Here is a 57,671-nt window from a genome sequence, read left to right on the forward strand (position 1 = left end):
CGAGGACATGTTCGTCAGTCGATACCCCGATCAGTTCCGCTCGGATCGGCGGTGCGGCCGTGACGTCGAATCCTGCCGTGGCCACCTCGTTGATCCGGCTGCGGAGCTCTTCCAGCGCGCAGCGGTGCAGTGGCAGCGACGGCAACGCATCAGCTGCCGGAACGACGACCTGAGCGGGAACACCGTCCACCATCGGGAACGACGTGCGCAGCGATTCGTGCCGATCGAGTACGTCGCCGAGCGCATTCTGCAGGGCACCGTGATCGAGGTCGCCGCGCATCCGGATCGCGATAGCCACGTTGTACGCCGACGAGCTGATGTCGAACTGGTTGACGAACCACATTCGCTTCTGGGCCAGCGACAACGGGATTCGGTCCGGACGCGCCTGCGGTTCCAGTGGAAGCGTTGTCGCTGCGCGCGCCGCGCTCTCGCAGTTCGTTGCCAAGCCTTCGACTGTCGGCTCGTCGAAGATACTGCGAATTGACAGGCTCACCCCCAGCGCGTCGTTGATACGGGCAATCGCGCGGGCCGCGATGAGGCTGTTGCCGCCGATGTCGAAGAAGTTGTCGTCGACGCTGATCTCGTCGGTACCGAGAAGATCAGCGAGGATGTCTGCGATGGTCTGCTCGAGCGGCGTCCGTGGTGCGACATATGCACGCGTGCTCGTAAAGGTGGGATCCGGCAACGCCGTTCGATCGAGTTTTCCGGTGGAACCGAGCGGAAAAGCATCCATCGTGATGATCGACGACGGCACCATGTACGCCGGAAGTTCGTCCCGAAGCACCTGCCGAATCCGATCCGGGTCGAGAGCAGCCCCCTTGTCGCCGATCGCGTATCCGACAAGAGAATCGCCGAGCGCGTCGTCGTGATGAACACGGGCAGCTGCCTGCGCTACCCCCGGGGTGCGCAGTATCGCCGATTCGATCTCCGGCAACTCGATCCGCAAACCACGAATCTTGACCTGGAAATCTTTCCGGCCGATGTAGTCGAGTTGACCGTCCACCCGCCACCGCACGATGTCGCCCGTGCGATACATGCGGGCGGCCCCGGTTCGGCTGTACGGATCGGCCACAAAGCGGTCGGCGGTGAGCTCACTTCTGCCGAAATAGCCGCGCGCCAACTGGACGCCGGCGAGGTACAACTCGCCGTGAACGCCGACCGGAACCGGATGCAGGCGCGAGTCGAGCACGTAGACCTGGGTATTCCAGACCGGTGCGCCGATCGGAACCGACGCTCCCGGGCCCGGCAGGTATTCGGACGCGGTGACGTCCACAGCTGCCTCTGTGGGGCCGTACAGATTGTGCAGGGCGCCGTCACTCACGCGGGTCAGGGCCATCGCCGTGGCCGGAGGCAGTGCTTCGCCGCTACTGAACACGTGGCGCAGAGTTGCGCAGTCGCCGCGCGATGCGACGGCAACAAACTCGGCGAGCATGGACGGAACGAAGTGGGCCACGGTGACCCGAGATTCGGCGATCAACGTCGAGAGATAGGTCGGGTCGCGGTGACCGTCCGGCGCCGCGATCACCAACTCCGCGCCGGTCTGCAGGGGCCAGAACAGTTCCCAGACCGAGACGTCGAAAGTGATCGGCGTTTTCTGCACCACGACATCCGACGGTTCCAGCGGGTAGGCGCCTTGCATCCACTTCAGCCGGTTGACTATCGAACGATGCGATACCGCAACACCTTTCGGGCGACCGGTGGAGCCGGACGTGAAGAGGACGTAAGCGATGTTGTCCGGGTGGAGCGGAGCAATCCGGTCGGCATCGGTGACCGGAGGGGTCGGCGAAGCCTCGAGGTCGACATCGAGGATGTCGATATCCGTCGGGAGGTGCCCGTGATGTCCATTGCTTCCGAGGACACACACCGGTGATGCCACGAACAACACGTACCGGATTCGTTCCTCGGGATGGTCCGGATCCACCGGGACGTATGCGCCGCCGCTGCGGATGACCGCATGGATCGCCACCAACAGTTCCAGCGAGCGCGGGATCGCCACCGCGACGCGCTGATCAGGCCCGACGCCGCGGGCGATCAACGTCCGAGCCAGTGCGTTCACCTGGTTGTCGAACTGTTCGTAGGTCAGAGCGGCGTCACCGAAGCGCAGAGCGACGGCTTGGGGACTCCGCTCGGCCTGGGCGCGTGTCAGATCGTCCAGGGTCAGTGCCTCGAGCGGTCGCGACGTCGCGTTCCACCGCTCGAGGACCAACGTGCGCTCGCCTACTGCGCACAGGTCGATGTCTCCGACGACGGAATCCGGCTTCTGAGTCGCTGTGTCGAGAAGAGAGACAAACCGATCTGCCAATCCGGACATGGTGTCGGAGTCGAACAGATCACTTGCGTAGTTCAATCTCCCCTCCAGGTGATCACCGCGCTCGGTGACAATGACCTGGAGATCGAATTTTGCTGCGCCGGTGTCTAATTCGTCCACCGAGACGGTCAGGGACGGCAGAGCAACCTCGGTGGGCGTTGCACCCTCCATGACAAGCATGACCTGGAACAGCGGCGAGTCACCGCTCAGAGCGTCCACCAGCACGTCGTAGGGAACGTCGCTGTGCCGCAGTGCTGCCACATCGGTGGCGCGCGTGCGGGATACGACGGTTTCGAAACTCGCGGCCGCGTCGATGACGGTGCGCAGGGCCAACGTGTTGACGAACATGCCGACGACGTCGTCGAGCGCGCGCTCACTTCGCCCGGCTACGGGTGTGCCGATGACGATGTCGTTCCCGCCGCACTCCCGAGCGAGGAGGACCGCCAAAGCTGCATGCACCACCATGAACACGCTGGCATCGTGCTCGGCAGCGATGGCCGCAACACGGCGATAGGTCGGTGCATCGACAGTGAAGTTCACGTCGTGGGCGCGCAGGAATCCACGCGCCGGGCGCGGATGATCCATCGGAAGTTCCGGAAGGTCGTCGCGGGCAGCGAGTTCCCCGCGCCAGAAATTCAACTGCGAGCCGAGTATCGAATCGGGTGTTGCCGCATCACCGACCACGCGGCGTTGCCACTCGCTGAAATCGCCGTACTGCACCTCGAGCGGCAACCACGCCGGAACCCGTCCGGACTCCCGGGCCGAGTACGCCACCATGACGTCGCGGGCCAACGGTGTCATCGACAGACCGTCGGCGGCGATGTGGTGCACCACCAGAACCAGCACGTGGTCGTGTTCGGAGGCTTCGAGCAACACTGCACGCACCGGGGGCGCCGACGTGACGTCGAACCCCAGCCGCGCCAGCTCTTCGGCTCGGGCACGCATCGCGCCGGCGGAAGTCGTCTCGACGGTCAGTTCCGGATTCACATCGGCGACGTCGAGCACCTTCTGCACCGGACCCCACGCGGTGGCCGGGAACACCGTGCGTAGGGACTCGTGGCGGATCAGGACATCCCGCAGGGCTGTCGACAATGCCGCCACGTTCAGAGGACCCGTCAAGTGGACGGCGATCGGAATGTTGTACGCCGGCGACGCCGGGTCGAGTTGGTTGATCAGCCACATGCGTTGCTGCGCCAGTGATGCCGGAATCGGTTCGGGACGTTCGATCCTCGTCAACGGCGGGAGGAGAGTCTCACGTGAATCCGAGGAATCCGCGCGCGCAGCCAATCCGGACACGGTCGGCGCCTCGAACAGATCGAGCACGCTCAGGGACGTGCCGAGCGCACCGTTCACCCGCGCAACCACCCGCGTGGCAATCAGCGAGTCGCCGCCGAGGTCGAAGAAGCTGTCATTCGTGCCGGCGCGGGCGATGCCGAGAAGATCGCAGTACACAGCCGAGACGCGCTTTTCGGTAGAGCTTTCCGGTGCGCGGTACTCGCCGATCCCCGACGCCTCGTCGATTCCCGGCAAGGCGTTGCGGTCGATCTTCCCGGCGGGTGTCAGGGGAATCGCGTCCAGCACCACGATGCGTGAGGGCACCATGTGCGGTGCCAGCGATGCCGCAGCATGCGCCGTCACCTCCGGCACCTCGATACGCATCCCCGGCGCTGCCGTGACGTACGACGCCAGCATCGTCTGTCCGCTGCTGCCGCTCACCCCGACAGTCACCACGTCGTCGAGGCTCGGATGCTGACGCAGCACTTCGTCGATCTCACCGAGTTCGATCCGGAATCCGCGGACTTTGATCTGGAAGTCACTGCGGCCGAGGTATTCCAACTCACCGTCGGCAGTCCAGCGAACCAGATCGCCTGTCCGGTACATCCGCTCGCCGGCTTCCCCGTTCGGGGCAGCGACAAAACGCTGAGCCGTCGTGGCGCCCTGTCCGTGGTAGCCGCGGGCCAGGCCGACACCACTGACGTACAGCTCACCGGCTACCCCGATCGGCACGGGGTGCAACCGTGCGTCGAGCACCATCGCCGACGCTCCCCGCACGGGTTGACCGATCGTGACCGGAACGTCGCTGCGCAGCGGACCGGCCATGGTGGCGACAACAGTCGTCTCGGTCGGTCCGTACGCGTTGAACATCAACCGGTGCCCGGACCATTGCTCGACAAGCGACGACGAGCACGCGTCACCGCCCGTGGCGATCACACGCAGCAGGGGCAAGTGGTCCGGATCAACAGTCGCGAGGGCAGCCGGGGTGATGAATGCGTGCGTCACTTTGCCCGCGCGCAGGACCTCCGCCAGTTCTTCACCGCCGTAGACCGTGGGCGGTGCGATCACCATCGTCGCCGCGGCTCCGAACGCAAGCAGGAGTTCGAGAACGGACGCATCGAAACTGGGGGAAGAAAAGTGCAGGGTCCGTGCGTCGGGGGTGGTACCGAAACGGATTCGTAGTTCCTCGGCAAAACTGCTCACGCCGCGATGCGTGACCACAACGCCCTTGGGCACGCCGGTCGAACCCGAGGTGTAGATCAGATAGGCGGGATCGTCGAGTCGCAGCGGCCTCAGCAGATCTGCGTCGGTGATAGCTGCGCTCGAACGGTGCTCCAGGTCGCCGAGCACCAGCCAGTCGACAGTGTCCCCCAATCCGCCCCGGACATCACTGGTGCAGATCCCGAGTGTCGCCCCGGAGTCGGTCAGCATGTGCGTGATCCGGTCGGACGGATAGTGCGGGTCGACGGGAAGGAATGCGCCACCGGCCTTCGCCACAGCCCAGGTGGCGATCACCGATTCTCGTGAACGTGCCAGTGCGAGCGCAACATACGTCCCCGGGCCGACTCCGCGCGCAATCAACTCTCGCGCCAGCGCATTCGACTGGGCGTCGAGGTCTCGGTACGTCAGTGCCTGATCGCCCACGACTACCGCGTCGGCGTCCGGATTCACTTGTGCGGCGGTGCACAGAATGTGCGCGAGAGTGCGGGGGGACGCCGCTGCGGGACCGGGAACTGCGCGGAGCGATTCCCCTTCGGCCTCGTCGAGTATCGGCAGATCACCCACTGCGATGCCGGGAGATTCCAGCGCCCGGCCCAATGCCCGCAGCACTCGCGTGAGCACCTGCTGCGCGGAGCGCTCGTCGAGCACATCCTGGTCGTAGGCGGCGTCCAACGTCAACGTTCCCGCGTCGTCGACCACACCGATGGAAAGGTCTGCGCCCTCGATTGTGCGGTTGGTAGGACCGTCGGTCAGGACGACATGCAGTCCGGCGGTGTCCACTACGCCCTGGCTGTAGTCGCGGACCGTAACATCATGGTCTGCAACATCATTCAACACATCGGCGCACGAATGCGCTTGATCGACTGCGCTGCGGAGCGGCACTACGGGTGCGCCCGGCGCAAATCGAGCACCGATCACGATGTCGTCGGTGTTTGTCAGCCGAGACAGCACGATGGCCAGGGCGCCGTGAACCAGACTGAACACGTCTGTGCCCGCTGCCCGCATGCGCTGGTGCAACTCGGGTGCGATCGGGGTGCGCAGAGTTCCGATCTCCTCGCGGTGATCCGAGGTGCGTGGACGATCAAGCACCACCGACGCGCCTTCGGGGGCGTCCGTCATCTCCCTGGCCCAGAACTGCTCGAGCTCACGAGCCCGCGCGCGCTCGCCACCGATCTCAGCTGTCCTGCGATGAACGTGATCCAGCGGTGTGCCGGGACCAACCGCGATCAACTCACGAATCAACTCCGCAAAATCTGCGTGGTGCTCTTCGAGTTCGGTGCGCTCGTAACGATCCGGATTGGCGCGGAACTCGATCAGCGTCTTGACGGGACTACCGCTCTGATAGATGTTGACCAGCAGGTCTTCCACCGGACCCGACGTCACGATGTGGTACTCGCCGACCATCGGACCCAAGGTGATTTCCTGACGGAAGAGCATCACGTTCATCATCGGCCCGGACAGTCGCTGATCCTCCATCGACAGTCCGGCATCCCGGCGAATGTCTTCGAGGCTGCACCGCTGATGCCGAAGCGCGCCGAGTAGCTCGAGCTGCACCCGCCCCACCAAATCATCGACAGTGTCACCCGGGAGCACCTCGATATGCAGCGGAGCCACGTTGACCAACATGCCGCCCGAGCGCTGCAACGGCGCTGTGGTGCGAGCCGAGACCGGCAAATTGATCAACACGTCCCGATAACCGGTACGACGCGATAGGTAGCAGGCCAACGCCGAAATCAGCACAGCAGCCGGCGTTGCACCCGAACGTGCACTCCACTCGTCCAGAGCTGCGACGGACGTTTCCGACAGCGAATCCGTCACAATCCGAGAATGCGCGCGAGGTGGTGCTTCCCGGCCCGCGAGTGTCGATCCGTGATCCACGCCCGCGATGCGCTCTGCCCAGTACTGCCGATCAGCATCGAATCGACTCGACGCCCGATACGCCTGGTCCAACTCCGACAGCTTCACCACATCGAGCGCTTTGTTGGGCGCGGGCTCACGCCCCTCGAGTTCTGAGGTGTAGAGCGCCGCTATGCGGTTGACGATGGTCATGCCGCTGTATCCGTCGAGCGCTACGTGGTGAATTCGCGTGTACCACAGGTAATCTCGATCCCCCGTTTGCAGGATCGTCATTTCGACCAGACGGTCTCGCGTCAAATCGAGCGGTGTTGCGTGATCGTTGTCCATCCACTCCGCAGCAGCTTCGCGCGGATCGTCACATTCTCGAAAGTCGAAGTAGTCGATCTCCGCGCCGATTGTGGGGTCGACGATCTGGCACGGCTCGCCATCCGGGTACATCAACCGCAGGAACGGTGATTCGAACTCGTGCGCCGCCGCCACCGCAGACCGCGACAACAAGTCGATGTCCAGGTCGCCGTGGATCTCGATGTACTGCGCGATGAAATACGGAACCGCCGGGTGTAACTGCTGCGCAAACCACATGCTCCGCTGCACCGCGGACAACGGAAACGCCCCGGCAGGCAGAGTTCGCGACTGCTCATCCCGATTGTCGGTACCCATCACAACCACCCCCGCATGCTTCGCCGGGAGTGGCGATCGAAAGGTGTGGTTCGGGGATTGAAGAAGTACATCGCACCGCCTCGATATCGAGAGTGGAAACCATGAACGACCCTGTTCGAGCCACCGCACATCGCGTCGATCGCGATTAATGGGTCGGCTCGGAGTTCGAACCTCCCCGAAGGTCCGAACTGAAGGATTGAAGTTGTGTCGCCTCGTGCGCCCACCGCATATTCACGGCGGCGCGCACACAGCTACAAAGTGATTGCCCAGACGGGGAGGATCGAAACACCTCGTCGATCGAAAGAAATTAGGCGTTCATCGAAAACGTTCGGCCTCGCGTGCGAGCACCGTCAGCTGCTCACACAAGGCGAGTAGCTCGGTAGTATCGGCGCCCTCAGCGACAGCAGTGGCAACGTCTTCAGCAGCGCAACGAACTTCGAACATTCGGTCCACCAACTCGACGGCCTCGGTGGCCGTCAGGATGACCGCGTCCGCGGGAACGCTGGTGCCCTTCACCGCATTACGCTGCTCGTACGCACGCTGGCGGCACGACTGGCAGCAGTACCGGCGGCGACGGCCGACGCCGACTGCCGCTACGCCACGACCGCACCACGCGCAAGGACTACCGGCGCTTCTGGGGCGCGTGCTCGAGGTCATGAGATGACACTTTACTCGAGATTCAGACGCCCTCGATGTCCGCTCGGATGCGAGCGTGCGGGACCCGGTAAGATGGGGAGGTTGCGTCTTCTCGCCACACGGGAACCAATCCGGTGCTCGTGGCGTTGTAGATGAGTGTGAGCGTCTACTCCCCAACACCGGGCGCCCACCAGCGGTGACGAACGAAGAGAGGACACCACCATGGCAGATCGCGTACTTCGAGGTAGCCGACTCGGAGCTGTGAGCTACGAGACCGACCGTGACCATGACCTCGCCCCCCGTCGTATGGCGAAGTACAAGTGCGACAACGGTGAGATCTTTGACATCCCGTTCGCCGACGACGCCGAGATCCCCGGTACGTGGATGTGCCGCAACGGCCTCGAGGGTTCCCTTATGGAGGGCACTGCGCCCGAAGCCAAGAAGGTCAAGCCGCCGCGTACCCACTGGGACATGCTGCTCGAGCGTCGTTCCGTCGAAGAACTCGAAGAACTTCTGAAAGAGCGTCTCGATCTCCTGAAGGCCAAGCGCCGCGGAGCGTGATGCACTAGCACTACAGTGTGCACGTCGAAGACCGTCCGGCCAGGTGCCGGGCGGTCTTTCTCGTTGCATTCGATGCCGATGTGGTCCTTGTGTTGCAGTCATTGTCCACGAACCCTTCTTCGACGCCGATGTCATCCGAAAGCGTTCCCGCTCAGCAGTTTTCATCGATCAGACAAGCGCCGTGCCGGTAGCCTTCCTCGCACTGTTCGGCAGGGAAAGCCATCGGCACGGATATCTGTACCAGTGTTTGCTGTATCCCCTGACGGCTCGGCTGCCAAACGTCACGGATGGAGTACGGCCGGTATGCGAGTGAGCACAGTTTCTCCTCAGTGAGCACAGGCTCCAGCGCCCAGAAAACCATGCTCACTCGAGGAAAAGGGGCCCAGCTTCCTTCGGCGATTGCGCCTACGCGGTCCAGCGACGCATCGCCACGTATCCCGCCGCCCCCACCACGATCAACCCGACGCCCAGAGCGACCGTCGTCGAATCCGTCACCAGTCCCGCCATGCCGGTGACTGCTACGAAAACTGGCACGAAATCGAACAGTCGAGCAATCGATTCCGGCGGCTCGACCGGAAACCCGAGTGCTTGGCCGGCCTTGCTCCGGGCGTAGCTCGGATACCACTCGGTGAACGAGATAGCGAAGAACGTGCCCGCCAACTGCAGAATCCAACCGGTCCAGAAATTGCCGCTGTCGCCCAGCACTGCGTCACCGATCAGTCCGACAATCGCAGACCAGGTGAAGGCCAGCGCCCAGACCGCGGTGATCACGTAATTGATCCGCAAGAAAAGCGAAGTGGTCCAGTACTCCTCCGGAGTGGATTCCTTTGCATATTGCATGGTGAACGGATTGCGCAGCAGTATCGATCCGAAAGCGAAGACAACGAGCGCGATATTGGTGAGCTCACCGCCCCACAATTCGAACCATTCGATCGTATTTGCCGATGCGAACAGTCCAATTCCTGCGAGTATGCCGAAGAAGAGGACATCGAACAGTTCCAGCAGTTTCAGAGTGCCGCCCCGCCGATGATTTGCGGCCAGTATCAGCAGAGATAATCCGAGCGCAGCTGCAGCGGATTCCTCGAATCGTCCTGGTCCGGACAATAGTGAGAGCAGAATCCACGGGGACAATCCAGCAAGTGGAGACCGTAGAACAGCATCGACAACGCTCGTTTTACGGCTGACACTCTGATCTTCAATCATGGGAAACGCCCTTTGCTCGACTAGGTGTCAAGGCGAATACCCGATATTGAAGGGAGCGAAGCCCCCTGTGCGCCTTTTTGGTAGTGGGGGCTACCAGAAAGGCGCACAGGGGCTTTGCCCCTAACGGCGCTTTTTACGCCCCGAATCACACGGCCCGGAGTACTTGTCCAGTCCGACGCCCTTGTTCGCTTTCTTGCTGCGTCCGGTCGGGCCTGATTTGGGGCGCTGCACCCACTGACCGTCGGCATCCAGACCGGGCATGCGTTCACTGAGAGTTCGGCTGTAGCGCGTCTCCCCGTCGACGGTCAGTACTCCGTCCTGCACATCGATGTGCGCGACGGTCGCCCAGAACGAGTTCTTGCCGTTGCCGACGTACACGAGGATCTCGTCGGCGTCCGAACCAGGGAGTCCGTCCTTACCGGCTTTGCCGTACCGAATGGCGACGCGAGGATTGCCGAACGAATCGATTGCACCGGCCCCGTTGTCCACGCTCTGATAAACGTTGACCAGCAGATCGCCGTTCTCGTGGGGCAGCACACGAACCTGCTCGACGGCCGGCTTCTTCCCCTTGCCCGGTCCGGCGCTGTCTCCGTAGTGGTAGATGTGCGGCCAGGTTTCGAGTCCACCTCGATGGTTCGGCTCACCGCTGATGACGACGTAGTCGTTGGTCTCCTCGTTGCGGCAGAAGAAGTAGACGTCGAGGTCTCCTTCGCCGTACTTCTTGACCTTGCCGTTCTTGTCGTACGTCGCCCCGCGCCCATCCCATTCCAGGCCGACAGTCAACACCCAACTGGGATCGCCTTGGCTTTTACGCAGGTCGATGCGCGCTGTCTTGTCCTGTGAATCCTTGGTGAGGCTGACGGAGACTTTCTCGAAGCTGATGGTGGGGGCGGGAGCGGCTACGGGTGCTTCAGGAGCCGCAACAGTAGCGGGCTCGTCGTCATCGACGTCGATACCGTGTTCAGCGGCAAAGGCCGCCAATCCGGCGCTGTATCCCTGTCCGACGGCGTCGAGACGCCAACCCGCGCCGCGGCGATACAAGGCGACCAACTGCAGCACCGTTTCGGTAGTCAAACCTGTTGGCACAAAAGACAACTGCTGCGACGATCCACGGGCGTCGACGCGGAGGGAAGTGACATCCGAGAAGTTCTTTCCCTGCGCTTCAGTGCTGCCGGTCATCAACACGCGGTGAACATCAGCAGGCAGAGCGGCGAGGTCGATGGTGATCGTCTCGTCCGAAACGAGTGCAACGCCGGGGGCTTTCGGGTTGTTGAAGAAAACGAAGTCGTCGTCGGTTCGGACTTTCCCGTCGGCGCCGAGCAGAACTGCCGCGATATCCACCACACCACGAATGCTTCCGGTGTCGAGCGCGATGGTGTAGCTCGCGTCCACCAGATCGGTTTTCGAGCCCTTGGTTACGTCAGTCATTGCTCTCTCCTGTTTCGGGAAGGGAGGGTTCACGTCGTCGGGAAATTACTGCTATCACTATTGAGCCCGCAGCGAGGAGGCACAGGACGACCTCGGGCGCGGGGCCAAGCTTCGTTGCAAGGGTGGTGTCGGTCGACAGCGGCACATCCGCAACCAGATACTCGGGTACGAACAAGTCGGTTTCCGACGTGACGGAACCGTCCGGCGAGATGATGGCGCTGACACCGCTGGTAGCTGCGACGACCACGGCTCGGCCGTGTTCGACGGCACGAACTCGCGACATCGCCAACTGTTGGTACGTCATCTCCGTATCGCCGAAAGTGGCGTTGTTGGTCGGTACGGCAAGAAGTTGCGCTCCGTTGCGCACTGATTCCTGGAATGCCCGGTCGAATGCCACTTCGTAGCAGGTGGCGATGCCGATGGGCACACCCGCGGCGTGGACAACGCCATTGCCGTCGCCGGGTACGAAGTTGCCGGCGCGGTCGGCGTACTCGGAGAACTTCCGGAAGAAATCGCGATACGGCAGGTACTCGCCGAACGGTTGGATGATCTTCTTGTCGTGCTGTTCCTGCGGACCCTTGTTTCCGTCCCAGACGATCACGGAGTTCGTGGTTGTCCGGTCGGCGTTGACCAGCACGGTACCGACCAGGATCGGCGCACCGATCGATACGGAAGCGCGAGTGATGTCGGCTGCTGCGTCCACGTTGCGCAGCGGATCGATGTCGGAGGCGTTCTCTGGCCAGATGACAATGTCGGGTTGTTTGACGCGTCCGGCGTCGACCTCGTCCGCAAGCCTCAGAGTTTCGGCAACATGGTTGTCGAGCACCTGCTTGCGTTGGGAATTGAAGTCCAACCCCAACCGCGGGACGCTTCCCTGAATTGCCGCGACGGTGATCGTCTTCTCGCCGGAGTCCATGGTTGCGAGGAACGGCGCCACGGCAACAGCCAGCAGAACAGGTACGACGGATGCGGCAACCGCTCCGACAAATCCCCTGTCCCAGCGTTTGCCTGCAACGGCAATAGCTACGGCAGCCAAACCGGTGCCGGTCAGGGCCACCCCGAAACTGAGCAGCGGCGCTCCGCCGAGGCTGGCCAGCGGAAGCAGTAAACCTTCGGACTGGCCGAAAGCAAGCCTGCCCCAAGGGAATCCGCCAAACGGAACACTGGAGCGCAGCCATTCGGTCAATGACCAGATTGCGGCAATCCAGAGCGGAGCCCACGGTAACCGAGACACCAAAACTGCCAGGAGCCCGAACAATCCGATGAACAGTGACTCCACGGCGGCAAGGGCGATCCACGGCATTGCGCCGACAAATACCCCGATCCACGGGAGTAGTGGAATCAGGAAGCCGAGACCTGCCAGGTAGCCGTATCCGAATCCAGCTCGCAGCCGCAGTCCCCCGCGGCCGAAGTTCGTCAGCACACACGTGAGGAGTGCAATGCCCACCGGTGCGAGAAACCACAGAGGCCGCGGCGGAAACCCCACAAAGATCAGATATCCACCCGCTGCCGAGTACAGCGACCGCAACCACACCGAACGGGTCAGAATCTCGGTTATCCGAGACCGCTGCCCGGCGGGTGACTCAACGCTCATAAACGACGCGTCCACGATGCACCGATCGAACACACACCGGTGCCTGCGCGTCGGCGTCGAGACTCGGTAGCGCCGGGACACGCGAGCGCGGATCGGTCGACCATCGCTGGACCGAGTCGGCCGGCGCGCTTACCTCGAGGTCTCCCGCTTCCCAGATGACATACGACGCCGGCGCACCCGGGTTGAGTGTTCCGGCCGCGCCGTCGCGGACTCCACCGGCGCGCCAGGCGCCGCGGGTTGCGGCCGAGAAGGCCGCTCGAGGTGAGATGCCGCTTCCGTCGGTGCGGTGATGCACTGCGGCGCGGAGCATCGCCCACGGTTCCACCGGAGTGACCGGTGCGTCGGAACTGAATGCGAGGGATACGCCCTTGGATGCGGCCGGGGCAAACGGGTTGAGTGCAACGGCACGTTCGCCGCCCAGTCGCGTCGCGTACAGGCCGTCGGTGCCGCCCCACAATTCGTCGAAGACCGGCTGGACGCTGGCAATGACGCCGAGCGCGGCAAAGGTTTCGGCGTCAGCGACAGACATCATTTCGGCGTGCTCAAGACGGTGACCAAGTGCGGCGACCTTGGGTCCGCCGAGTTCGTCGGCAACCTGCTGAAATGCCGTCGCAGCGGCCGAGACGGCGGCATCACCGATTGCATGGAACCCGGCTTGAATTCCGGCAAGGGTGCATGCCCGTACGTGCGCCGCGATGGCGTCGACGCCCAAGTAGGCGTTTCCGGTCGAATCCGGTTGATCTGCATAGGGTTCGGCGAGCCACGCAGTGTGCGATCCCAGCGAGCCGTCGATGAAGAGGTCACCGCCGAGTCCGTGCGCGCCGGTCTTGTCGAGGAGCGCTCGAGCGTCCTCCGCGGTACTGACGTGCTCACCCCAGTATCCGCGGACCTCGACGCCGTGATCGTGGGCGAGGAGTTCCTGGAAATCGGTGAGGCCGGAGATATCCGGGCCACCGCACTCGTGCACGGCAATGATTCCGCGTGAGGCGCAGAGATCGAGAGCGGCGGTGCGGGCCGCGGCGCGCTGATCTGCCGTGAGGAGGTTACGTGCGGCGGCGCGGGCGAGATGGTGGGCTTCGAAAGTCAGCGGGCCGTCGGCGGAGTAACCGGCCTCGTTTGCCAGTCCATCGATCCCGTCCCGCAGTGTGCTCGAGCACACTGCCGAGTGCACGTCGATCCTGGAGAGGTACACCTTGCGCCCCGGTGCTGCGGCATCAAGGTCAGCCGTCGAGGGCGCAGTCTGATCGGCCCACTCGGTGTCGTCCCAACCGTGCCCCCAGATGACGGCGTCGGGATTGGCGTCGGCGAATGCCGTTACACGCAAAAGGCATTCGTCGAGCGACTGTGCACCGACAAGATCAAGTCCGACTATGGACAATCCGAGCGCAGTGATGTGGACGTGAGTATCGACAAAACCGGGAGTGACAAACGCACCGTCCAGATCTTCGATCTCGGCGCCGGGATGCAATGCGCGTCCGGCGCGTTCGTCACCTACCCAGACGACGGTGCCGTCGGTGATGGCGAGCGAAGTCGCGTCAGGTGCAAAAGAACTGTAGATCCGGCCGTTGACCAGCAATCGAGTAGTCACGAGCGCCAAGTCTGCCTGTTAGTACTGCGGCCCCCGCGAACGGGTGGGTGTATCCGTGTCGAGAATCTCACCCTCGAGGACAAGTTCCTTGCCGTTGCTGGCCACATATTCGGTGGTCGCGGTAGGTGTTTCGACGATGATCTCGCCGTCGATGACCTCACCGTTTCCACGCATCCGGGCTGCGTATCCGACGGTGCCTGCAAAGGCGTCACCGCCCGCTGCGAACGCCGCTGCCCGCCGGCCTGCCAGGAGGACAGCAAGAGGACGCAGTGCCCAACGGGTCGGGGGAATCAGTAGGAGCAGACCCAGGACCGATGTGACAAGACCGGGAACGAACATCAACGCGGAGCCAGTAGCAACGAGCGCGCCGTCTGCCACGGCGAGCGACGGTGAACCTTCACCGCGCGTTGCCTTGCGGAATCCGTCCATGACTTTTCGCCACTGCGAACGCATGAGCACCATCCCGACCAGTGAACCGGCCAGGAACAGCAGAATTGTCCAGGCAATGCCGATGGCGTTGCCCACGATGACAAGTGCGGCGATCTCGACGATCACGTAAAGCAGGAACATGGCGGCGATCATGACGTCCCCTTTCAGACGGTCTACCACTACAACGCACGACGGTTCGGTTTTTCTCCCGAGCGCCCGACATTGCCTGTGTAGTGAGTCACTTCCCACCGCGCCGGGTGTGCGCGACGTTAACTAACGCTCCGCTAACGATCTAACCCTAAAGTTGACCTTTAGACTCTGCGTGTGGTCAAGTCGTTTCACCCGCTTTCCAGCGGACCTAGTGAACGTGAAGGAGCCCGACATGAGCCGACTCCCCGGCAACAGACTTTCCCGGCGTCTACCCGCTGCGCTGGCCGGCGCTGCCGCCGTCGTAGCCCTGACTGCAGGGTCTGCCCTGGTCGGAGCCGGTTCTGCGGCGGCAGATCCGCAGGCACCTGCCGAGTTCACAGTGCCGATCGAGATCAATGTGCCCACCGACCTCGCGGCACTGATCGATCAAGCCGGCGCAATCTCGCCCGAGGCCACCGCTGCGTTGAATCAATTGATCGGCACGGCGGCAGCTGACCAGATCGCTGAGACATTGGGTGTTAATCTCGGCTTCACGACACCGGCGCCGTTCATGTATCCCGCACCGACGGTTGGTTGTGGGCTCGACGGACAGATGGCGACGGTGACTCTCGCTACCGCGCAGTCCGGGCCTAACTTCCCGTTGCCTCCGTGGGTGGAGGACAACCAACTTCGATTCCAGGCACTTCCCGCGTACATCGGGATTCCGAGAACGTCCGAGTTGAGTGTCGCGTGGATCAACACCAGCACATTCAAGGGCGGAATTGTTCCTCTGGACGAGACCCTCCCGGTCGTGGACACTCCCCTGTTGTCGAAGGTCGTCGACACCGGTGACGGCAAGGTCCTGGCCGCGATATTCGGCAAGGTCGACTACACCGACGGAAAGTCCTGCATCGTGCTTCCGACGGTCGGCTCCTTCGACGCCTGAGTTCGTATCGGCCTACGAGCCCGGAGTCACCAGCCCGGTCTCGTAGGCCAGCACGACAGCTTGCACGCGGTCGCGAAGATCCAGCTTGGTGAGGATGCGTCCCACATGAGACTTGATCGTCGACTCCGATAAGTACAGTTCCTGGGCAATCTCCGTATTGGATCGCCCCGCCGCGATATGGCTGAGCACTTCCCGTTCACGTTCGGTCAACACGTCCAGAACGATCGGATCTCGCCGTGGCGCCGGACCGTCGACGATGAAGCGAGACAACAATCTTCGCGTCACCTTGGGTGACACAACAGCATCGCCGGCCGCAACACTGCGGATTGCGGACACAAGATCCTCGGGTGGAGTGTCCTTGAGAAGGAACCCACTGGCACCGGCCCGCAACGCACCGAGTGCATGTTCATCGAGATCGAACGTCGTCATCACAAGAACACGCGATTCGATCCCCGACGCCAGAATCTGCTCGGTTGCACTGACGCCGTCGACAATCGGCATCCGGACGTCCATGAGCACGACATCCGGCTTCAGTGCGATCGCCGAGGCAAGCGCAGCCGCTCCGTCCCCGGCTTCACCGACCACTGAAATATCTTCGTGTGCCGCGAGGACCATATTGAGGCCCATACGCATGAGTTCCTGGTCATCGACAATCAGCACGGAGATAGGCACCGCGTAAACCTATCGGGCCGACCGGGCTGATGCGACTCAGCCTTTCGGATGGGCCGACAGATGTCGGGTGGCGTCGTAGGGCTCGAAGTAGGATTCGCCCACCACGAACATCCCCTTCTGCGGCAGCCAGAAATCTCCGAGACGTGCCTGCACAGGTAGCGGACCTGGCGGTCCGATTTCGACCCCGTCGAAACTCGCCCGACTCCGGTCGACGGTCCACAACATCCGAGGATTCGCTCGGAACCATTGACCGTTCGAGGTGGTCCCGGTCAGTTTCACCCGGCCGACACCCAGCGCGGGTCCGGCGGCCCGTCCCATCGCGGACATCACGCCATTGCTGCGCCACATCGCGCCAGGCATCAGCTTGCCCATGCCGGTCATCGCGGCGGTCGCCGCAGATCGGCCCACGTCGAGTTCCCACACGAGTGTCTCGTCCACCCTGACCGTGAAGGCGGACGGGCCCGTCCACGTCACCTTGATGTCCGCTGTTCGCGCGTCGGCGAGATCCGAGCCGAAGTATCGGGCGCAACTGTTCTCGGGCGAGTTGCTGCTGTAAATGATCCAACGTCCGTCGGGGTCTCGATGCCACACCGAGTCGTACCCGGCACCGACCGAGCTGGCGGGAAAGTGCCGCATCGCCAAGTAGTGGCCACTAGCGAATGGTTGTCCCATCACCCCGTAGCCGGCGAATCGTTCTTGTCCGTCACCCGGGGGAACCTCTCTGGTGCGTTCAGCAATTGATCGTGGATTGTCAGTCATCATCTGTCCTCTCCGAATCCGTCCCCGTTCGACGGTTACCCCGTTTCAACATCGGCACCAGCGCGTTGCAAAGTCGCCAGTGCAACATTCGTCGGGATTCTGGAATGCTGGATGTACAGCAACCACACAACGGGGAGGCTGACATGAGGTTTTACGAGGATCACATCGTTCCGCGACTGGTGAACGCAACCTGCGGGATGTCGCTGACCGAACCCTCGCGCAAGCGAGTCTGCGCCGACCTGCACGGTCGTGTTGTCGAGATCGGGTTCGGATCCGGTCTCAACGTCCCGTTCTACCCAGACTCCATCGATTCGGTCAGCGCCGTCGAACCCGCCGACCTCGGCTGGAAACTAGCGGGCACACGGCTCGCGGAGTCACCCGTGCCCGTCGAGCGCTCCGGACTCGACGGGCAGTCACTTCCCTTCCCCGACAACACCTTCGACGCCGCACTCTCCACGTGGACGATGTGCACTATCCCCGACGCGGGCGCCGCGCTGCGCGAGGTGCGACGGGTTCTCAAGCCCGGCGGAACCCTGCATTTCGTTGAACACGGTCTTGCCCCGGACGAGAAAGTGCGACGCTGGCAGCACCGCTTCGAACCGATCCAGAAAGCAGTCGCAGGCGGCTGCCATCTCACGCGCAAGATCCCGACGCTCGTGCAAACCGCGGGCTTCGAGATCCACGACCTCGACACCTTCTATCAGAAGGGTGTACCAAAAATCATGGGCGCGCTGTCCCTCGGCGTTGCCAGGCCCGTAGGTTGACTGACTCCGGGCACCAGGACTTGTGCGGCGCTACCTGTTGCGTCGCCGAGTGATCCGAAGCTCGCTACGGCTTCGCGCCGGGCGCGAGCGAATTGCGGATCAGCCGCGGGCACGTTGACCGATGGCCGCTTCGGAGACGATATGGGCGATTCGACTTGCCCGTGTCGCGTCTCGAGCGGCAGTGACGATCCACCACAGCATCTGTTTACGGGCGCTGGGCGGAAAACCGTCCCAGTTGCTTCGAGCTCGCGGGTCTCGATCCAGCGCCGCCGTCAAGTCAGACGGTTCCTCGAGGTCTTCTACTTGGTCGGAAATCGTCCACCAGCCGTTGCCTTTCGCGGCAGCAATGGCGTGGCGCCCAGCGTCGGTCATGAGGCCGCGCGCCTCCATATCGGCTGCGCGTTCGCGGTTGAGCCGGGTCCAAGAACTCTTGGGTCTGCGCGGCGTGAACAATTGCAAGCCGCGCTCTTCGTCGAGGATGGTGTTGGTGGAGTCGATCCAACCAAAGCAGATGGCTTCCTCGACGGCCTCGGGGTACGGGCAGCGTTGACGGCCGGCGGTGTTGCGCCAGGAGCACAACCACACGCCTCGGGCTGATTTGTGGTTGTGCGTCAGCCAAGTTCGCCACTGTTCCCGAGTCTCGGCATGGATGATCGGGTAGTCGAATTTCCACGTTGCGGGGTGGGCGGAGACCGGTGGCGGCGATTCCGAAGTGGTCATTTATTCTCCTAGTTCAGAGCGAAACGGACACGTATCTCGATAGACGAGGGACCGGCATGGTGGCGAGATTCTGAGGTGAATGGCGAGCTGCCTTACGGTGTCGGCGAGCTCGGCTGGTTCGATGACTGTCACTGGAGCGGTGAGCGCAATGCGAGCAACCGTCATGGCGAGCCGGCCGAGTTCTTCACCGCGGATCTCGACCACACTGAAGTTCGGCCCCAACTCGATTGGTGTGTGGTCAATCCATCGGAGCACACCCTCGAGTTCGGAGAACGTGGCTTCGATGACGAGTTTCGCATCGAGGTGACGGGGCGACGAGCCGAGTGAGCTCGCGACGAAGCCCGCCGCATCACCACCCGGAATCTCGCGTGGTGTGAAATGACTGCCCGCCAGCTGGGGCTCCCAGAGTCGGTCCAGCCGAAAAGTTCGCCAGTCACCACGATGTTGGTCCCATGCCAGGAGGTACCAACGTCGTCCTGCGGTGACAAGTTGGTGCGGTTCGACCAACCGTCTGCTGCTCTCGCCATCACCTCTCCGATAGTCGAAACGCACATGCTCATGGTCGCGACATGCCGCGGCGAGCACACTGAGTGCTTCGGGATCAACGATGTCGTTGTCGTCCGCCCGCCGCATCGAAATGACGCTCGAATGTAGCGCCGACACACGTCGGCGCAGGCGATGAGGCAGGAGTGTTTCGATTTTCGTCAGCGCGCGCAGCGACGTTTCTTCGATGCCGTCGATGGCTGCCTCAGCGGCGTAGCGTAGCCCGACGGCTACCGCGACGGCCTCGTCATCGTCGAGAACCAGGGGCGGCACGTGTGCTCCTGTTGCAAGTCGGTAGCCCCCATATTTTCCCGACGTGGAATCGACCGGATAGCCGAGGTCGCGGAGGCGATCAACGTCGCGGCGCACCGTTCGCTCCGTGACCTCGAGTCGTGCGGAGAGCTCGGCGCTGCGCCAGAAACGATGAGTCTGCAGGAGCGACAGCAGCTGCAGCGCTCTACCTGTTGGATCGTTCCGCATTTCTTCAGTGTGCCAACAATCGAGGACACGATGTGTCCGCAATGTTCCCTATCGTCGGGGCAACCGGTCATTCCACACACACGATCGGTAATCAACCCAAAGGAGAATCCGTGAATCCATCCGACTTCCCCAAGCCCGTCCTTGTCCCAGTCAACGGCGTGGAACTCGAAGTCTTCGAAGCAGGGCGACACAATGCCGGGAAACCCATCGTGCTGTGTCACGGATGGCCAGAGCACGCCTATTCTTGGCGATACCAGGTGCCCGCCCTTGTCGAGGCGGGCTACCACGTCATCGTCCCGAACCAGCGCGGCTACGGCAATTCATCACGTCCGATCGAAGTGACGGACTATGACATTGGACATTTGGCGGGTGATCTCATCGCACTTCTCGATCACTACGGCTACGAAGATGCCACCTTTGTCGGTCACGATTGGGGCGCCTTTGTCGTGTGGGGCCTGACCCTGTTGCACCCGGACCGGGTAAACAAAGTGATCAACCTGAGCTTGCCCTACCAGGATCGCGGAGAGCAGCCCTGGATTGAGTTCATGGAAGCCGTGCTTGGCGGTGACTTCTACTTCGTCCACTTCAATCGACAGCCGGGCGTCGCGGACGCCGTGTTCGAAGACAACACCTTCCGGTTCCTCCGCAACATGTACCGGAAGAACGAACCCCTCAGGGAGCCTCAGCCGGGTATGGCGCTGATCGATCTCGCCAGAGCAGAGACGCCGCTCGGTGAGCCTCTGATGAGCGATAGCGAATTGGCCGTTTTCGTCTCCGCCTTCGAATCGACAGGATTCACGGCCAGTATCAATTGGTACCGAAACTTGGACCGCAACTGGCATGTGTTGGCAGACGTGAACCCAATCATCCAACAGCCCACACTCATGATCTACGGCGACCGCGACGCCATCGCGAAGTCTGAAAAACTGACAGAGTTCGTGCCCAACGTAGAAGTAGTCAATCTTGACTGCGGTCATTGGATCCAACAAGAAAGGCCCAAGGAAACTAACCAAGCAATCTTGAACTGGCTGGAACGGCAGGATGCAACATAGCTTCAACGCTAGGTGGCGCCTCAGGAAATATGTCAATCTCATTCAGATCCGGTAAGGCGGCTTGATCTGGACCCCTTGGTGCATGGATCAGGCGGATTGCTGAGCTCGGCCATGCGCGAGTCGGTTTCGATGATGTTGCCGCCGAACGGGAGCCGATCGACGATCGTCGGCGCACAGTCACGGTCGCCGAACTGCCCTCGCGCCAGGGCGTGACGTGATCGACACGAAATTCATCGATCGTCGCGCGGGATTCCCCGAGGATCGACGTTGTTCTGACGTCGGCTTGCCGTTGTTCGGTCGAGCCGTGTTGATCCGCCATCCCACCGCGCCGCAGCGCTCGGACCACAGATTCGAATACTTTCCATCTCTTGCGATCAAGTCTTCGTGAGAACCAAGCTCTGCCATCCTCGCCGCTGGTTAGTCGCGGCACTGGACTTTGATATGGTCGCGGACAACGACTTTCAGCGCCAAGTCCAATTCCGAACGTTTTCGGAATATATGGACCTCGCCGTCATCGCAGCGCACGGGACACTGGACAATGAGGCCGCAGAAATCGACTGGGACGATCCCACTGTCGTTCTGCGCGAAAGTGAGAGTGGCACAGTCACTGTCGCGGACATTGTTACCGAACTGGCCGAGTGGGACAGGTCGGCATGGGCGTGGTTGGCAGCAGAACGCGTCACACTGAGCGGCCACTATCTGCGTGCCAAACATCCAGAACTTGTCCGCGAGTACCCGCATCACTGAGGAAGCAGATCAACCGTCTGTCGAGGATGACTGACTGGTTATAGAGCGGATTACCTCCACTGTGACTGGAGGAGGTGCCACATTCGAAACGTGCAGTATTCCCGGTCTTCGTGGATATCTGCGAAACTCCTCGGATGGCACTCATCGGGCGCGAAGCAGCGGCATTGCTCAACGACGCCGGAATCGAACTCGGCCCCGGATTAACCGAATCTGAATTCGACTCTGTCCACGAACGCTTCGGATTTCACTTCAATCCGGATCACCGTAGCCTGCTCGCCACTGCCTTACCGCTCGGTGACCGCTGGCCGGACTGGCGAAACGGCGACGACCTCGAGCTGGAGACATGGCTAGATAGTGTTGCCGAAGGATTCATATGGGATGCACTGCATCAGAGTCCGCCGTTCTGGCCGCCATCGTGGGGCACATTGCCCTCCTCAACCGAGGACATAGCCACAACGGTGCGCCGAGAACTCAGGGGGTGGCCGCGCCTCATTCCGATCTACGCGCACCGCTTCACCCCCGCCGCGCCCTCACCGTCAGAATCACCGGTGTTCTCCGTGTGGCAGACCGACATCATCTACTACGGGGCCAACCTACTCGAATACCTCACCAACGAGTTGCTGTCCGGACAGGGCCGAAAGGCACTCTCCCCCCGAACTATCAGCGTCCCGTACTGGTCGCGGTTCGTCGAGTCAGCAAACAGCGCAGAATCAATCTGACCAACATCGACGCGCAAAACCTTCTATCGAGTGTGCCGTTAACCCGACAGTCCGGGATATGGCGGCTCGCCGACGCTGTCGACTGGCCGGAAGGAAAAGCCGTCTTGGCGCGTCGATTTCCCAAACGACATCGTCGGGTTCAATGACCTCGACATCTCCGCTCTACCCAAACACGTCAAACACTCTCCAGCTGCAAGCGGAGGATGCTTGAGCGTCGAAAGACTGTTCGCAAATCATCGAATACGCACACGCTAACCCGACTCGTCTCCCGTTCTGTCAGATACAACATTGATGCATCTGTATCCAATAGCGGCACTTCAACTGGGCGCCGAGAGGCGCAAGCCGGGCACCGACTCTTTTGAAGCCACTCGATATCTCCCGGTGTCGGCGGGCTTCGTCATGTACCAGTCAGAGAACCCGACGGCGCTGTACGCCGAAGAGTTCGCAAGGGATTGCTTTCGACAACGCTATTCGCCATTCCCACGGCAACGGAAGAACCAGATCCAGCGACCTGCGATCATCAGTCATTACTTCCAGGCTGAACCGATCAGTGACGACTTGAGCGGTCGATTGGCGGTGTGCAGTATTCGAAACGTGAAATATTCCTCCTGACACCATGCGGACACCGAACCGTACCGGGATTGTCGCACTGACGTGAGCCCGTTTGATAGCGGTCGGTCGGTACGCTCGTGGGCATGGGACTGGGGCTTTTACTGCTGTTTGCCATGTTCGGCCCGTTGCCGTTGCTCTGGTGGGCGGCGGTCCGGGCGAAGAGCCGCGGCCTTGGGGGGTCGTTCGTCGGACCGTTTCAGGAGATGTTCGATCCCGGTGCGGCGCGAGCACAGATCGTCATCGAGCAGATCGCGGAACTGCCTGACCCTGCGGGCTCCGGCGACCCGGACAACGACGACGATGTGCCGTACACAGTCGCCTATAAGGGCGTTCGGCTCCACATCAACCCTGATAGGGGTCGACAGCGTGGAGGCGACGGGACCACCAAGTGAGCTGAGTGAGCACCAGCCTGGCCAACCCCGGCAACGCCGACCCTGACGCGGTCGCGTTCCTCAAGGACCAATACCAGGCACTCGTCCCAGATCTCCACGTCAGCGGCCGGTTCAGCAGTCAGTGATCATGCTTTCGCCGAGCGTGCAGTCGTCTTCTGACATTCCGCGTTCAGAAGTGCTGTGCGCCAACCGTCTACCTGACAATGTCGGTAGAGAGTGGCGCGCCGCTGCAAGTCCTCGACTGTTTCGATCAGATGTTTGAGTGATCGACCTAGTCTGTCCAGTCGCCAGACGACGAGGGTGCCACCGGCGCGAAGGTGACTGAGTAGATCGAGCAGGGCCGGGCGATCGTCCTTGGCGCCACTCGTCACTTCTTCCCACACTCGATCGCATCGAATGGCAGCCAGAGCGTCCCTCTGCAAATCGAGGACCTGATCAGTCCCGGAAACCCTTATTTACCTGTGACTCCCGAAATTGTTTGGCACGTTTTTACCGAATTATTGGCACGGGGCTTGACCGTCAGGTGATTCGAGGTGGACGTTGCCACCTGATCGGTATCGTCGCGGTATGACTCGTTCGGGTGTTTCTTGGCAGAGCCGAGCGATGGCGTGGCCGCTGATCGTGGGAGCTGTATTCGGAAGTTACTTCGCGCTTCTCTTCGCAGATTCCAGCGATGTCAGTAGTGTTCTCACCGCGATCTGCCTCGGGTCGTTGTGCTCGCTTCCTGCCGGCGCGCTTTTGGGAATGGCAGCAATCCTGACGGGGAAGGGCGTCCTCGCGGTCGGCGAGCGACACGTCCGCGCCGCGGCGCCGACGACGTGGCGGCTCGCATTCGCAACGTCGACGGCTGTGGTGGTCGCGATGATCGTCACTGCTGCGCTCTCCGTTGCAGGAGCCGATGGGTGGAGTATCGCCTGGCCTGCGTTGACAATCTCAGCCATTTCCTTCGGCGCAGCATCCGTGTACTACCCCGCGGCCACACATGAGGACCTCGCTCACGATGACGTTGCATCAGCTGGAAAATAGGATTCGGCACATAGCCGAATCCCCCTACCGTCTCAGTCATTAGCACTCCCCTGGTGTGGCGTTCGGGATATCAGTTCAATGCCAGTAGTTGCCCATAGTGTGAGCTATGCGGCGATTGCGTACGTGGTTGAGAGCGCCCGGGACCTGTGCAAATCTCCTTGCTCTTGGAGCAATGTTTTTCGGAGTGCTCGACGAACGACGAAATCCGGCACCAGTACCGCTTGGAGTGGCGATCGGACAGCCCACATGCATGGCATCCGCAGTGTTGTCCTCGCTGAGCCCGACGTCGGCAGTGGTGTGCGAATTCAGCGGGTACATCGACGATTGCGGCTGCGCACTTATGCGCCAGACCAGCGGGCTCGGCAACTTCGTCGCGGTAGTCGAGCAACTTAACTTAGTCGCGCTTCGACCAAATGACCGTGGTTCGGCGAATGCCCTACCGACGGCACAATTCCCACTCCCGTTATGTGGCTGGTCGATGACGCAGGAAACTCAGCAAGGGCCGCTCTTCCCGTTGACGGGACGTGCGGAAACCCGCTGCCCGACACCTACGCTCCCGACACCTACGTGGCAATCACGAATCTGACGATGCCGGACGAGCAAGCGCACAATCTGCCCCGAACATTGTGAAGCCACAGCCACGGCACCACGTTTTGGCCTGTTTAACCGGATCGCTCTCAGATCATTTCTACGGGTTTGGGTGTTCGTTTTGACCATCGACAAACTGGATAGTTTCTCCTGCCGGACACCCGAAATGCCCTGAGCAGCAGTAGAAACCCTGGGATAATCGGAACATGAGCTACAGCCACGGCAACTTGACCAACCCACTAAATAGCGGATGCGTCGCATGAGCGGCATTATTCTATCGTGACAGTCATGAAACCAGCGCCGCTCCCTCCGCGCCCGCTCCGAATCAGCCTGTCCGTCGTCGCATGGTTCAACCTGCTCTCCGCCCTTCTCGGAATGGCTGGACTAACCATTGGTGGCGGGTTCGGCCTCCCCCCGGAATGGATCGAAGGAACCGTCTTCACTTCCTACTTCTGGCCAGGCATCATCCTCGGCGTGATCGTCGGCGGAAGCCAGGCAACCACGCTCGTTGCTCAGTACGGCAGGTTCGCACTGGCGTGGGGTCTACATGCCGCAGCCGGCCTAATCATGATGATCTGGGTCTTCGTCGAAATCGCCATCATCCTCGTCTGGTCGCCGCTGCACGGCATCTATTTCGCCACCGGCATCATTCAGACAACCCTCGCCGTGCTCGCTCTAGGTGCCTGGCCCCGCCCCTTCCTCCACCAATCGTCAAAGCAACCACCACCCACTTCCTGACCGCACCGCAGGACATAGTCTTCATAAACTCATCTACACAACGTTCAGTTGCGTCCCCGCGCTGGGATACCTCGGACTTACTGTTGATCGGTTCCCACGCCATGTTCGATCACTCGCCGGGAAGTGAAGTCAGTTCTCGAGCCTCAGGTCGTCGTCGATCAAGTTCTCAGTAGCTGCTGCACGCGCTTGCACTGGCAACGGTGAGGAGGAGCGCCGAGACGATGCCGAATGCAGTTCGGGTGGTGAACATCTGAGATCAACGATCCATTCGTGGGAAGAAGAAGGACAGGAGGGTGCCGGCCAGCAGTAGGCCGGAGCAGACGAAGAGGGCTTGGGAGTATCCGGAAACCAGTGCTTCGGTCGGCGCGCTGTCCGAGCGTGCCGTCGAGGATGCGGCGACGCTCACGAGAACGGCTAGTCCGAGTGAACCGCCGATCTGACGCGACGTGCTCAGCAGCCCGGATGCCATGCCGACTTCTTCGGGAGGAGCGTCGGCGGTGGCGACGTTGCTGAGCGGCATGAACGACAGGCCGATTCCGATGCTCGCCAGAAGCGAAGGCACCAGGATGACGGCCCAGAAGGGACTGTCGAGGTTCATGGTCGAGAAGATGAAGGTCCCGATTGCTGCGACCGCTGTTCCGACTACGAGTAGCGGCCGAACTCCGTAGCGTGGAAGGAGTTTGGTGGATGCGAGGATGCCGATGACCAGGCCGAAACAGAAGGGCAGGAACGCCAGACCGGTGGTGGTCGGCGAATAGCCCAGTCCGCGTTGCAGGAATAGCGAGACGAAGAAGAACGCGCTGAACTGTGCCCCGCACACCAGGCACATGATGGCGTTGGCCAGTCCGATTCGGGGTCGAAGGAGGGTGGACAGTCGTACCAGTGGTGTGGCGCAGCGGCTTTCGACCGCGACGAAGGCGGTCAGCAGGGCGATCGTGAGCGCGAATCCACCCAGCACGTAACCCGAAGTCCAGGAATGTGATTCAGTGGCGATGACGGTGCCGACAAGGGCGGTGATTCCGGCCGTCGCCAAGATGGCGCCGGGGAGATCTAGGGAGCCGCCTCTAGCGGCTTGGCCGGCACGCAGGCCGCGGGTACCGGCAACTGCGGCGATCAGGGCCACCGGTGCGCCGGCGAACATCACCCATCGCCAACTGAGCCCTTCGGTCAAAATGCCGCTCAGTACTACACCGAGTGCACCGCCCAGTGCTGATGACATTGCGCCGATGCCGAATGCCTTGGCCCGGGCGCGTCCGGTGGGAAAGGCCTGGCTGAGGGCGGCGAGCCCGGCCGGCGCGATCATCGCAGCGCCGACGCCTTGAAGTGCCCGAGCGCCGACAAGCATCTCGGCGGACACCGAGAAGGTGCCGACGATGCTGACGAGGGCGAACAGCAGAAGTCCGGCGACCAGAACCCGGCGAGTGCCCATCACATCGCACAGTCGGCCGCCGAGAAGCAGCAATCCGCCGAAGGCGAGGGCGTACGCGTTGACGACCCAGGACAGCCCGGCGTCGGAGAAGTTCAGTGATTCCTGGATGTCGGGTAGCGCGACGTTGATGACCGACATGTCGAAGGCGACCAGGAACTGTGCTGCCGCGGCGGCTGTGAGGACCAGGGCAGGCGCGGCTACCGCCCGTGTTGTTGTTGTCATTGCAGGCACCTCATTTGTATACATGTTCTCATAAGTAGTTAGGTTTACCTTGCTGCCGACCGGGATGCAAGGGGTTCCCCGGGCGAGAGCGCCGTAGCAGGGGCGCGCACAATCGATGCATGGCCGAAAAGATGGAACCGAGATCGCCGCGGCTCGGACGTCCCCCGACGATCACGTCGGAGCAGATAGTCGAAGAGGCGAAACGGCAACTTCAGTCCGGCGGCGCCGACGCACTGAGCATGCGAGCGTTGGCGAAGTCGCTCGGCACCACACCGATGGCGCTGTACCGGCACGTGGGCGACAAGGAACAGCTGATCAGCGCGGTTCTCGATGCGTACTCACAAGACCTCGGTTCGCTGGTCCTGCCACAGGATCAGGTCGAGCGGATTCGCTTGATCTTCACCGCGATCTTCGAAACGCTGGCATCGGAGCGCTGGATCATCGAGTTGCTTCAGCGCGGCGGGCGCGGCGGGAGCGGCGCCGTCGTCCTGGTCGATCGAGCCATGGCCGCGTGTGTCGAACTGGGCATGTCTCCACGCCGCGCACTGTTGGTCTACCGAGCGCTGTGGAACTACACGCTCGGCGCACTGCTCAACATCTATGACGACAGCGCGCGACCCGAAGGCAGCGTGTCACCTCTTGCGATCAAGATCCGAGAAATCGGGCCCGCGGAACTACCCGTACTCAACGAGGTGCTCGAAGACTGGCCGGCCGGGACGACGACCGATGGTTATCTCGAAGGTCTCGACATACTGATCGACGGATACCTGCGTAGCCCGGCCTAACGGCACTGACACCAGGCCATGCCTCAACAGCGACAACGTGCCAGGTAGTCAACACGCCGAGCCTCGCGCCGAGAGGCGGTGTGGCCGCCACCCGGATGCAACTTCATCTCCCATAACCAACCGATTAACGCAGCATCTCGACGCGTTGTTCGCCATTAGGAGAAATCGGCAACCTGCCTATCTGAGTTGTCCAGAATCAGCTGTTTTGAGGGGTGGCCGGATACACAGGCAGCCACATCGCATCCTGAACGGCCTGCACCAAGTCGTCGTGGGTCACGGTGGCGACGCCGTCATCGGCTGCTGCCTTCGCGACCGCCACTGCCACCGTCGCGGACGAGGCACGAAGGTTTTCGACGTCGGGGAGGAGGGACGCTCCCCGCTCCGAGACATCTACCTGACCGGCGACCGCGACCGCAGCTGCAAGGAGCATGCCATCGGTTACGTGACGAGAACCGGACACGATCGTGCCAAGGCCTAGGCCTGGATAGAGCAGAGCGTTATTGCATTGACCGATCCGATAAGTGACGCCGCTGTATTCGACCGGTTTGATCGGTATCCCGGTCGCCATCAACGCCTGCCCTTTGGACCACAAGATGGCGTCCTGGGGCATGACCTCTATACGACTGGTCGGGTTCGAGAGCGGCAGCAAGATGGGGCGTTCAACCCCGCCACTGAGCGCTTCTACGACGTCCCGCGTGAAAGCTCCGTGCGCGGTCGAAGTGCCGATCAGGATGGTGGGTTTGACGTGCTGGACCACCGTCAGAAGGTCGATAGGGCGCCCGCCCCAATCTGCGACTTCGTGTGCTGGCCGGGCATAGGCTTGCTGGTAGTCCGGCAGGTCCTGCATATCGTCGGTGACCAAGCCGTCGCGGTCGATAAGCCACACTCGAGCGCGGGCCTCGTCATCGCTGAGCCCGGCGCGGCTCATCGCGGCGGAGATCTGGTCGGCCATGCCCGTGCCGGCGGTGCCAGCGCCAAAGATGACAAGTCGTTGATCCGCGAACGTCTGTTTGGTGACCTTCAGCCCCGAGATGACCGCCGCCATGACGATGGCGCCGGTTCCCTGAAGATCGTCGTTGAAAATGCGGTACTTGTCGGCGTGGTCTACGAGGATACGGCGGGCATTGGAGGGGCCGAAGTCCTCAAAATGCAGCAGTGCCTTCGGGAAGAGCTTCTCCACTGTCTCGAGGTAGGTTCCGATGAACTTGTCGTACTTCTCCCCCCGGACGCGACTGTGTCGGTTCCCAAGGTAGAACGGGTCGTTGAGGAGCGCTTCGTTGCTTGTCCCCACATCTAGATTCACCGCGATGACGCGACTGGGGTTGATGCCGGCTGCGGCGGTGTAGATCGCCAGTTTCCCCACGGCGATGTCGGTACCGTTGACGCCCCAGTCCCCAATCCCGAGGATCTCCTCAGCGTCGGAGCAGACGATCAGGTCCACATCCTCCGGACCCAATTCCAGTGTGGCGAAGGCAATTTCGATGTCGTCGACGTGATCGATCGACAGGTACACTGCACGCGACTGGCGGTAGTCTTGTGACCACTGCTCGATCGCGTCCCCGATGGTCGGGTCGTACACGACGGGTAACAATTCCGAGAGGTGATCCGCAATCACGCGGTAGTACAAGACTTCGTTGCGCTCGTGGAGCGAATCGAGGTAGATGTACTTCGCGAGATCCGTTGACTGCTTTTGCAACTGTGCGTATGAGCGTCTCGCCTGCTGATCAAGGGTCTCGACCGCTGATGGCAACCGCCCTACCAGGCCAAGTGATGCACGCTCCTCTTGCGTGAATGCAGTTCCCCGGTTCACCGCATCGTCGCGAAGAATCTTCTTTGCTTCATCCATGCTCTCCCCCATCCGTCGGGAGGACCGCCAGTGGACCCTTCAGGTGACAGTCCGGCGCCAATGACTGACCTCAATTGGAGTCAAATCTAACCCCGCAGTCGCTGCGCTGCCCACAGGTTGACTGAACTGTCCCGGCTGGCGTATCAGGGTTGCTCGCAGTGTGAACGCCACCTCTTCGGATTCGGCAGCTGACCAATCTGTCTGCGCCTCCATACTGACGATCTGGCCTTACACCTGACAAGGATGGAAGGCCACATCGATGCGTTGATCTGTTGAGACCAAGATCGAATCTGGGACTGTCTCGCCGATCACTGCACCAGAACCGAGCGAATCTGGGACGGATCCGCCCAGCGGGCAGCTGCCGAGTGCTGCTCCGGTCATTCGCTTCGTTCATCGAGAGCTGCGTCGACGAGATCCGCAGCGACCTTCAATCCGAGACCCCGATGTTGTTCACGCAACGCCTTGATCGCCGAGATCCGGTCCGTTGTCGATTCGATCGCCGACTCCACATCCAAGAACGGAACATCCTCGGGTGCAACAAACGTGTGATCAGGCTTGGTTCCTCGGGCCAAACGCTTGCGCCACATAGCGACGGCATTAACCGCGAAGGAAACGATGCCTCCCACTACGACTACGACGACAACCCAGTTCCACACTGAGGGGTGTTCGGCAGCCTGACCCACGCGGGAAGGAAGAACAGAGAGGGAGAATCCGATTGTGGCGACCGTAGCTGCCCATCGCTGAACGACCTCACTGTCGAGCAACCGCACGATCTTCGACACTTCATCCCCCTTGGTCATCCCCGCACAACATCAACGAAGTGTCTCAACACTAAGTGCCTCAGGAAGAAACGATTAATGGACGCAGTGGCTTCGAAAGGAACACCGATCAATTCCCGGACTCCAGGTTCAGCAGTCAGACAGGGGAACGACTCGGTGATCACGCTTTCGCCGAGCGTGCAGTCGTCTTCTGAAACCGACAACATGCCTTGGGGATATTTCAGCAGATCTGTGCGATTTAGTGTCCGACAAAGATGTGTCGACGGGTAGACCGGATCCACCGATCGCGACGAACTCTAGCCGTGTCGGCTGTCGAGGACACGACCCTGTCGCCGCGAGAGAATCTCCGCCGCCGCGACACTTCGTACCAAAGCATCTGCGGACGCACGTGATCGATCCACGCCAATTCTTCTGTCCTGCAACGAAAATCTGGTCGGTCGGTCGACTAAATTTGAACCTCGAAACAGTCGATTCCGCGCCATTTCTCACCCTCAACGGGCACATTTCGGGCCATTGAAGACCGTCATCGTTATGACATACATCACATTTCAGGTTGATTCTGTAACGCTTTGCGGGCCCGAATAACGGCGATCGACCTGCAATAACACCTTCTGATGCACATACGTTGCACAAACAGGCACCGACACGCCTACCCGTGACCAATCCGTGATAGTCCCCTACCTTGGAGTGAGCCCAAGCAGCCGGGCATTACCGGATCGCCACCGCCAGCCCCACCCCGTGATTCGGATTCGACAACATCCCTTTGTGGTGGGAGCTGAGACGGTCACCGTCCTCCGCTGGCGGAAATTGAAAGGAATTCATTTACATGAAGAACAACACTGTTACTCGCGTCCTTGCTTCCGTCGCTACCGCCGGCGCGCTCACTGCCGGAGTCTTCGGCCTGAGCACCGGCACCGCATCTGCTGCCGGCCACGACTGGTCGGGCGTCGCAGAATGCGAATCGTCGGGCAACTGGGGCGCGAACACCGGCAATGGCTACTACGGCGGACTCCAGTTCAGTCAGAGCACGTGGCAGGCCTACGGCGGCTCGGGCAGTGCACACACCGCCAGCCAGGCAGAACAGGAACGTGTCGCGGAAAACGTCCTCGCAGGTCAGGGTGCCGGCGCATGGCCGGTGTGCGGACAGTACCTGCGCTGATCCCCACCCCTTACGTATTGCGTCGCTGCCCGGTGACCGTCGAATCCGACGGTCACCGGGCAGTTTCGTTCTACCGACATCTCGTCTCGGGAGAGTCGCAAGTGATATTCAGCGTCGTGGCGCGTCGACACTGTCCGATTGCCGACGGGTCACCGACTGCGTCGACGGAGCAATTCAACGCACGCTAGAATCACTTAGCGTGCGCTAGATAGGGTGGCCGTGACTGGATGAGATTCATGGCCGACCCCAGGTAAGGATGTGCCGATCAGTCGGCCCGAACTTTAAACGGGGGTTCGGTTTGCCGTCCGTACCACCTTGTTCGAGTTACCTTCCGCTACAACGCAATCACCCGGCCCAGGCCGGGTTTCAGAAACACCCTACGTGTCAACACCGAGACTGAGGCAGATACCCGATGCAACGCAAGCACTACGAAGCCGATCATGAGGACTACCGCGCAACCGTCCGCGAATTCCTGGCCCGTGAGATCGAACCTCACTACGCGAGGTGGGAAGAGGATCGGCTCATCGACCGCAGTGCGTGGCTCGCCGCCGGCGCGTCCGGCATCCTCGGCCTCAGTGTTCCCGAAGAGTACGGCGGTGCGGGCGTCACCGACTATCGGTTCCGGAATGTTGTTTTCGAGGAGATCGCCCGCACGGCCACTACATCGTTCGGCTCCGGGTTGAGCGTGCACGACGACATCGTCATCCCGTACGTCCTGCATCTGGGCACGGAAGAGCAGAAGGCCCGCTGGCTGCCCCGGATGGCGAGTGGTGAGGTGATCGGCGCAATCGCGATGACCGAACCCGGCGCTGGGTCGGATCTGCAAGGAGTTCGGACTTCTGCGGTACGGGACGGCGACGAGTGGGTGATCAACGGCCAGAAGACGTTCATTACCAATGGGATCCACTCCGATTTTGTGATCGTCGTGTGCCGGACCGACCCCGAGGCGGGGTCGAGGGGCTTCTCTCTGATTGCCGTTGAACGTGACACTCCCGGATTCACCCGCGGGCGCAAGCTCCACAAGGTCGGACTGGCTGCTCAGGACACTGCAGAACTGGTCTTCGAGAACGTGCGCGTTCGCGCCGACAACCTGCTCGGTACCGAAGGAAAGGGATTCCTTCATCTGATGGAGAACCTGCCGCTCGAGCGGATCTCCATTGCAGTGTCTGCAATCGTGGCTGCCCGCGCTGCCTACGAGTGGACCAAGAACTACGTGTTCGAGCGAAAGGCATTCGGAAAGCCGATCGGCGATCTGCAGAACACCCGGTTTGCCCTTGCGGAGATGCGCACGGAGATCGAGGTCACCGAATCGCACATCGACCGCGCCGTTCTCGCACTGAATGCCGGTGAGCTCACGGCAGTGGACGCGTCGATGAGCAAGTGGTGGGCGACCGAACTTCAGAAGCGTGTTGTCGACCGCTGCGTGCAGTTGCATGGTGGGTACGGGTACATGATGGAGTACCCGATCGGCCGCGCCTACGTCGACTCCAGGATCCAGACCATCTACGGCGGCACTACCGAGATCATGAAGGAAATCATCGGCCGGGACATCGCCGCAGAGTTTCGGTGACACCTTGTCCCGCAACGAGATCGACTGATGCGCACGACGCTCACGTGACCACGGATCGATCCTCACGGTGAATCCACACCGTGAGGATCGATGCGCGAGGGCTATGTGGAGGGCTATGTGGAGGCAACGTCGAGGCCGAGCGCCCCGATGCACATCTGATCGAGGGTATCGAGCAAGATCTCCTCATCTGCTTCGTCGCCCTGAACGAGCCACAAATACAGCGTGTGGTCGACCATCGCGGACATGGCGCGGGCAGCCATCACCGGATCGAGTGACTCACGAACGTGGCCTTGGTCCTGCCACCGAGCGATTGCACGGGATGTTCGCTCGATCAGTTGTCGACGATGCTCGTGCCGAAGTGCGCGAAATTCGGCATTGAAGGTCGCGACCTGCTCGACGATGGCCATCAACTTCGCGTTTCTGCGATATGCCTGGTAGTACAACCGGTTGGTTGCGATGAGCCTGGCGGTCGGCGACAGGTCGGAGTCGAGAGGTTCACGGCGGTGTACGTCCTCGAAGAGCCGGATGCTCAGCTCCTGGAACACATCGTCTTTCGACTCGAAGTACCGGTAGAACGTCCCGTAGGAGACGGAGGCTTCCTGGACTATCTGCTCGACTCGAGTGTCGAGAAACCCGACCTCCTCGAAGACCTTGCGCGCTGCATCGAGCAAACCGTCGCGCGTCTTTCGACCCCGCGCGGTCAGGGTGTCAGCGGGTGGCGGTACGGAAGGTGTACTGGCAGATGACTTGCTCACCCTCGTGAGTGTCCAATAAACTGACATGACTGTCAAGTCATGTTCCCTCGGTGGACACACCCGCTCGACCCCTCCAGCGTAGCCACGTAGCACTGGAGGGGGTGAGCCTGGTCCGGGATCAGGTCTGCGACGGACGGAGCACGTGGCGGGGGTTCGCCACCCGCAGCCGAGTGAGCACGGCAGTCGAGATCAACTGGCGGACGGCAGTATCCGCGTACGAGACGGCGCCGGTACGAATTCGATCGGCAAGATCTGCTTCCGATGTGCAATCGAGTGCTGCAAGCAATTCCGTCACCTCGCCTGTGCGATCTCCGGCACTGAGCTCCCGTCCCGCTATCCCCAGCAGGTTGACGCAGATGCGGAGCAGGTACCGCTCCCGTTCATGCGCCCCGTCAAGCACTGGGGCGACATCATCGCGAAGAGTGCCGGTGACGAGTTCGAGAATTTCCGACAAGCTCGGACGGTCGTGCACCGATGGCGCCGTGTCGTCCGGAGGCGATTCGATGTTGTCGAGCAGACCGAGAATCAGGAGCAGGTCGTACTCCGACTCACACACTCGCCGCCCGATCGCGGCCAGTTCGATCGAGTTCTCGGCGCCGCTCAGATGCCTCTGCGACTGAAACTGACTCAGCACCAACCACCGCAGCGTGCCGTACGCCTCCCACCAGTGCAGTTCAGCTTCGGACGGCCGGATTCCCGCGGCGCGTTCATAACCGTCGAGCAACTGTTCGCGCGTACCGATGCCCGCAACCGGCGGCTCCGCGCCGAACCGCCACGCACGCACGCAGAGCCAGCCGAGGTCTTCGATCGGATCACCCAGATGGGCGAGTTCCCAGTCCAGCACGCCGCGGATTCCCCCGCCGTCGACAAGCACGTTCCCGAGTCGAAAGTCGCCGTGTACCAGAGCATTCGGGCGCCTGGCAGGCCTATTCTCCCGAAGCCAGCGCAGTCCGACCTCAACGGCTGGGCGAGGTTGTTCCAAATCCCGGTACACGGCCTCGATCGCGTCCAGCGGGTCGCCGGCGTCGAGCATCCCGAGAGTGCCGGTGTCCGCACGGTGAATTTGTCCGAGCACGTAACCCATGTCCTCAGCGAGATGAGACCGCACCTCGTCGAACTCGGAATCCCGCTGCAATTTCCGCGGGATCGACTCACCGACGATCATGTCCATCACCAGATACGGAGCATCGATGCCCGGTGCCGTGTCCCCTGATGCGAGGACGGTGGGAACCGGAACCCCGACGGCGGAGGCCGCCCGCAGGCATGCCACCTCTGCCCGCATCCGGTCTGCGTCGCCGTGCCCGGGTGGGTCCCGGCGCAGCACTACGTCCTGCGATTGACCATCTACGCCCCGAACGTCGACCGCCCAGATCTGACGGCTCGCACCGCCGGTCAACTGTCGGGGTTCCCCGACAGTGATCTCGTCGCCGAAGGAGTCGCTCAGTGCGACGCGGATTCCGTCACCAAGGCTGCTGGCGGCATGAGTCACAGCCATGGCGCTGCGCCTGGATCGCGCAGCAGTCGACGTGCGGTCGACATGCGGTGCACCTCGTCCGGACCGTCGTAGACGCGCGCGTAACGTGCTTGTCGGTACATCCGTTCGAGCGGTGTGTCGGAGGTCAGTCCGAGTGCGCCATGCACCTGGATCGCGCGATCGACGACGTCGTGCAGCATCCGAGCACCCCAGAACTTCACCAAGCCGATCTGGATGCGAGCATCCTCGCCGGCATCCATCACACGGGCCGCGTCGAGGGTCATCAGGCGGGCTGCGTGTATCTGCGCTGCGGATTCCGCGATGTACCGGTGAATTTCGCCCTTCTCGGCGAGCAATGACCCGTGTACGTAGCGGGTGTTCGCGCGCTCACACATCAATTCGAATGCGCGCTGCGCCTGGCCGAGCCAGCGCATGCAGTGGAAGATCCGGCCGGGGCCCAGTCGGTCCTGAGCGACGACAAAGCCCTTACCCCGTTCGCCGAGGAGGTTGGCCGACGGAACGCGGACATCGGTGAGACGAACCTCGTAGTGGTCGCTGGGATCGTGCCCCATGGTCGGTATCGAGCGGACGATCTCGAATCCTGGCGTGTCGGTCGGCACGATGATCGCGCTGATCCGGGAATGCCGCGGCGTCGAATCCGGCTCGGTTCGAGCGAATACCGAGCAGTACCCCGCATCTGCCACCCCGGTGGTGAACCACTTGTGCCCGTTGATGACCCACGTGTCGCCGTCGAGTTCCGCGCGAGTCTCGATCAGCGTGGGATCGGAGCCAGCCGTGTCCGGTTCGGTCAAACCGACCGACGGCAGGAACTCCCCCGCGACGATCGGCGGGATCCATCGCTGCTTTTGTTCTTCGGTTCCATGCTTGTGCAGCATCAGAGTGTCCTGCATCGACACCGAGCCGACTGCCAGCTGGCCGAATTCGGATCTGCCGATGACTTCGTTGAGGAACACGAAGTCGAGGAAAGGAACTCCCCCACCGCCGACGTCTGCCGGGTGCCCGAGCGCCCACAGGTCCAGTTCCTTTGCGCGCGAGCGCAGTTGCCCGAGTGTTTTGTGTGCAACCTCGTCCTCTTTCGCGAGGACGGGTTCTGCGGGGATCACCTCGTCGTCGATGAATGCGCGCAACCGAGTGCGCAGTTCGGCGATATCGCCTTCGGGTTGGTTCACAGTCATGGGTGCCTCCTTGTGGCAGCAGCGAGTTGCAGGGGCCGGGTGGCGGCCGAGTCGACGTACTCGTCGATCCGAGAGATCCGCCCATTCTCGACGCGGACGAACAGACTGGCCGGCACCTCGAGGGGGCCGTGTCCGGGGAGGGTGCCGCGTACGACGTGCTGTTGCGCGAATCCGTCTGGCAGTACGTAGCGTCGGACGTCCTCGTAGCGAAAGTCTGCGAGAGTGCGGGAGAGCCACCGCAACGTGCGGAGGTTCTCCTCGACGGTCTGCTCCTGTCCGTCGTCGTTGTGCCAGATGCGCGCGTCCGGCGCATACAGTTCGGTGAGTGTCGCTTCATCGCCACCGGAGACTGCGGCGAAGAACCGATCTGCGAAGTCTTTCATGCGAAAATGATTCTCCTCGAGGCAGTTACAACACACAAGCCATAACCGGGACGGAGAAATCCGTACGGTCCCCCACCTCGCCCGCCCTGAGTGAGGTGTTGACAGATGACTTACTCATGGACAAACTATCCAAGAACATGACATGACTGTCAAGTCACTTTATGGTCCCGCTCTCACCGATTCACCCCAGAAAGGCCCGCAATGACCGTCACCAATCCGAAGTTCGAATTCCGCGGAATCAACCATCTCGCGCTTGTGTGCTCGGACATGCAGCGCACCGTCGACTTCTACTCGGGAACTCTGGGTATGCCGCTGGTCAAGACGCTCGATCTTCCCGGCAACCTCGGACAGCATTTCTTCTTCGATTGTGGAAACGGCGACACGCTGGCGTTCTTCTGGCTGGCGGATGCACCCGACGCAGTTCCCGGAATCTCCGCCCCCGCCGGACTGCCTGACCGGGACGAGCTCGTCAGCGCTGTCGGGTCGATGAATCACGTCGCGTTTGCCGTCCCACCGGAGAAGTTCGACGAGTACCGCAAGCGGCTCAAGGCCGACGGCGTGCCACTGAGCATCACGCTCAACCACGACGACAGCCCGGAGGGTGCGTCGCGAGAGATCCATGAAGGCACCTTCGTCCGGTCATTCTATTTCCAGGACCCCGATGGTGTACTTCTCGAATTCGCTTGCTGGACCAAGGAATTCACCGAATCTGACGTCGCACACACGCCGAAGACTGCCGCAGACCGCAACGTTCCCAGCGCTTCCTGATCATCCCGAAAGGATCCACTCATGCCCCGCCTTCGTGAAATCCCCCGCGCCGAGGTCACCGACGAGAAGATCCTCTTCTTCTACGACCGCCTGTTCGGCGCCGACAAAGACCCCGCGGTCGATCACGGCACCATCCACGCCACCCCAGGCGACTGGTGGACCGTCTTCGCCCAATCCCCCGACGTCTTCCGCCACGCGGTACGAGGATTTGCCCTGTATCGCAACGCAGACCTCGACCCGCTCCTGCGCGAACTAGGTCAGGCCCGCGCCGGATACGCACGGGGCAGCCAGTTCGTCTTCTCTCAGCACTGCAAGCAGATGCGCTCACTCGGCATGACCGAAGAGAAAATCGCGGCCCTACCCCACTGGCAGATCAGCGACCTGTTCACCGACATCGAACGCGCCGTCCTCGCCTACACCGACGGACTCGTCTACGACGGCGGCCGCGTACCCGACGAGGTCTTTGCCGTCCTCAAGGCGCACCTGTCCGACAAACAAATCATGGAACTGACGTACATCACCTGCATGTACGACATGCACGCCACCATCTGCCGGGCTCTGAAACTCGAATTCGACGACCGCCCCGAACTCATCGAAGAAGTCCGAATACCCGAGGGCGTCGTAGTCGCCGACCTCTCTGCCGACCTTGCCGGAGAATGACCCGCTAGTCTTCATCAAGGACATCTACTAGGTAAGGACTGAACATGGAACTTGTTGCCATCCTGGAACTTTCATTCAAGCCGGATTCCCTCGACTCCGCACGTACGGTGATGACGCGAGTGCTCGAGGAAACGCGAGCATTCCCCGGTTGCATTTCCGTGAAGACAGTCGTCGACAGCAAGAATCCCACCACGTGGCGATTTATCGAAACCTGGGAATCGGCCGATCATGACGCCGAGTACCGCAAGTTCCGTGCCGGCGATGGAGCGATCACTGATCTCGGCCCGCTGCTCGCAGGTGCACCGTCATTGACGACGGGAACCGTCGACCCGCAGGTGTGATCGAAACTCGGGCTCAGATTGCCGGAGGACGAGGGTCTCCGGTCGTGAAATCACGACCGGAGACCCTCGTCGTCGTGCGGCGACCCGTTAGCAATCATGACGGTCCCCCTGATTTGATGTAGCTGAAGCCGGTACGACCAGGGAGCGCATCACGTGCAGTTGAGCAAGGGACAGAATGCGCCACTCGATCAGGCCGACATCACTGTGCACTGCTCATGGCGCCAAAGCCCGACGATCGACGCCGACTTGTCAGCACTCCTGCTCACCTCCGACGGGAAGGTGCGTGGTGACTTCGATTTCGTGTTCTACAACCAGGCCGAGTCGCGAGACGATTCCACCCACCACGTCGGCAAACGAAGTGGGGGAACTTCCGTCGAGGATTGCATCACCGTGGACCTGCACCGCCTCGATCCGGAGATCGAGCGCATCGCGATCGTCCTCAGTCTCGATGCGGCGGCGCCGGCAACCCTCGCCGACATCGGACAGGCCGACATCGCCGTCTACGACGCAGTCGGCAGCGCACTGGCCGCGTTCACCATCGACGACTGGAGAAGCGAAACCGCCGCTGTCACCGTCGAAATCTATCGCCGTGACCACCGCTGGAAGGTCCGTGCGGTCGGTCAGGGCTATCACGACGGGCTCGCCGGTTTGGCTCGCGATTTCGGTGTCACCGTCGATGACAACATCGACGCCCAAACCTCGCAGCCCGCCGCCGCACCGGTAGTCAACGGCCCGCCGCCCATCGACTGGTCCAACCCACCGGTCCCTGCCGGATACGAACTGTAGGAGCCGATCATGGGTTTCAGATTCCGCAAAAGCATCCAGATCGTCCCCGGTGTCCGCGTCAATGTCAGTCGCAGCGGCATCGGCTACTCCGCAGGCGTCAAGGGCGCCCGAATCACCAAGCACGCCAACGGCCGCGTCAGCCGCACCCTGTCGGTGCCAGGTACTGGGCTCTCGCATCAATCGACGGTCGGCGGCAACAGATCTCGATCGACAAGTACGTCGACCGCACCCCGCCGCCGAACCCCTACTGTCGCGGCAGCTCCGGTTCCCCAGCTCCCACCCGTACCGCCCCTACCACCGATGCCGCCTCCGCATGCACCGGCCTGGGAGCGCGAACTGTTCCAGATCCTGCACTCTCGGACACCAGCCGACTACGTCGGCGTTGCCCAACGCCACAAGCACGTAGCCCCGAACATACGGATCCTCGCCGCAGCATTGGAAGGGTTGCTGCACTTCGAATTCGCCGACACCAACCCTGCCGCCGCCCAACGAGCGCGTTCGCTACTCGGGTGGGTCGTCGCCCAACATGTCGACCTGTCCGCGGATCCGTTCGCGCAGCGATACCTCGCCGAACGCAGGTGGCCGGTACAGATCGTCCACGGCGTCACAGCTGCCCTGCGCATCAGTGACGACGTACTTATCCTCGCCGCCGCCGAACTGCACCAAAGTGCTGGCGACCTCCCCGCTGCGATCTGGACCGTCGAATACGCGACCCCCACAGCCCACGCAGCACTTTCGTTGGCGGACCTCTACAGTTCCGCCGACCGGCACCAGGACGTCGTCGATCTGACCAACGGCGTCACCAACGAAGACGACGCCACCGCACTGCTGTTCGCGCTGCGCGGGCGAGCATTCGCACAACTCGGATACAACGAGGCCGCACGCGAAAGCTTCAAGGAAGCACTGCGGGTGCGCTCCCGCGCTTCCGAAGTACGGCACCGTGCGCTGCTCGAACGAGCGCAAGTCGATCTCTCCCAGAATCGGAAAGCCGCCGCGCGCAAGAGCATCGAGAGAGTTCTCGCCGAAGATCCCACCTACCCGGGCCTGCAGGAAGCGCTCGCAGCGCTGCCCTAGCCGGATGGACTGATACAGGGTGGGCCTCGAGCGATTACGCTCGAGGCCCACCCACACGTCTACGACATAGACGAGAACTTCATGTCAGCTGCGCGCCTGAACAGCGGTACCAGCCGACTGCAAGTCGGCCCATTCGCCGTCATCGATACCGGCCAGTGCGGCGAGAACTTCGCGGGTATGTTCGCCCAAACCCGGCCCGGGCTCGGGAGTTGCAGTCTGTGACCGGGAAAACTTGGGTACAACGCCTGCGGCGGGAACTGCAACACCGAACTGGTTGACGAGGCGGACTACCATCTCTCGCGCGGCATAGTGCGGATCGGAGAGCATGTCCGGGGCCGTGTAGATCCGGCCGGCCGGAACTCCGCTGTCTTCCATGGTCTTCAACAACACATCGCCGCTCATCGTCGATGTCCAAGCACCGATGATTTCGTCGATCTCGGCCATGTTCTCGCCTCGCGGCCCGTGTTCCGCGAACTTCGGATCATCGGCCAACTCGGCGCGGTCCATTGCAGTGCAAAGCCTGCGGAAAACGGTGTCGGCATTGGCGGCGATGATCACCTCGGCTCCGTCCGACGTGGGATACACATTCGACGGTGCAACGCGCGGCAGAACCGATCCGGTGCGTCCACGGGTGATGCCACCGATTTCATGGTCAGCCATTGTCGATTCCATCAGGGCAGCCACTGCCTCGTAGATCGCTACGTCCACTTCCTGACCTCGGCCACTGACCGAGCGCTCGTGGACTGCGGCAAGGGTCCCGATCACCGCGAACAGTGCCGCCAACGAGTCGCCGAGGCTAATGCCCACACGGGTCGGGGGTAGTCCGGGATTGCCCGTCGTATGGCGGATTCCGCCCATCGCTTCACCGACGCTGCCGAAACCGGCGTCCGTCGAGCGTGGCCCGTTCTGACCGAACCCCGAGACGTGAACAAGGATGATGCGTGAGTTGATTTCCGCGAGTGACTGGTAGTCCATCCCCCACTTCGCAAGCGTGCCCGGCCTGAAGTTCTCGAGGACGATGTCGGCCTCGGCGACCAGTTTGCGCACCAACTCGCGACCGTCGGGCTGACGGAGGTCGATTGCAACCGACTTCTTGTTCCGCGCAATCGAAGGCCACCACAGGCTTTCGCCTTCCATCGTGACACCCCACCGCCGCATCGAGTCGCCGGACCCGGGCGCTTCGATCTTGAGTACCTCAGCCCCGTAGTCCCCCATGAGTTGCCCGGCAAAGGGACCGGCGATGAAGTTTCCCAGTTCGAGCACGCGCAGGCCGCTGAGCGGCCCGGAAGTTGTAGTCATGGCAAAATTGTACACAATCTACGACATTCAATCGATAATCTGCCCGGAACTCGCCATTCCTGCATACAAAAATCGTATTGTCGACGGGATAGGCTTTGCTGTGCATCAACCCCACATACAACGAAGAGGCACCGTGGCAACCACACCGCAGGCACCGGGTCAGGCCGCCTACTCTCAAATCCGCCAGGCAATCGTCGAAGGACGCTACAAGCCCGGCCAGCGCCTGATCGAACAGCGGATCGCCGAGCAGTTCTCGCTGTCCCGCACACCTGTCCGCGAGGCACTTCGCAGACTCGAAGCCGAAGGGCTTGTGCTCAGCGAGCCAAACCGGGGAGCCATCGTGCGAACCCTGTCGATGGAAGATGTGTCTGACTTGTACGGACTTCGCGCCCGCCTCGAGGCATACGCCGCTGAATTGGCGGCCGAGCGCATCGACCCTGCCACTCAGAAGATTCTCGACGCGGGCATCGAGGATTTTGCACTCGCACTGACACTCACTTCGGTCGACGCCGTTGAACGGGTTCGGGCGGTGGATACGGCAAACAGCCAAATCCACCGGGCCATCATGGCCGCGGCAAAGCATGAGCGGCTAAGCCGCCTGCTTGAACGAACCACTGACGTTCCGTTGGTTTTTCAGGCGTTCCGCCAATACGATCGCGCCCAGACCGAGCGGTCACATTTGTTCCATCAGCTCATACGCGACGCGATTGTCGCCGGCGATGGCCCCCGGGCGTCCGCCTTGATGCACGAACACGTCCTCCAGGGGCGCGACGTACTTCTCGCCCACCTCGCAGCAACCAGTAGTGACGAGGTGGACGAGCTGTTCGGCGTCTCAGCCTGGGAAACCGCCGGCCCGGGCGAGCTGGCCGGGAACCTGAGCGCCGAGTACCCCGCCGAGCCAGTCTGACGCCTCGATCAACTCGGGCAGCAGAGCGCCCGTGGCAATACCACTGCGATCGAGGAGATAAACCAGATCCTCGGTCGCAATGTTGCCGGTGGCGTCCGGCGCGAAGGGGCATCCGCCAATCCCGCCGATCGAGGAATCCAGCACCGTCACCCCCGAGTCGATAGCTGCGACAGCGTTGGCATATCCGGTGTTGCGAGTGTTGTGAAAATGGGCGCGCAACCGAATTCCGCGCGCGATCGCCGCGGTCTCTGCAAACAGTCGGGCGACTTGGGCGGGTACACCCACCCCGATCGTGTCGGCCAACGCGATCTCGTCCACTCCCAAGTCAGCCATCTGCTCGACCAGGGCAAGAACTGCAGATTCGGAAACTTCACCCTCGAACGGACAACCGAATGCGGTTGCGATGGTGACCGATACCCCAACACCGGCGATGCGGGCATCGTCGACAAGATCGCGCACAATATGCACCGAGTCCGCGACCGACATTCGTTGATTGCGCTCACTGAAAGTCTCCGACGCCACCACGACGCAGTTCACCTCGTTCACGCCCGCAGCCACGGCACGATCAAAGCCACGGCGATTGAGTACAAGGCCGCTGTACGAGACATCGGCACGACGCGGCACTCCTGCCATGACAGCCTCCGCGTCGGCCATCTGCGGTATAGCAGCCGGATGCACAAAGCTGGTGGCCTCGATGCGCCGCAGACCGGAAGCGATGGCGCGCTCGATCAGCGCAATCTTGTCCGCAGTCGAAACGTGCACGGCCTCGTTCTGCAGCCCGTCGCGCGGGCTCACCTCCACGATCTCCACGGCAAATCCCTTTCGTCTGAACACTGCTCGGCAAAAATCTGCACCGACCCCGATTATTGTATACAAACAAGTGTCCACGACCGCGAGGTAACGGATCGGGACCTGACCGGAACGTCATCCACAAGCAATCCGTCGTGGCTGACAGTCGCGGCAATGCACTTGCGCGGCTATGTCTTTTCAAGTGTCGGACCTCGGGAATCATCGCTCAAGTCGCCCCTCGCTCAACTTGTCGACTATCGGACAGCTTGATTCGACCGCATGGTGCACATACTTGTGATCTGTGGCACTCTTGAGTTAGATTGTGTGCAATTCCTGGCCGCTTGGCCTCGTTTCGACTGGAGCCCCACATGCTGTACAGCGATCTTCTACGGCGGAACGCCGCTCGCTTTCCCCACAAGACTGCACTCGCGATGGATGACGGATCCGATAGCCGGACCTATGGCGAGCTCCACCAGCGCGCCCTGCGCCTGGCGAACGGTTTGAGCGGCCTCGCAGCCCCTGGCGATCGAGTTGCGCTGCTGTCCGAAAACAATCTCGAGTACATCGAGGCCTACTACGGCGTCCCGACTGCAGGCATGGTCCTGACTCTGCTCAACTACCGCCTGCACCCAAAAGAGTGGGTCTGGATCCTCAACGACTCCGGGGCCCGTGTGCTGATGGTGGAGTCGAAGTATCTCGAGGTAATTGCCGACTATCGATCCGAGCTCACGAGCGTCGAGCACATTATCGTGATCGGCGCCCCCGCCACAGGCTTCACGGCCTACGAGAACGTCCTCCGGTCCGCGTCGACCATTGCCCCGCAATTGCAGATCAGCGAAGACGACGATGCGTGGATCCTGTACACAAGTGGAACAACGGGTAAGCCCAAGGGGGCCCGGCTGAGCCATCGCAACCTCAACACCGCGTTGATCCAGTCGGCGATCGAATACGACCCGAAGCCCGAAACCTGCTTCCTCAACGCCATGCCCCTGTGCCACATCGCGGGCTACCTGACCCCGCTGCACCAGTTCCGTGGCGGCTCGGTGGTGATGATGTCGGGCTGGGACCCGGAGCGATGGATGCAGTTGGTGCAGGACAACCGCGTCACCAGTGGCGGATTCGCTCCGACCATGATGCAAATGCTGCTCACACACCCGAAGATCAACGACTACGACCTGAGCAGCCTGGAGTGGATGGGTTACGGGGCGTCGAAGATCCCGGCAGATGTGTTGCGCCAGACCATCGACCGGTTCGGGCCCGTCGTCTACGCGGGCATGGGCATGACAGAACTCGGCGGCAATATGCTCACGCTCGACAAGGCTGCACACATCAGGGCAGCTCATGGGGAAGAGCACCTGCTCGATGCCGTCGGCAAGCCGATGTCCCTCGTCGATGTCCGTGTCGTCGATCCACTCGGAAACGACTGCCCCACAGGCACGATCGGTGAGATCGTCGTCAAGGGCGACCAGGTAACCAGGGGCTACTTCGGTAATCCCGAGGCGAACGCGCAGACATTCGAGGGCGGCTGGTTCCACACCGGCGACCTCGCCCGTCAGGACGACGAGGGGTTCCTCTACATCGTCGATCGAGCCAAGGACATGATCATCTCCGGCGGTGAGAACGTGTACTCGAGCGAGGTCGAGAACGCGATCTACACCAACCCCGATGTGCTCGGGGCCGCGGTCATCGGAACTCCCGACGACAAGTGGGGCGAAGTTGTCACTGCCGTCGTTGTCCGCAAGCCCGGCACCACGCTGACCGAAGACGACGTAGTCAGCAGCTGCCGCTCGCAACTCGCTGCATTCAAGCAGCCCCGCAAGGTCATCTTCATCGACGAAATGCCGCAAACCGTCAGCGGCAAGATCCGCAAGAACGTCCTGCGCGATCAGTTCGCATCCAACTGACGCCAACACGCCAGCAGTACAACAACTCCCGCAATACACGAACCGAGGAGCACCCGATGTCTTTCACAGTTGTCACCACCGGACTGAAATTTCCGGAGGGCCCGGTTGCACTGCCGAACGGCGACGCACTAGTCGTCGAGATTCACCGCGGAACACTCACACGAGTAACCCCGGACGGCACCAACACTGTGGTCGCGGAGGTCGGCGGCGGCCCCAACGGCACCGCTATCGGCCCAGACGGCCGCGCATACATCGCCAACTGCGGAGGGATGATCGCCACAGAGGCGTACGGATACGTCTTCGCCGGCGGCACCCCCGAGAACTACACCGGCGGCAGCATTCAAGCTGTCGATCTCGAAACCGGCGAGATCGAGACCCTGTACACCGAGTGCGACGGCATCCCGCTCCGTGGTCCCAACGACATCGTCTTCGACGCGCACGGTGGCTTCTACTTCACGGACCACGGCAAGAGCAACGACCGAGGCAACGATCACGGCCGCCTCTTCTACGGCACGAGCGACGGTTCGTCGATCCGCCTCGTTGCTTCAGAAATGCATGGCCCCAACGGAATCGGCCTCTCCCCCGACGGCACACGCCTCTACGTCAGTGAGACGTTCACCGCGCGGGTCTGGTGGTGGGACGTTACCGCTCCCGGCGAGATCGTCGGTGGCCGTACGCTCGCCGGCTCTGGCGGGGGCAACTTCCTCTGGGGATCACCCGACTTCCGTTACTTCGACTCACTGGGCGTCGAAGCCAACGGCAACATTTGCGTCGCATCGCTGGCTACGCCCGGCATTTGTGTGATCAGTCCGGACGGCGAGTTGATCGAGTTCCTCAGCATCGACACCGACGGCGACCCGGGCATCACCAACATCTGCTGGGGCGGTGACGACATGCGCACGGCATTCGTCACCGCGTCGAGTACCGGAAAACTGCTCCGATTCGACTGGCCCCGAGCTGGTCTGGTTCTCAACAACCAGGCTTCACTGGTCTGACGGTCGCACCGTCACCACCAATCGCGGCGGCGACGAGGCGTGGAGATGTCGTCGAATGCGGCGGCGTCTCCGATCCGCCAACGCCGCAGATCAGCCGAGATTCGAGATGCCGCGTTGCGCCGTTCCCGCTGGAGATCATTTCGGCGGCCGGCACTGTCGTAGCAGAGTGAACAGGAGCAGATCCGGATTCCGGTGTATGCGAATGTCCAATAGCAAGTGCCCGGCGACCGCGGCGACCAATCGGATGAAGGGGTAGGCGGCAGATCGCAGATTCCATCGCGGTGATCGTGGGCGGGTTCGACACCCAACTCACGGCGAGTGATGCGAACCCACAGCGGTGCGTGTGAATCAGTTCGGGACAAGGCAGCGCCTTTCACGTTCGTGCGCCCCGACCGCTACCCCCGGATGAGGACGGATCGGGGCGACGGTTGGTGCTCCGCGCCCACCGCCCGCCGTACCATGCACGCTCGCCTGAATTGAGTCATGTCACCGATCTTGTCATAGCCCCCCGACAGCCGCGGTCTCAGTAGAACTCGGTGTGCAGGACCTCGATGTGTGCCCGAACCACGGAAGACCTGCGGTCGAATATGACCGCAGGTCTTTGGCGTCGTCGGGATTGTCTAGTTCGTATGGGATGGAAGTCGGTGCGGGCAATTCGCCTGGGTCCGCTGCGAGGAGAGCCGCGTCGAATTCGGGTTCCGCCCTACACTTCGGCGGGCACGTTTGCCGGCAGGTCACACGACGCGGTGCCATCGTCGTGAAGGACACACACGGGGCAGTCTTCCTGCTCTGCCCCGAGCGAGAGGTCCGCAGCCTGCACCATCTCGGCGAAGAGATCCGCTCGCTCCGACAGTGACACCCGTGGGTCCCGTGCCGGGCGCAAGCCGAGCGCGATCATCGTCTCGAGTTGCCGGTAGCCGGCCGTGGTCGGGTCCACGATGGCGACACTCGAGCGGGCAGCGAGGATTTCGGCGACCGGGCTCATGCAGTTGCAGCCCAGGATGACCGACTTGGCGCCGTCCTTCACCGCAAGCTCGATTTCGGCAAGGATGCGCTCGATCATGTGCTCGCGCCCGGCCTTCATCTGGGTGAGGAAGTTGTCTTCCTCGGCCAGAGTGCTCTGCTCGGCGTGTGTCGAGACGTAACGTACCGAGATGCACTGCCGCCCAATGGGATTATCACGAAGGAGGCGATCGTAAACGAAGTCCATCGTTTCCGGCCAGATCGTGACGATGCTGAACTTTTCGCCGAGCGCCGCTGCTACCAGGAGACTGGCCTCGCCGCTGCCGACCACCGGAATATCGGTGGTCGCGCGTACTGCAGCCAGACCGTAGTCCGGTACGCCGCCGATCAGCACGCCGTCGTACCCGTTGCGAGCGGCCCGCATCGCGGCCTCCCCGTAGGCGACATCGGAGAGCAGTAGGTCTGCTGCGTCAACGGGGGTTACCCGGATTTCCGTCTGCACCAAGTCGACGGCGTAGCCGGGCGCGATCAGATGCTCGGGGACCGGACTCGACTGCTGACTGGTCTTCAACTCCACGTAGGCAATCCGCTTGGTCAACTGACGCTCCTTGATTCATGGGTGATGTGAGGCACTACCGGCGACTCGTGTGACGAGGCTATCAGAAAGCATTTCTACTGTGAAGAATAGACTCCGACATTCCAGAACAGCGAAAAAGATTGCGTAACAGACAGATACAACAAAGCCCGGGCAGTGCGAAAATCGCACTGCCCGGGTTTCAACAGCGTCTAGACGCTCCGATAGAGGTCACCGTGCTGAACGCGCATAACCTTCTTGTCCAGCTTGCCGACACTGGTCCGTGGGAGTTGGTCGACGTACAGGATCGTGTCGGGAAGTTGCCACTTGGCGAATGCGCCTTCGAGCAGCGCGTGGACCTCGCCCAGCGCGACGTCCTCACCGTCGGTGGTCACCATGATGACGACTGGACGTTCCTGCCATTTCGGATGCTCGACACCGATCACTGCGGCCTCGGCGACCCGGGGGTGGGCAATGATTGCGTTTTCCATATCGATCGACGAAATCCATTCGCCGCCACTCTTGATGACATCTTTGAGCCGGTCCGCTAGCTTGAGGTAGCCGTTTTCATCGATAGTCCCGATGTCGCCGCTTCGCCAATAACCGTCCAGGAATCGGTCGGCGTCGTCATCAAGCTTGTGGTATCGCGCGGTGATCCACGGTCCCCGCAGCAGGACCTCGCCCTGACTGTTGCCGTCGTGCGGCAAGTCGTTGTCTTCGGGATCGACGATTCGCACATCGACACCCCCCGCGGGAAGACCCTGATAGCGCTTGATGTTCCACCATTCGTCTTCCGTGACCTTGCCCTGCAAGGTGACCTTACGGCCGTAGTTCACGAAAGCCATCGGGGCAGTCTCGGTAGCCCCGTATGCATGAATAAAGTCGGCACCGGTCAAGTCGTAGAACCCGCGCATGAGTGTGAGCGCCGGCTCGGTAGCGCCGGACAGCAGACGGGTCCGGCTGAAGTCCGGTTTGACATCAAGCGTCTTGATGTAGTCGAGCATCGGCTGGAAGATCGCCGGCGCACCGTTCGCGACGGTCACACCTTCGGCGATCATCACGTCCGCCAGCATGTCTGTGTCCCCTGCCGAATAGCGTCCGGGGAGAACAATTTTGGCTGCGACGTAGACGGCGGACTGCGGCAGACCCCAGGACTGGCTGTGGAACATCGGCGTGATCAGCATGACCGCGTCAGCGGCGCTCATCCCGTAGGACGAGGCCTGCGTCAGAGTGTGTAGGTAGATCGCTCGATGCGAGTAGTAGACGCCCTTTGGCCGACCGGTGGTCCCGGTCGTGTAGCAGGCGCTGTAGGCGGAGCTCTCGTCGATCATCGGCCAGTCGATCTCCGGCGACGCAGTCGCTACCAGGTCTTCGAAATGGCGCACATTCGTCAACGTGGTGACAACCTCTGCGAGAGGCTTGTCGGACATCACCACCCAGGTAATCTCCGGCGCGAACGGTGCCACCGACTCCGCGACGCTCAGCAGACTCTCGTCAACCAGGACGACGGACGCGCCGCCGTGCGTCGCGACGTAACCCACATCTTCGGGAGCCAGGCGCAGGTTCATCTGCAGCATCACCGCTCCGGTGCCAGGAATGGCCCAGTAAAGCTCGAAGTGCCGCTTGGTGTTCCAGTCCAGGATCCCCACCACATCGCCGGGTGCTACACCCAGATTGGTCAGGGCGTTCGCAATCCGCTTGATACGCGCATAGGCGTCGGCGTACGTGTAGCGATCCCATCCGCCGTCGCCGGTGCGGTAGACGATCTCCCGCTCAGGATAGTTACGTGCCGAGTGGCGGATCAGCGTAGTCGTGTTGAGCTGATACGAGTCGTCATTCGTCGACGGGTGTCCCTTGACAATTGTGGTCATTATTCACTCCTCGGGTCCAGTGCTAGTGCGGGCGACCTAGGAGGGTCCGGATGCTGACTCCATGCGCGAACCGCATCCCGGGTTGTCGTGAGCCCTGAACGTGCCGCCTGGACTTGATATTTGGTGAGGCTTAACGCCCATCAGTTGCATTATTCTGCAATGCAGAAGCTCTCTCTGCACCTAGAATTGCATAGCCCAAGTGCGTTAGTCAAGGAATGAGCCCGAAACCTGAAGCGGCTACGACACTCTCAACCATCTCGTCAGGTGGCGAGCGAATGCGTCATCGAGCACCGGTAGATCTTGCATCAACCATGGCCAGTGCAAGATCGGCGTACTCCCTCGCGATTTCGACCGGCGACGGGCTGATCCCCGGTTGGTACCAATCCGCAACGGCAACGCACATCGTGACGATCGCTGTGGCGGTTGACGTCGCCGGGACGGTTCCGGCTCGCCCCGCATCACGGCACGCCTCCACGGCCGACTGGACGATCTCCCGAACTTGCCGTCGTAACTGCAGATGCATCAACCTGCCAGGCTCGTCGAGCGAACGGAGTTCTGTGGACGCGAGCACGGCCGAGGCCTGTCGGTGGGTGTGGAACAGGATTACGCACTCGACAAGATTGGCCACACGCTGATCAGGCGATTCTGCTTCGGCATCTGCAGCCACGCATCGACTTATGAGCTCTGCCATCGCGCTCTGCAGCAGTTCGGTGAGCAGAGCATCCTTGCTTTCCACGTGGTAGTAGACGCCAGCCATCGACAAGCCACACCGGTCGGCAATCATCCTGACTGTCGCAGCGTGGTAGCCCACTTCCACAAAGACATCCAGCGCCGCCCGAAAGACCGGGGTGAGGTCCAACCGTTCAAAGTCTCGCCAGTCCTCGAACCGCGGTCCGGTGGGCTCAGGTGGACGCAGATCAAGCTCTACCCCGAGCGCCTTCGCGAGTGCCTCCAGACGCTCCGCACCCGGCAGGCTCTTCCCGTTCTCGAACTCGCTCAGCGAGGACGCACTCATGCCTATTTGTTGAGCTAGCTGACGGAGCCCGACCTTGCGCTCGATTCTCGCCGCGCGCATCCTGGCTCCGAGCCCGTCTCCAACGATTCGTCCCGCCTGCACCATGAGTACCACGCTATCCCGCCGACACTCGACCACCTGGTTGGACGGCCGTTATGGCGGACGACGATCTGTCATGACATGGAGATAGAACCACTGTCGCACGCATCCGTCAGCTGACGTTCGAAATTTAGCGATCGGTAGATCTTGACGAACCGAACAGCTGGTAATACGGTCCTCCTGGGACGCATAAGCGATGTACGTCACAGTCCCCCTTCCCCTGTTCGTAAGTTCGACGCCTTCCGTGGCGTCCAGTCAGGAGCACCGCAATGAGCGACATCCTCGAGTTCGCAGACCGGTTCTTCAACGCCGTCGAGGGTGGTGACATCGACGCGGTGGCCGGCTTCTATCGCGACGACGTGACCGTCTGGCACAACTTCGACAACCTCGACCAATCCCGGGACGACAACCTCGCAACCCTCGCCGGAATCTCCGGCCGCTACGACGCTTTTGCCTATGTGGACGTCCGCCACACCGCCGTCGAAGACGGATTTCTCCGCCAACACGTCATCAAAGCGACTGTCGGCAAGAAGACCGTCAATGTCCCCGCGGTCCTACGCGTGTACGTCGATGGCGGGCAGATCCACCGCATCGAGGAGTACTTCGACCGTGGCCAGCTTGACGTCGTCTTCAGCTGATGCGAACCGCGACAAGGCCTTCGAAGGAATATCACGCAACCATTGATCACGATCGGCCATCTGTTCGTCATCTAGCGATCGATAGATCTTGACGAACCGAACACTTGGGAATACTGTCGAATCGAGGCAGCGGCGCGATGCGCGTCACAAAGCAAAGAGAGTGTGAAATGACAAATACAGAATTTGAACTCGGCGGCGTATGTCACTTGGCGCTGGTGTGCCAGGACATGGAGCGCACCGTCGACTTTTACACCAACGTCCTGGGCATGAAGCTGTCCATGACGCTCTCCCTGCCTGGTGGTGGCCAGCACTTCTTCTTCGACATGGGCGGCGGCCAGTTCATCGCGTTCTTCTGGTTCGCCGATGCCGCCCCCCACGCTCCCGGCATCGCGGCGCCCGCGGCCATTCCCGGCATCGGCAAGGAAATCGCGTCGGCGCACGGCTCGATGAATCACGTCTCGTTCAAGATCCCGCTCGACAAGTTCGACGAGTACAAGGCCAAGCTCGAAGCAAAGGGCGTCCAGACCGGACCGATGCTCAACCACGACATGTCCGAGCGTGGGATCAGTTTCGGAGAGAGCGACTCGACCTTCGTGCGGTCGATCTATTTCTTCGACCCGGACGGGATCTTGCTCGAATTCGCGGCCTGGACTCGCGAATTGCGCGAGGACGACGTCAAGCACGCGCCCCGGACCGCCGACGGCGGCCTCGGCACCCCGGTTGGCGCCGCCAAATGAGCGAGATGCTCGATCTCGCCGACAAGATGTTCGGAGCCCTGGTTCTCGGCAATGTCGCCGTCCTCGACAAGATCTATCACACGGACGTGAAAATCTGGCACAACTGGGACAGCGCCGAGCAGTCCCGTGAGGACAATCTGCGCATCCTCTCCGGCATTCCCACCCGCTACGACGAGTTCCACTATGACAACCCGCGCTGCACTGTCCTCGAGGACGGCTTCCTGCGTCAGCACGTCATCCGGGCGACTATCGGGGACAAGACCGTCAACGTCCCCACGATCTTCCGGGTATTTGTCGACAGCGGAAAGGTTCGCCGTATCGAGGAGTATTTGGACGCAGGCCAACTCCGCAAGGTCTTTGCCTGAAAAGAACGTGATCACACGAAACAGCCCCGCCGATCCAATCCCCTCGGCGGGGCTGTTTCGTGTCCGGCCTTGCTGCGCAGGAAGATTCATTCGGTACCGAGATCACAAAAAGACCGCTGCGACCCCTCCAGCTCCCCATTTTTCTCTCAGAAAGAACTTACTTCTGCTAAGTTCGACGTGATGTGAGTCTCCCTTGGGGTTCGTCGGGGCCGACGGCATCCAATTCCCAGCCTCAGCGTGAACGCGCAGTCAGGTCTGTAGACACACCCTCCGAAGGATGGCAATGAAGCGAATAACTTATCGGCGGACGCTTACCGCCTTGGCCCTCATTTCGACTTGCGGGCTCCTAGCCGCCGGATGCGCGTCCTCCGCCGGCTCATCGGATGGCACTGGCGCGCCAAAGCTCGTGAGGGCTGGGGTGATTGGCGAGCAGTCGGATGAGGGACGCGCTATGGAAAGTGCGACTTTGACTTATGCATCGCATTCGCTGACCAATACCCTTGACCCGATCAAGGGCAGGACGTCTGCCTGGCTCGGAGGTACGGAAATGGCTGCCATTTACGACGTCCTGGTGCGATGGGATCCAGAATCCGCAGAAATTGTGCCTCAGCTAGCCGAGTCGATCACAGAGGCTCCCGATCGACTCTCCTGGACCGTCAGACTTCGTGACGGGGTCACGTTCAGCAATGGCGACACTCTGGACGCGTCGGCCGTTATTGCCAGCACCAATCGTATGACCGAGGGCAATGCCACGAACAGCGATCAGTTCCGGGCGAACGTGCGGTCTGTCGAGGCGCCCGACCCCAGTACCGTGACGTATAACCTGAAGAATCCGTGGAGTGACTTCCCGACCCTCCTGACCTCAGGTTTCGGCATGATTACCCACTCCGACTCGTTCAGAGACGGGAAATTTGTCGAACCGATCGGAGCTGGTCCATTCACTGTTGAGTCCGTCAATCCCGGATTTGAACTCGTTCTTGCGCCACGCGAAGACTATTGGGGCGGGAAGCCGCGAATTGGCGAACTCAAGTTTGTAGACCTTCAAGGCGAGCAGCCGATGGTCGACGCGCTCAAGGCTGGTGAGGTGCAGATGGCGTATCTGAGGGGAGGCGAGGCCATCGACACGATGCGGGCCGATTTCCCCGGTTACTACGAGCCGGTAAGCATGGTCGACAACGGACTTCTCAATATCAGGGAAGGTCGTGCGGCGCACGATATCCGGGTCCGACAGGCAATTGCGAAAGCGATCGACCCCACCGTGATCAATGAACGGTCCAGGAAGGGCCTGAACTCGCCGGGACTCGAGATGTTCCAGGAGTGGTCCACTATGCATGGGTCGATCCCGGGTCCTACTCCGGACATCGAGGCCGCTCGCAAGCTCGTCGATGAGGCAAAAGCAGACGGATACGATGGAAAACTGACGTTCGCCGCGCTGTCAGATCCAGCATCGACCGACCTGGCGTTGGCGATGCAGTCGCTGCTCCACAATGTCGGCTTCGAAGTCGAAATCCAGCCCAATGCAACAAAGAACGACATCGCCAAAGTTTTTTATGTCACCCATGACTTCGACGTGAGCGTCGCCGGCACAGCGGTGCCCGACTCCGCCCCGCTCCTGCGCCTTCAAGGCCTGCTCACGACTGGATCCAGTCAAAACGTCAGTGGCTACAGCAATCCCACTATGGACGAAGTCATCTTTCAGATTCAAACTGCCGGCACAGAAGACGAGCGCCGGGCTGGATTCGAGAAGATGCAGACGATCCTCAACGAGGATGTGCCGATCCTGCCTTTGGGTTCGGGCGCAAACTTCATTACCTGGGCACCTAACGTCCACGACGCAAAGTCGGGCATGGATGGATTGACGCTCTTCGACAAGGTCTGGATCTCGGACTAGGCCGTAACCTTTCGCGGCCCTGTCACCTTTGCCGAAAAGCAAAGTGGCAGGGCCGGGTTGGTCATGATCACAAGAAATAGCCCCGCCGATCGATTGGATCGGCGGGGCTGCACTCCTTGGTCTACCTTGCTGCGCAGGAAGATTCGCTCCGTGCAGTGATCACAGGAAGAACGCTGCAACCTCGTCTACTGCTTGGGCCAGGGCGGCGGCGATCTCTTCACGGGTCACGTCGGACATCCGGCTCTTGGGCGTGGACACGTTCAACGTGTAGCGCGCCCCGCCGTACTCGCCGAGCGAGACCGACACCGACGTAACTTCATCCTCGGACTCTTCGTTGCTAGTGGCAAACCCGACCCGGCGGACCTCCGCGAGTTGGCGCAGAAGCGCCGACCGCTTGGTAATCGAGTGTGACGTAAGGCCCTTCAGCTTCTCATCGGGGTACAGCTCGCGCACCGCACGGTCATCGAGCGTAGCGAGCAGCGCTTTGCCGGACGATGTGCAGTGCGCCGGCATGGTCATCCCCATGCGGGACCCCACGCGCACCGCTCGCGCACTCTCGACCGAGTCCACAAAGGTCACCGTGTTCCCGTCGAGGCGGGCCAGATGGACCGTCTCACCCAGGCTGGCCGAAAGCCGTTCGAGCACTGGATGTACACGGGCCCTGACGTCTGTTTGGCGCAGGACCGCGAACGCGATCGTCGTCAGGGCGGGGCCCGGTTCGTAAGCCCGTGAACCCTCGACCTGACGGACGAATCCGCGGTACTGAAGCATCGCCAGCAGTCGGTGCGCGGTCGACGAGGCAACCGAAAGGTACTCGCTCACCTCGGTCAGCCGGATACTGCGACGCTCGCCCAGCAGCAGCAGGATTCGCAGGGCGTTGTCGACAGACTCGATCGGGTACTGCGGTCGGTTCGCAGTTGTATCTTCCTTTGCGGTCACGCAGGTAGCGTAACGGCAGGAGCGCGCAGAACATTCTTGGTGACCTTGCCGGACGCGTTTCGCGGCAGCATATCGACCAGCACGAGGCTGGTCGGAAGCTTGTAGCGCGCCAACCTCTCCCCTGCCCAGGCGCGCAGCGACTCGATGGTCAACTCCGCCGCACCCGGTTTCAGTGCGACCACCGCGACCGGGGTCTCGCCCCATGTTTCGTGAACCTGGCCGATCACTGCAACCTCGGCGATGCCCGGGTGACCGGCCAGCGCATTCTCTACCTCGGCGCAATATATGTTCTCGCCGCCGGAGATGATCATGTCCTTCGCACGATCTACGACGTAGATGAAGCCCTCGGCGTCCTTGCGTACCAGGTCACCGGAGTGAAACCAGCCTCCGGCGAAGGCCTGCGCCGTTGCCTCCGGGTTGTTCCAGTACTCGGTCATCAGTCCCGGCCCACGGTAGACGATCTCGCCGACCTCACCGGGTTGCACATCCACCATGTTTTCGTCGACTATGCGTGCCCAGACACCGGGTACCGGGCGTCCGACGGAACCCAACTTACGGCGAGAATCCTTGGCCTCGAGCACACACGTCACCGGGGACATCTCGGTCTGCCCGAACAGCGCAATGCTCGACGCACCGGGAAGCACCTCGCTCATCTTGCGAAGCAGCGAATCGGTGGCAGGCGCTGCGCCCCAGGAACTGACGCGAAGCCGAGACAGATCGCGCGGCGACCGCTCCTGCTCGTCGCAGACCGCCTGCCACTGAGTCGGTACGAGGAATGTCGAAGTGACCTGCTCGCATTCGACGACGTCGAGGAGTGCCCCCGCGTTGAACGAGACACTCGGAAGGACAACCATGGTGGCGCCCATCAGAATCGCCGGCGCCACCAGGCCAAGAGTCCCGATGTGGAACAGCGGTGCGGCGCACAGGCTTACCTCGTCGTACATCTCGAACCGGAACGCCATCACGTTCGTGGCCGACTGCGCCGCCAAGTTGCGATGCGTCAGCACGGCGCCCTTGGGCCGTCCGGTGGTTCCCGACGTGTACATGAGCAGCGCTGGTTCGCACTCGTCGATCGTCGCGACCAGTCCGCCCGAACCGGAATGTGCGAGGAGAACGTCGTAGGCCGATGCGCCGTCAGAGCCCTCGCTGCCGACCTGGAAGACCTGAACCGGACCCGCGGCCTGCGCGACCGCAGCGATCCCGGTGGCGCTTGCCTGCTCGTCCACGAAAAGAACGACGGCTCCGCTGTTGTCGAGCGTGAACGCCACCTCGCCGACGCTCAGCCGGAAGTTGATCGGCACGGCGATAGCGCCGATCCGGTTGGCGGCGATCATGATCTCGATGTACTCGGCCTGGTTGCCCATCAGCAAAGCAACGCGGTCCCCGTGCGCCACGCCGCGCTCGGCGAGGGCGGCGGAGACGGAATCCACTCGCTGCTGAAGATCTGCCCAGGTAATCCGGCGGTCGCCGAAGACGACGGCCGTCTGTTCACCGCGCTCAAATGCATGCCGCGCGACCTGACTGACCCAGTGCTGCTGGCGGGCACGCGTCAGGTCATCCATGTCCACGCTCGTATTCACCACTGCGCCTTGGGGAAACGGTCCGCAATCCACTCGCACATCACATCGGCAACGGCGGCGCGGGCCCCGGGCTCCTGGAAATAGTGATCACCGGGCAGGTCCTTGCGCGACTTGTCCTCGCTCGCGAGGGCATTGAACAGCGCGTCCGCGTCGCTCGGGAACACACCCGAGTCCCCGTCAGGGTTGATGACAAGCGAAGGCACCGTGATTTTCTCCATGTGCATTTCCGCA

At 61.8% G+C, this 57,671-nt stretch carries 50 protein-coding genes and 1 pseudogene (2 of these 51 cut by a window edge); 24 read left to right on the top strand and 27 right to left on the bottom strand.

Annotated features, from left to right (window positions below):
- Positions 1-7,321, bottom strand: partial view of a non-ribosomal peptide synthase/polyketide synthase gene (locus RG2_RS14120; RefSeq protein WP_033232223.1) — the 5' portion only. The gene continues 19,214 nt to the left of window position 1, outside the view; the window shows 7,321 of its 26,535 coding nt (coding positions 1-7,321); its start codon is at positions 7,319-7,321; its stop codon lies off the left edge, out of view.
- A 315-nt stretch (positions 7,322-7,636) separates the two neighbouring features.
- Entirely contained in the window at positions 7,637-7,978 is a 342-nt protein-coding gene (locus tag RG2_RS14125) for a hypothetical protein (RefSeq protein ID WP_033232035.1), read from the bottom strand.
- 201 nt (positions 7,979-8,179) lie between these two features.
- On the opposite strand from RG2_RS14125, the gene RG2_RS14130 reads away from it, so the two are divergent.
- Positions 8,180-8,518 (top strand): RNA polymerase-binding protein RbpA, encoded by a 339-nt coding sequence (locus RG2_RS14130; RefSeq protein WP_033232034.1) that lies wholly within the window; start codon positions 8,180-8,182, stop codon positions 8,516-8,518.
- 405 nt (positions 8,519-8,923) lie between these two features.
- Here RG2_RS14130 and RG2_RS14140 read toward each other — a convergent pair whose 3' ends face one another.
- The 5 genes from RG2_RS14140 to RG2_RS14160 form a co-directional block, all read right to left on the bottom strand.
- Positions 8,924-9,721, bottom strand: coding sequence for a hypothetical protein (locus tag RG2_RS14140; protein WP_033232032.1), 798 nt, complete (start codon positions 9,719-9,721; stop codon positions 8,924-8,926).
- 120 nt (positions 9,722-9,841) lie between these two features.
- The gene (locus tag RG2_RS14145; RefSeq protein ID WP_033232031.1) at positions 9,842-11,149 is read right to left on the bottom strand and encodes a TerD family protein; all 1,308 of its coding nucleotides are present in this window, start codon (positions 11,147-11,149) and stop codon (positions 9,842-9,844) included.
- On the bottom strand, positions 11,142-12,743 hold the full coding sequence (gene lnt, locus RG2_RS14150; RefSeq protein ID WP_045067754.1) for an apolipoprotein N-acyltransferase: 1,602 nt from the start codon (positions 12,741-12,743) through the stop codon (positions 11,142-11,144). The genes RG2_RS14145 and lnt overlap by 8 nt, the downstream gene beginning before the upstream one ends.
- A complete protein-coding gene (locus tag RG2_RS14155) occupies positions 12,733-14,331 on the bottom strand; it encodes an amidohydrolase (RefSeq protein WP_033232030.1) in 1,599 nt (532 codons plus the stop codon). Before RG2_RS14155 ends, lnt begins: the two co-directional genes overlap by 11 nt.
- Before the next feature lie 18 nt (positions 14,332-14,349).
- Positions 14,350-14,913 carry an FxsA family protein gene (locus tag RG2_RS14160; protein ID WP_033232029.1) on the bottom strand — a complete coding sequence of 188 codons (564 nt, stop codon included), beginning with the start codon at positions 14,911-14,913 and terminating at the stop codon, positions 14,350-14,352.
- Positions 14,914-15,142: 229 nt separating this feature from the next.
- Between RG2_RS14160 and RG2_RS14165 the strand changes: the two genes are divergently transcribed.
- Positions 15,143-15,835 (top strand): hypothetical protein, encoded by a 693-nt coding sequence (locus RG2_RS14165; RefSeq protein WP_051730331.1) that lies wholly within the window; start codon positions 15,143-15,145, stop codon positions 15,833-15,835.
- A gap of 12 nt (positions 15,836-15,847) precedes the next feature.
- Here RG2_RS14165 and RG2_RS14170 read toward each other — a convergent pair whose 3' ends face one another.
- Together RG2_RS14170 and RG2_RS14175 are read right to left on the bottom strand one after the other, a co-directional pair.
- Positions 15,848-16,507, bottom strand: coding sequence for a response regulator (locus tag RG2_RS14170; RefSeq protein WP_033232028.1), 660 nt, complete (start codon positions 16,505-16,507; stop codon positions 15,848-15,850).
- Between the two features lie 36 nt (positions 16,508-16,543).
- Positions 16,544-17,269, bottom strand: a complete 726-nt coding sequence (locus RG2_RS14175) for a hypothetical protein (protein ID WP_051730330.1) — start codon at positions 17,267-17,269, stop codon at positions 16,544-16,546.
- Between the two features lie 140 nt (positions 17,270-17,409).
- Here RG2_RS14175 and RG2_RS14180 point away from each other — a divergent pair, with 140 nt between their 5' ends.
- Entirely contained in the window at positions 17,410-18,030 is a 621-nt protein-coding gene (locus RG2_RS14180) for a class I SAM-dependent methyltransferase (protein ID WP_033232027.1), read from the top strand.
- 99 nt (positions 18,031-18,129) lie between these two features.
- On the opposite strand, the gene RG2_RS14185 is transcribed toward RG2_RS14180, so the two are convergent.
- Together RG2_RS14185 and RG2_RS14190 are read right to left on the bottom strand one after the other, a co-directional pair.
- The gene (locus RG2_RS14185; protein ID WP_033232026.1) at positions 18,130-18,750 is read right to left on the bottom strand and encodes a YdeI/OmpD-associated family protein; all 621 of its coding nucleotides are present in this window, start codon (positions 18,748-18,750) and stop codon (positions 18,130-18,132) included.
- The gene (locus RG2_RS14190; RefSeq protein ID WP_051730329.1) at positions 18,751-19,773 is read right to left on the bottom strand and encodes a helix-turn-helix transcriptional regulator; all 1,023 of its coding nucleotides are present in this window, start codon (positions 19,771-19,773) and stop codon (positions 18,751-18,753) included. It lies immediately after the preceding gene.
- Between the two features lie 110 nt (positions 19,774-19,883).
- Here RG2_RS14190 and RG2_RS14195 point away from each other — a divergent pair, with 110 nt between their 5' ends.
- From RG2_RS14195 to RG2_RS14220, 4 genes are all read left to right on the top strand, one after another.
- Positions 19,884-20,825: an alpha/beta fold hydrolase gene (locus RG2_RS14195; RefSeq protein ID WP_033232217.1), complete on the top strand. Its 942-nt coding sequence runs from the start codon at positions 19,884-19,886 to the stop codon at positions 20,823-20,825.
- 441 nt (positions 20,826-21,266) lie between these two features.
- Positions 21,267-21,572: a hypothetical protein gene (locus tag RG2_RS14205; RefSeq protein ID WP_174557359.1), complete on the top strand. Its 306-nt coding sequence runs from the start codon at positions 21,267-21,269 to the stop codon at positions 21,570-21,572.
- A 134-nt stretch (positions 21,573-21,706) separates the two neighbouring features.
- Complete coding sequence (locus tag RG2_RS14210) at positions 21,707-22,291, top strand: hypothetical protein (RefSeq protein ID WP_033232025.1); 585 nt, start codon at positions 21,707-21,709, stop codon at positions 22,289-22,291.
- 695 nt (positions 22,292-22,986) lie between these two features.
- On the top strand, positions 22,987-23,295 hold the full coding sequence (locus RG2_RS14220) for a hypothetical protein (RefSeq protein WP_033232023.1): 309 nt from the start codon (positions 22,987-22,989) through the stop codon (positions 23,293-23,295).
- Positions 23,296-23,420: 125 nt separating this feature from the next.
- On the opposite strand, the gene RG2_RS14225 is transcribed toward RG2_RS14220, so the two are convergent.
- Positions 23,421-23,750 (bottom strand): recombinase family protein, encoded by a 330-nt coding sequence (locus RG2_RS14225; protein WP_341477500.1) that lies wholly within the window; start codon positions 23,748-23,750, stop codon positions 23,421-23,423.
- A 112-nt stretch (positions 23,751-23,862) separates the two neighbouring features.
- Here RG2_RS14225 and RG2_RS14230 point away from each other — a divergent pair, with 112 nt between their 5' ends.
- Positions 23,863-24,321: a hypothetical protein gene (locus RG2_RS14230; RefSeq protein WP_133637956.1), complete on the top strand. Its 459-nt coding sequence runs from the start codon at positions 23,863-23,865 to the stop codon at positions 24,319-24,321.
- Positions 24,322-25,197: 876 nt separating this feature from the next.
- Positions 25,198-25,647, top strand: coding sequence for a hypothetical protein (locus RG2_RS14235; RefSeq protein WP_230590028.1), 450 nt, complete (start codon positions 25,198-25,200; stop codon positions 25,645-25,647).
- A 256-nt stretch (positions 25,648-25,903) separates the two neighbouring features.
- Here the strand turns inward: RG2_RS14235 and RG2_RS14240 are convergent, their stop codons facing one another.
- Entirely contained in the window at positions 25,904-27,298 is a 1,395-nt protein-coding gene (locus tag RG2_RS14240; protein WP_072782537.1) for an MFS transporter, read from the bottom strand.
- A 119-nt stretch (positions 27,299-27,417) separates the two neighbouring features.
- On the opposite strand from RG2_RS14240, the gene RG2_RS14245 reads away from it, so the two are divergent.
- Complete coding sequence (locus RG2_RS14245) at positions 27,418-28,083, top strand: TetR/AcrR family transcriptional regulator (RefSeq protein WP_051730327.1); 666 nt, start codon at positions 27,418-27,420, stop codon at positions 28,081-28,083.
- A gap of 196 nt (positions 28,084-28,279) precedes the next feature.
- Here the strand turns inward: RG2_RS14245 and RG2_RS14250 are convergent, their stop codons facing one another.
- Both RG2_RS14250 and RG2_RS32010 read right to left on the bottom strand, forming a co-directional pair.
- On the bottom strand, positions 28,280-29,929 hold the full coding sequence (locus tag RG2_RS14250) for an NAD-dependent malic enzyme (RefSeq protein ID WP_033232021.1): 1,650 nt from the start codon (positions 29,927-29,929) through the stop codon (positions 28,280-28,282).
- A gap of 377 nt (positions 29,930-30,306) precedes the next feature.
- Entirely contained in the window at positions 30,307-30,729 is a 423-nt protein-coding gene (locus RG2_RS32010) for a hypothetical protein (protein WP_051730326.1), read from the bottom strand.
- An 805-nt stretch (positions 30,730-31,534) separates the two neighbouring features.
- Here RG2_RS32010 and RG2_RS14265 point away from each other — a divergent pair.
- Together RG2_RS14265 and RG2_RS14275 are read left to right on the top strand one after the other, a co-directional pair.
- Positions 31,535-31,861, top strand: a pseudogene (locus RG2_RS14265) (transglycosylase family protein); the annotation flags it as partial.
- A gap of 418 nt (positions 31,862-32,279) precedes the next feature.
- Complete coding sequence (locus RG2_RS14275; protein ID WP_033232017.1) at positions 32,280-33,437, top strand: acyl-CoA dehydrogenase family protein; 1,158 nt, start codon at positions 32,280-32,282, stop codon at positions 33,435-33,437.
- A gap of 113 nt (positions 33,438-33,550) precedes the next feature.
- Here RG2_RS14275 and RG2_RS14280 read toward each other — a convergent pair whose 3' ends face one another.
- The 4 genes from RG2_RS14280 to RG2_RS14295 form a co-directional block, all read right to left on the bottom strand.
- Complete coding sequence (locus tag RG2_RS14280; protein WP_033232016.1) at positions 33,551-34,192, bottom strand: TetR/AcrR family transcriptional regulator; 642 nt, start codon at positions 34,190-34,192, stop codon at positions 33,551-33,553.
- A gap of 118 nt (positions 34,193-34,310) precedes the next feature.
- The gene (locus tag RG2_RS14285; protein ID WP_033232015.1) at positions 34,311-35,687 is read right to left on the bottom strand and encodes a phosphotransferase family protein; all 1,377 of its coding nucleotides are present in this window, start codon (positions 35,685-35,687) and stop codon (positions 34,311-34,313) included.
- Positions 35,678-36,862, bottom strand: coding sequence for an acyl-CoA dehydrogenase family protein (locus tag RG2_RS14290; protein WP_172935534.1), 1,185 nt, complete (start codon positions 36,860-36,862; stop codon positions 35,678-35,680). The genes RG2_RS14285 and RG2_RS14290 overlap by 10 nt, the downstream gene beginning before the upstream one ends.
- On the bottom strand, positions 36,859-37,245 hold the full coding sequence (locus RG2_RS14295; protein ID WP_033232014.1) for a nuclear transport factor 2 family protein: 387 nt from the start codon (positions 37,243-37,245) through the stop codon (positions 36,859-36,861). Before RG2_RS14295 ends, RG2_RS14290 begins: the two co-directional genes overlap by 4 nt.
- Positions 37,246-37,446: 201 nt before the next feature.
- Here RG2_RS14295 and RG2_RS14300 point away from each other — a divergent pair, with 201 nt between their 5' ends.
- From RG2_RS14300 to RG2_RS14320, 5 genes are all read left to right on the top strand, one after another.
- On the top strand, positions 37,447-38,013 hold the full coding sequence (locus RG2_RS14300) for a VOC family protein (protein ID WP_033232013.1): 567 nt from the start codon (positions 37,447-37,449) through the stop codon (positions 38,011-38,013).
- A gap of 21 nt (positions 38,014-38,034) precedes the next feature.
- A complete protein-coding gene (locus RG2_RS14305; RefSeq protein ID WP_033232012.1) occupies positions 38,035-38,673 on the top strand; it encodes a carboxymuconolactone decarboxylase family protein in 639 nt (212 codons plus the stop codon).
- A 44-nt stretch (positions 38,674-38,717) separates the two neighbouring features.
- Positions 38,718-39,014 (top strand): putative quinol monooxygenase, encoded by a 297-nt coding sequence (locus RG2_RS14310; RefSeq protein WP_033232011.1) that lies wholly within the window; start codon positions 38,718-38,720, stop codon positions 39,012-39,014.
- 153 nt (positions 39,015-39,167) lie between these two features.
- On the top strand, positions 39,168-39,800 hold the full coding sequence (locus RG2_RS14315; protein WP_051730325.1) for a TerD family protein: 633 nt from the start codon (positions 39,168-39,170) through the stop codon (positions 39,798-39,800).
- A 9-nt stretch (positions 39,801-39,809) separates the two neighbouring features.
- Entirely contained in the window at positions 39,810-40,874 is a 1,065-nt protein-coding gene (locus tag RG2_RS14320; RefSeq protein ID WP_051730324.1) for a DUF4236 domain-containing protein, read from the top strand.
- A gap of 84 nt (positions 40,875-40,958) precedes the next feature.
- Here the strand turns inward: RG2_RS14320 and RG2_RS14325 are convergent, their stop codons facing one another.
- Positions 40,959-42,173, bottom strand: a complete 1,215-nt coding sequence (locus RG2_RS14325; protein WP_033232010.1) for a CaiB/BaiF CoA transferase family protein — start codon at positions 42,171-42,173, stop codon at positions 40,959-40,961.
- A 133-nt stretch (positions 42,174-42,306) separates the two neighbouring features.
- Between RG2_RS14325 and RG2_RS31505 the strand changes: the two genes are divergently transcribed.
- Complete coding sequence (locus tag RG2_RS31505) at positions 42,307-43,080, top strand: GntR family transcriptional regulator (RefSeq protein WP_052683547.1); 774 nt, start codon at positions 42,307-42,309, stop codon at positions 43,078-43,080.
- Here the strand turns inward: RG2_RS31505 and RG2_RS14335 are convergent.
- Entirely contained in the window at positions 43,006-43,890 is an 885-nt protein-coding gene (locus RG2_RS14335) for a hydroxymethylglutaryl-CoA lyase (protein ID WP_033232009.1), read from the bottom strand. The two genes, RG2_RS31505 and RG2_RS14335, sit on opposite strands and share 75 nt — an antisense overlap.
- A gap of 347 nt (positions 43,891-44,237) precedes the next feature.
- Between RG2_RS14335 and RG2_RS14340 the strand changes: the two genes are divergently transcribed.
- Positions 44,238-45,773: a class I adenylate-forming enzyme family protein gene (locus RG2_RS14340; RefSeq protein WP_033232008.1), complete on the top strand. Its 1,536-nt coding sequence runs from the start codon at positions 44,238-44,240 to the stop codon at positions 45,771-45,773.
- Between the two features lie 56 nt (positions 45,774-45,829).
- Complete coding sequence (locus tag RG2_RS14345; RefSeq protein WP_033232007.1) at positions 45,830-46,768, top strand: SMP-30/gluconolactonase/LRE family protein; 939 nt, start codon at positions 45,830-45,832, stop codon at positions 46,766-46,768.
- Positions 46,769-47,471: 703 nt separating this feature from the next.
- Here RG2_RS14345 and RG2_RS14355 read toward each other — a convergent pair.
- The 3 genes from RG2_RS14355 to RG2_RS14365 form a co-directional block, all read right to left on the bottom strand.
- Positions 47,472-48,329 carry an aspartate/glutamate racemase family protein gene (locus tag RG2_RS14355; protein WP_033232005.1) on the bottom strand — a complete coding sequence of 286 codons (858 nt, stop codon included), beginning with the start codon at positions 48,327-48,329 and terminating at the stop codon, positions 47,472-47,474.
- A 188-nt stretch (positions 48,330-48,517) separates the two neighbouring features.
- On the bottom strand, positions 48,518-50,176 hold the full coding sequence (locus RG2_RS14360; RefSeq protein ID WP_033232004.1) for a long-chain-fatty-acid--CoA ligase: 1,659 nt from the start codon (positions 50,174-50,176) through the stop codon (positions 48,518-48,520).
- Positions 50,177-50,456: 280 nt separating this feature from the next.
- Positions 50,457-51,296, bottom strand: coding sequence for a TetR-type transcription factor C-terminal domain-containing protein (locus RG2_RS14365; RefSeq protein WP_051730322.1), 840 nt, complete (start codon positions 51,294-51,296; stop codon positions 50,457-50,459).
- Positions 51,297-51,559: 263 nt separating this feature from the next.
- Between RG2_RS14365 and RG2_RS14370 the strand changes: the two genes are divergently transcribed.
- From RG2_RS14370 to RG2_RS14385, 4 genes are all read left to right on the top strand, one after another.
- Positions 51,560-51,928, top strand: coding sequence for a nuclear transport factor 2 family protein (locus RG2_RS14370; RefSeq protein WP_033232003.1), 369 nt, complete (start codon positions 51,560-51,562; stop codon positions 51,926-51,928).
- Between the two features lie 167 nt (positions 51,929-52,095).
- Entirely contained in the window at positions 52,096-52,665 is a 570-nt protein-coding gene (locus tag RG2_RS14375; RefSeq protein WP_051730321.1) for a VOC family protein, read from the top strand.
- Complete coding sequence (locus RG2_RS14380) at positions 52,662-53,030, top strand: nuclear transport factor 2-like protein (RefSeq protein ID WP_051730320.1); 369 nt, start codon at positions 52,662-52,664, stop codon at positions 53,028-53,030. The genes RG2_RS14375 and RG2_RS14380 overlap by 4 nt, the downstream gene beginning before the upstream one ends.
- A gap of 277 nt (positions 53,031-53,307) precedes the next feature.
- Positions 53,308-54,921: an ABC transporter substrate-binding protein gene (locus RG2_RS14385; protein WP_080711632.1), complete on the top strand. Its 1,614-nt coding sequence runs from the start codon at positions 53,308-53,310 to the stop codon at positions 54,919-54,921.
- Between the two features lie 159 nt (positions 54,922-55,080).
- Here the strand turns inward: RG2_RS14385 and RG2_RS14390 are convergent, their stop codons facing one another.
- The 3 genes in view from RG2_RS14390 to RG2_RS14400 are tightly spaced (at most 14 nt apart) and all read right to left on the bottom strand, a layout consistent with a single transcriptional unit that may run on beyond the window.
- The gene (locus RG2_RS14390; protein WP_033232001.1) at positions 55,081-55,860 is read right to left on the bottom strand and encodes an IclR family transcriptional regulator; all 780 of its coding nucleotides are present in this window, start codon (positions 55,858-55,860) and stop codon (positions 55,081-55,083) included.
- Positions 55,857-57,422, bottom strand: coding sequence for a long-chain-fatty-acid--CoA ligase (locus tag RG2_RS14395; RefSeq protein WP_033232000.1), 1,566 nt, complete (start codon positions 57,420-57,422; stop codon positions 55,857-55,859). The genes RG2_RS14390 and RG2_RS14395 overlap by 4 nt, the downstream gene beginning before the upstream one ends.
- A 14-nt stretch (positions 57,423-57,436) precedes the next feature.
- On the bottom strand, positions 57,437-57,671 hold the 3' end of the coding sequence (locus tag RG2_RS14400) for an alpha/beta hydrolase (protein WP_033231999.1). 908 nt of this gene lie beyond the right edge of the window; only the last 235 of its 1,143 coding nucleotides appear in the window; its start codon lies off the right edge, out of view — the gene reads right to left on this strand; it ends in the stop codon at positions 57,437-57,439.

Origin of the sequence: Rhodococcus globerulus NBRC 14531 (genome assembly GCF_001894805.1) — a bacterium.
In the GTDB taxonomy this organism is placed as follows: domain Bacteria; phylum Actinomycetota; class Actinomycetes; order Mycobacteriales; family Mycobacteriaceae; genus Rhodococcus_F; species Rhodococcus_F globerula.

Excerpts from the sequence above, each read along its gene's own strand:
- RG2_RS14285 (WP_033232015.1), bottom strand. The coding sequence starts at position 35,687 with ATGGCTGTGACTCATGCCGCCAGCAGCCTTGGTGACGGAATCCGCGTC.
- RG2_RS14140 (WP_033232032.1), bottom strand. The coding sequence starts at position 9,721 with ATGATTGAAGATCAGAGTGTCAGCCGTAAAACGAGCGTTGTCGATGCT.
- RG2_RS14125 (WP_033232035.1), bottom strand. The coding sequence starts at position 7,978 with ATGACCTCGAGCACGCGCCCCAGAAGCGCCGGTAGTCCTTGCGCGTGG.
- RG2_RS14190 (WP_051730329.1), bottom strand. The coding sequence starts at position 19,773 with ATGCGGAACGATCCAACAGGTAGAGCGCTGCAGCTGCTGTCGCTCCTG.
- RG2_RS14290 (WP_172935534.1), bottom strand. The coding sequence starts at position 36,862 with ATGACTGTGAACCAACCCGAAGGCGATATCGCCGAACTGCGCACTCGG.
- RG2_RS14180 (WP_033232027.1), top strand. The coding sequence starts at position 17,410 with ATGAGGTTTTACGAGGATCACATCGTTCCGCGACTGGTGAACGCAACC.
- RG2_RS14250 (WP_033232021.1), bottom strand. The coding sequence starts at position 29,929 with ATGGATGAAGCAAAGAAGATTCTTCGCGACGATGCGGTGAACCGGGGA.
- RG2_RS14360 (WP_033232004.1), bottom strand. The coding sequence starts at position 50,176 with ATGACCACAATTGTCAAGGGACACCCGTCGACGAATGACGACTCGTAT.
- RG2_RS14165 (WP_051730331.1), top strand. The coding sequence starts at position 15,143 with ATGAGCCGACTCCCCGGCAACAGACTTTCCCGGCGTCTACCCGCTGCG.
- RG2_RS14365 (WP_051730322.1), bottom strand. The coding sequence starts at position 51,296 with ATGGTGCAGGCGGGACGAATCGTTGGAGACGGGCTCGGAGCCAGGATG.
- RG2_RS14380 (WP_051730320.1), top strand. The coding sequence starts at position 52,662 with ATGAGCGAGATGCTCGATCTCGCCGACAAGATGTTCGGAGCCCTGGTT.
- RG2_RS14205 (WP_174557359.1), top strand. The coding sequence starts at position 21,267 with ATGGTCGCGGACAACGACTTTCAGCGCCAAGTCCAATTCCGAACGTTT.
- RG2_RS14175 (WP_051730330.1), bottom strand. The coding sequence starts at position 17,269 with ATGATGACTGACAATCCACGATCAATTGCTGAACGCACCAGAGAGGTT.
- RG2_RS14220 (WP_033232023.1), top strand. The coding sequence starts at position 22,987 with ATGGGACTGGGGCTTTTACTGCTGTTTGCCATGTTCGGCCCGTTGCCG.
- RG2_RS14305 (WP_033232012.1), top strand. The coding sequence starts at position 38,035 with ATGCCCCGCCTTCGTGAAATCCCCCGCGCCGAGGTCACCGACGAGAAG.
- RG2_RS14185 (WP_033232026.1), bottom strand. The coding sequence starts at position 18,750 with ATGACCACTTCGGAATCGCCGCCACCGGTCTCCGCCCACCCCGCAACG.
- RG2_RS14375 (WP_051730321.1), top strand. The coding sequence starts at position 52,096 with ATGACAAATACAGAATTTGAACTCGGCGGCGTATGTCACTTGGCGCTG.
- RG2_RS14345 (WP_033232007.1), top strand. The coding sequence starts at position 45,830 with ATGTCTTTCACAGTTGTCACCACCGGACTGAAATTTCCGGAGGGCCCG.
- RG2_RS14240 (WP_072782537.1), bottom strand. The coding sequence starts at position 27,298 with ATGACAACAACAACACGGGCGGTAGCCGCGCCTGCCCTGGTCCTCACA.
- RG2_RS14210 (WP_033232025.1), top strand. The coding sequence starts at position 21,707 with ATGGCACTCATCGGGCGCGAAGCAGCGGCATTGCTCAACGACGCCGGA.
- RG2_RS14130 (WP_033232034.1), top strand. The coding sequence starts at position 8,180 with ATGGCAGATCGCGTACTTCGAGGTAGCCGACTCGGAGCTGTGAGCTAC.
- RG2_RS14245 (WP_051730327.1), top strand. The coding sequence starts at position 27,418 with ATGGCCGAAAAGATGGAACCGAGATCGCCGCGGCTCGGACGTCCCCCG.
- RG2_RS14370 (WP_033232003.1), top strand. The coding sequence starts at position 51,560 with ATGAGCGACATCCTCGAGTTCGCAGACCGGTTCTTCAACGCCGTCGAG.
- RG2_RS14320 (WP_051730324.1), top strand. The coding sequence starts at position 39,810 with ATGGGTTTCAGATTCCGCAAAAGCATCCAGATCGTCCCCGGTGTCCGC.
- RG2_RS14300 (WP_033232013.1), top strand. The coding sequence starts at position 37,447 with ATGACCGTCACCAATCCGAAGTTCGAATTCCGCGGAATCAACCATCTC.
- RG2_RS14295 (WP_033232014.1), bottom strand. The coding sequence starts at position 37,245 with ATGAAAGACTTCGCAGATCGGTTCTTCGCCGCAGTCTCCGGTGGCGAT.
- RG2_RS14235 (WP_230590028.1), top strand. The coding sequence starts at position 25,198 with ATGAAACCAGCGCCGCTCCCTCCGCGCCCGCTCCGAATCAGCCTGTCC.
- RG2_RS32010 (WP_051730326.1), bottom strand. The coding sequence starts at position 30,729 with ATGACCAAGGGGGATGAAGTGTCGAAGATCGTGCGGTTGCTCGACAGT.
- RG2_RS14275 (WP_033232017.1), top strand. The coding sequence starts at position 32,280 with ATGCAACGCAAGCACTACGAAGCCGATCATGAGGACTACCGCGCAACC.
- RG2_RS14325 (WP_033232010.1), bottom strand. The coding sequence starts at position 42,173 with ATGACTACAACTTCCGGGCCGCTCAGCGGCCTGCGCGTGCTCGAACTG.
- RG2_RS14395 (WP_033232000.1), bottom strand. The coding sequence starts at position 57,422 with ATGGATGACCTGACGCGTGCCCGCCAGCAGCACTGGGTCAGTCAGGTC.
- lnt (WP_045067754.1), bottom strand. The coding sequence starts at position 12,743 with ATGAGCGTTGAGTCACCCGCCGGGCAGCGGTCTCGGATAACCGAGATT.
- RG2_RS14310 (WP_033232011.1), top strand. The coding sequence starts at position 38,718 with ATGGAACTTGTTGCCATCCTGGAACTTTCATTCAAGCCGGATTCCCTC.
- RG2_RS14160 (WP_033232029.1), bottom strand. The coding sequence starts at position 14,913 with ATGATCGCCGCCATGTTCCTGCTTTACGTGATCGTCGAGATCGCCGCA.
- RG2_RS14385 (WP_080711632.1), top strand. The coding sequence starts at position 53,308 with ATGGCAATGAAGCGAATAACTTATCGGCGGACGCTTACCGCCTTGGCC.
- RG2_RS14340 (WP_033232008.1), top strand. The coding sequence starts at position 44,238 with ATGCTGTACAGCGATCTTCTACGGCGGAACGCCGCTCGCTTTCCCCAC.
- RG2_RS14145 (WP_033232031.1), bottom strand. The coding sequence starts at position 11,149 with ATGACTGACGTAACCAAGGGCTCGAAAACCGATCTGGTGGACGCGAGC.
- RG2_RS14230 (WP_133637956.1), top strand. The coding sequence starts at position 23,863 with ATGACTCGTTCGGGTGTTTCTTGGCAGAGCCGAGCGATGGCGTGGCCG.